The organism is Marispirochaeta aestuarii (assembly GCF_002087085.1).
Classification (GTDB): domain Bacteria; phylum Spirochaetota; class Spirochaetia; order JC444; family Marispirochaetaceae; genus Marispirochaeta; species Marispirochaeta aestuarii.
In genome coordinates, this window is record NZ_MWQY01000015.1 from 1 (window position 1) to 57,671 (window position 57,671).

Annotated in this window: 46 protein-coding genes (1 of these 46 running past the window's edge); 20 read left to right on the forward strand and 26 right to left on the reverse strand. The window is 52.7% G+C overall.

The features are described from left to right. Nucleotides 1–239: 239 nt before the first annotated feature. Nucleotides 240–1,382, reverse strand: coding sequence for a mandelate racemase/muconate lactonizing enzyme family protein (locus B4O97_RS13475; RefSeq protein ID WP_158084298.1), 1,143 nt, complete (start codon nucleotides 1,380–1,382; stop codon nucleotides 240–242). Between the two features lie 157 nt (nucleotides 1,383–1,539). Between B4O97_RS13475 and B4O97_RS13480 the strand changes: the two genes are divergently transcribed. The 5 genes from B4O97_RS13480 (at nucleotide 1,540) to B4O97_RS13500 (ending at nucleotide 6,300) form a co-directional block, all read left to right on the forward strand. Beyond that, nucleotides 1,540–2,316, forward strand: coding sequence for a HesA/MoeB/ThiF family protein (locus B4O97_RS13480; protein ID WP_083051584.1), 777 nt, complete (start codon nucleotides 1,540–1,542; stop codon nucleotides 2,314–2,316). A 2-nt stretch (nucleotides 2,317–2,318) separates the two neighbouring features. Then, entirely contained in the window at nucleotides 2,319–2,582 is a 264-nt protein-coding gene (locus B4O97_RS13485; RefSeq protein ID WP_083051585.1) for a hypothetical protein, read from the forward strand. 105 nt (nucleotides 2,583–2,687) lie between these two features. After that, nucleotides 2,688–4,409: an aldehyde ferredoxin oxidoreductase C-terminal domain-containing protein gene (locus tag B4O97_RS13490; protein ID WP_158084299.1), complete on the forward strand. Its 1,722-nt coding sequence runs from the start codon at nucleotides 2,688–2,690 to the stop codon at nucleotides 4,407–4,409. Next, nucleotides 4,410–5,129 carry a FadR/GntR family transcriptional regulator gene (locus tag B4O97_RS13495; RefSeq protein WP_083051588.1) on the forward strand — a complete coding sequence of 240 codons (720 nt, stop codon included), beginning with the start codon at nucleotides 4,410–4,412 and terminating at the stop codon, nucleotides 5,127–5,129. A 1-nt stretch (nucleotide 5,130) separates the two neighbouring features. Beyond that, nucleotides 5,131–6,300, forward strand: a complete 1,170-nt coding sequence (locus B4O97_RS13500; RefSeq protein ID WP_083051590.1) for an iron-containing alcohol dehydrogenase — start codon at nucleotides 5,131–5,133, stop codon at nucleotides 6,298–6,300. Here B4O97_RS13500 and B4O97_RS13505 read toward each other — a convergent pair. The 3 genes from B4O97_RS13505 to B4O97_RS13515 all read right to left on the reverse strand — a co-directional run bounded on the left by B4O97_RS13505 (nucleotide 6,282) and on the right by B4O97_RS13515 (nucleotide 9,532). Beyond that, the gene (locus B4O97_RS13505) at nucleotides 6,282–7,280 is read right to left on the reverse strand and encodes a bile acid:sodium symporter (RefSeq protein ID WP_083051591.1); all 999 of its coding nucleotides are present in this window, start codon (nucleotides 7,278–7,280) and stop codon (nucleotides 6,282–6,284) included. The genes B4O97_RS13500 and B4O97_RS13505 overlap by 19 nt on opposite strands. A gap of 23 nt (nucleotides 7,281–7,303) precedes the next feature. Continuing rightward, entirely contained in the window at nucleotides 7,304–8,080 is a 777-nt protein-coding gene (locus B4O97_RS13510) for a pirin family protein (RefSeq protein WP_083051593.1), read from the reverse strand. 63 nt (nucleotides 8,081–8,143) lie between these two features. Continuing rightward, nucleotides 8,144–9,532, reverse strand: coding sequence for an NAD(P)H-dependent oxidoreductase (locus tag B4O97_RS13515; protein WP_083051594.1), 1,389 nt, complete (start codon nucleotides 9,530–9,532; stop codon nucleotides 8,144–8,146). 448 nt (nucleotides 9,533–9,980) lie between these two features. Between B4O97_RS13515 and B4O97_RS13520 the strand changes: the two genes are divergently transcribed. From B4O97_RS13520 to B4O97_RS13540, 5 genes are all read left to right on the forward strand, one after another. Further along, nucleotides 9,981–11,288, forward strand: a complete 1,308-nt coding sequence (locus B4O97_RS13520) for an ABC transporter substrate-binding protein (RefSeq protein WP_083051596.1) — start codon at nucleotides 9,981–9,983, stop codon at nucleotides 11,286–11,288. A gap of 163 nt (nucleotides 11,289–11,451) precedes the next feature. Beyond that, complete coding sequence (locus B4O97_RS13525; protein ID WP_083051598.1) at nucleotides 11,452–12,357, forward strand: carbohydrate ABC transporter permease; 906 nt, start codon at nucleotides 11,452–11,454, stop codon at nucleotides 12,355–12,357. 4 nt (nucleotides 12,358–12,361) lie between these two features. Further along, complete coding sequence (locus B4O97_RS13530; RefSeq protein ID WP_083051599.1) at nucleotides 12,362–13,222, forward strand: carbohydrate ABC transporter permease; 861 nt, start codon at nucleotides 12,362–12,364, stop codon at nucleotides 13,220–13,222. 97 nt (nucleotides 13,223–13,319) lie between these two features. Then, on the forward strand, nucleotides 13,320–14,816 hold the full coding sequence (locus B4O97_RS13535; protein WP_083051601.1) for an alpha-N-arabinofuranosidase: 1,497 nt from the start codon (nucleotides 13,320–13,322) through the stop codon (nucleotides 14,814–14,816). A gap of 172 nt (nucleotides 14,817–14,988) precedes the next feature. After that, nucleotides 14,989–15,942, forward strand: coding sequence for an ArsR/SmtB family transcription factor (locus B4O97_RS13540; RefSeq protein ID WP_332890777.1), 954 nt, complete (start codon nucleotides 14,989–14,991; stop codon nucleotides 15,940–15,942). Here the strand turns inward: B4O97_RS13540 and B4O97_RS13545 are convergent. The 5 genes from B4O97_RS13545 to B4O97_RS13565 form a co-directional block, all read right to left on the reverse strand. Further along, entirely contained in the window at nucleotides 15,922–17,541 is a 1,620-nt protein-coding gene (locus B4O97_RS13545) for a xylulokinase (protein WP_083051602.1), read from the reverse strand. The genes B4O97_RS13540 and B4O97_RS13545 overlap by 21 nt on opposite strands. A gap of 31 nt (nucleotides 17,542–17,572) precedes the next feature. Then, entirely contained in the window at nucleotides 17,573–19,072 is a 1,500-nt protein-coding gene (gene araA, locus B4O97_RS13550; protein ID WP_083051604.1) for an L-arabinose isomerase, read from the reverse strand. Between the two features lie 25 nt (nucleotides 19,073–19,097). Further along, on the reverse strand, nucleotides 19,098–19,790 hold the full coding sequence (gene araD, locus B4O97_RS13555; protein ID WP_394701380.1) for an L-ribulose-5-phosphate 4-epimerase AraD: 693 nt from the start codon (nucleotides 19,788–19,790) through the stop codon (nucleotides 19,098–19,100). A 2-nt stretch (nucleotides 19,791–19,792) separates the two neighbouring features. Continuing rightward, a complete protein-coding gene (locus B4O97_RS13560; protein WP_083051607.1) occupies nucleotides 19,793–20,860 on the reverse strand; it encodes a LacI family DNA-binding transcriptional regulator in 1,068 nt (355 codons plus the stop codon). A gap of 146 nt (nucleotides 20,861–21,006) precedes the next feature. Beyond that, the gene (locus B4O97_RS13565; RefSeq protein WP_083051609.1) at nucleotides 21,007–21,498 is read right to left on the reverse strand and encodes a hypothetical protein; all 492 of its coding nucleotides are present in this window, start codon (nucleotides 21,496–21,498) and stop codon (nucleotides 21,007–21,009) included. Nucleotides 21,499–21,720: 222 nt separating this feature from the next. Here B4O97_RS13565 and fumC point away from each other — a divergent pair, with 222 nt between their 5' ends. Next, nucleotides 21,721–23,100 carry a class II fumarate hydratase gene (gene fumC / locus B4O97_RS13570; RefSeq protein ID WP_083051610.1) on the forward strand — a complete coding sequence of 460 codons (1,380 nt, stop codon included), beginning with the start codon at nucleotides 21,721–21,723 and terminating at the stop codon, nucleotides 23,098–23,100. A gap of 9 nt (nucleotides 23,101–23,109) precedes the next feature. Next, a complete protein-coding gene (locus B4O97_RS13575) occupies nucleotides 23,110–24,018 on the forward strand; it encodes a DMT family transporter (RefSeq protein ID WP_233143056.1) in 909 nt (302 codons plus the stop codon). 9 nt (nucleotides 24,019–24,027) lie between these two features. Here B4O97_RS13575 and B4O97_RS13580 read toward each other — a convergent pair whose 3' ends face one another. From B4O97_RS13580 to B4O97_RS13590, 3 genes are all read right to left on the reverse strand, one after another. After that, complete coding sequence (locus tag B4O97_RS13580; RefSeq protein ID WP_083051611.1) at nucleotides 24,028–24,435, reverse strand: VOC family protein; 408 nt, start codon at nucleotides 24,433–24,435, stop codon at nucleotides 24,028–24,030. Nucleotides 24,436–24,457: 22 nt separating this feature from the next. Continuing rightward, complete coding sequence (acnA, locus tag B4O97_RS13585; RefSeq protein ID WP_233143058.1) at nucleotides 24,458–27,088, reverse strand: aconitate hydratase AcnA; 2,631 nt, start codon at nucleotides 27,086–27,088, stop codon at nucleotides 24,458–24,460. 89 nt (nucleotides 27,089–27,177) lie between these two features. After that, nucleotides 27,178–28,506: a Gfo/Idh/MocA family protein gene (locus B4O97_RS13590; protein WP_083051614.1), complete on the reverse strand. Its 1,329-nt coding sequence runs from the start codon at nucleotides 28,504–28,506 to the stop codon at nucleotides 27,178–27,180. 89 nt (nucleotides 28,507–28,595) lie between these two features. On the opposite strand from B4O97_RS13590, the gene B4O97_RS13595 reads away from it, so the two are divergent. Further along, on the forward strand, nucleotides 28,596–29,408 hold the full coding sequence (locus B4O97_RS13595; protein ID WP_158084300.1) for a helix-turn-helix transcriptional regulator: 813 nt from the start codon (nucleotides 28,596–28,598) through the stop codon (nucleotides 29,406–29,408). Here the strand turns inward: B4O97_RS13595 and zwf are convergent. Both zwf and trhA read right to left on the reverse strand, forming a co-directional pair. Continuing rightward, a complete protein-coding gene (gene zwf / locus B4O97_RS13600) occupies nucleotides 29,405–30,739 on the reverse strand; it encodes a glucose-6-phosphate dehydrogenase (protein ID WP_083051617.1) in 1,335 nt (444 codons plus the stop codon). The two genes, B4O97_RS13595 and zwf, sit on opposite strands and share 4 nt — an antisense overlap. 269 nt (nucleotides 30,740–31,008) lie before the next feature. Continuing rightward, a complete protein-coding gene (gene trhA, locus B4O97_RS13605; protein WP_083051619.1) occupies nucleotides 31,009–31,698 on the reverse strand; it encodes a PAQR family membrane homeostasis protein TrhA in 690 nt (229 codons plus the stop codon). Nucleotides 31,699–31,808: 110 nt separating this feature from the next. Between trhA and pyk the strand changes: the two genes are divergently transcribed. Continuing rightward, nucleotides 31,809–33,236, forward strand: a complete 1,428-nt coding sequence (gene pyk / locus B4O97_RS13610; RefSeq protein ID WP_083051620.1) for a pyruvate kinase — start codon at nucleotides 31,809–31,811, stop codon at nucleotides 33,234–33,236. Between the two features lie 2 nt (nucleotides 33,237–33,238). After that, nucleotides 33,239–34,186 (forward strand): RluA family pseudouridine synthase, encoded by a 948-nt coding sequence (locus B4O97_RS13615; protein WP_083051622.1) that lies wholly within the window; start codon nucleotides 33,239–33,241, stop codon nucleotides 34,184–34,186. Here the strand turns inward: B4O97_RS13615 and B4O97_RS13620 are convergent. Beyond that, nucleotides 34,171–36,414, reverse strand: a complete 2,244-nt coding sequence (locus tag B4O97_RS13620; RefSeq protein WP_158084301.1) for a methyl-accepting chemotaxis protein — start codon at nucleotides 36,412–36,414, stop codon at nucleotides 34,171–34,173. The genes B4O97_RS13615 and B4O97_RS13620 overlap by 16 nt on opposite strands. 177 nt (nucleotides 36,415–36,591) lie before the next feature. Between B4O97_RS13620 and B4O97_RS13625 the strand changes: the two genes are divergently transcribed. After that, complete coding sequence (locus B4O97_RS13625; RefSeq protein ID WP_083051625.1) at nucleotides 36,592–38,343, forward strand: chloride channel protein; 1,752 nt, start codon at nucleotides 36,592–36,594, stop codon at nucleotides 38,341–38,343. Between the two features lie 59 nt (nucleotides 38,344–38,402). Here B4O97_RS13625 and B4O97_RS13630 read toward each other — a convergent pair whose 3' ends face one another. From B4O97_RS13630 to putP, 4 genes are all read right to left on the reverse strand, one after another. Further along, nucleotides 38,403–39,134, reverse strand: coding sequence for an amino acid ABC transporter ATP-binding protein (locus B4O97_RS13630; RefSeq protein ID WP_083051626.1), 732 nt, complete (start codon nucleotides 39,132–39,134; stop codon nucleotides 38,403–38,405). Continuing rightward, complete coding sequence (locus tag B4O97_RS13635; protein WP_233143060.1) at nucleotides 39,128–39,835, reverse strand: amino acid ABC transporter permease; 708 nt, start codon at nucleotides 39,833–39,835, stop codon at nucleotides 39,128–39,130. The genes B4O97_RS13630 and B4O97_RS13635 overlap by 7 nt, the downstream gene beginning before the upstream one ends. A 12-nt stretch (nucleotides 39,836–39,847) precedes the next feature. Then, nucleotides 39,848–40,615, reverse strand: coding sequence for an ABC transporter substrate-binding protein (locus B4O97_RS13640; RefSeq protein ID WP_083051628.1), 768 nt, complete (start codon nucleotides 40,613–40,615; stop codon nucleotides 39,848–39,850). 333 nt (nucleotides 40,616–40,948) lie between these two features. Then, nucleotides 40,949–42,412 (reverse strand): sodium/proline symporter PutP, encoded by a 1,464-nt coding sequence (putP, locus tag B4O97_RS13645; RefSeq protein ID WP_083051629.1) that lies wholly within the window; start codon nucleotides 42,410–42,412, stop codon nucleotides 40,949–40,951. A gap of 162 nt (nucleotides 42,413–42,574) precedes the next feature. On the opposite strand from putP, the gene B4O97_RS13650 reads away from it, so the two are divergent. The 3 genes from B4O97_RS13650 to B4O97_RS13660 are packed head-to-tail and all read left to right on the forward strand — an operon-like array spanning nucleotide 42,575 to nucleotide 49,075. Further along, a complete protein-coding gene (locus tag B4O97_RS13650) occupies nucleotides 42,575–46,945 on the forward strand; it encodes an acyl-CoA dehydratase activase (RefSeq protein ID WP_083051631.1) in 4,371 nt (1,456 codons plus the stop codon). 57 nt (nucleotides 46,946–47,002) lie between these two features. Beyond that, nucleotides 47,003–48,232, forward strand: coding sequence for a GGDEF domain-containing protein (locus tag B4O97_RS13655; protein WP_083051632.1), 1,230 nt, complete (start codon nucleotides 47,003–47,005; stop codon nucleotides 48,230–48,232). A gap of 57 nt (nucleotides 48,233–48,289) precedes the next feature. Further along, nucleotides 48,290–49,075 (forward strand): EFR1 family ferrodoxin, encoded by a 786-nt coding sequence (locus tag B4O97_RS13660; RefSeq protein WP_083051634.1) that lies wholly within the window; start codon nucleotides 48,290–48,292, stop codon nucleotides 49,073–49,075. Nucleotides 49,076–49,125: 50 nt separating this feature from the next. Here B4O97_RS13660 and B4O97_RS13665 read toward each other — a convergent pair whose 3' ends face one another. The 5 genes from B4O97_RS13665 to B4O97_RS13685 all read right to left on the reverse strand — a co-directional run bounded on the left by B4O97_RS13665 (nucleotide 49,126) and on the right by B4O97_RS13685 (nucleotide 54,219). After that, nucleotides 49,126–50,313 (reverse strand): uroporphyrinogen decarboxylase family protein, encoded by a 1,188-nt coding sequence (locus B4O97_RS13665; RefSeq protein WP_083051635.1) that lies wholly within the window; start codon nucleotides 50,311–50,313, stop codon nucleotides 49,126–49,128. Nucleotides 50,314–50,315: 2 nt separating this feature from the next. Then, nucleotides 50,316–51,629, reverse strand: a complete 1,314-nt coding sequence (locus tag B4O97_RS13670) for a TRAP transporter large permease (RefSeq protein ID WP_083051637.1) — start codon at nucleotides 51,627–51,629, stop codon at nucleotides 50,316–50,318. Continuing rightward, nucleotides 51,626–52,144 carry a TRAP transporter small permease gene (locus B4O97_RS13675; RefSeq protein ID WP_083051638.1) on the reverse strand — a complete coding sequence of 173 codons (519 nt, stop codon included), beginning with the start codon at nucleotides 52,142–52,144 and terminating at the stop codon, nucleotides 51,626–51,628. Before B4O97_RS13675 ends, B4O97_RS13670 begins: the two co-directional genes overlap by 4 nt. A 40-nt stretch (nucleotides 52,145–52,184) precedes the next feature. Further along, nucleotides 52,185–53,204, reverse strand: a complete 1,020-nt coding sequence (locus B4O97_RS13680) for a TRAP transporter substrate-binding protein (protein ID WP_198947079.1) — start codon at nucleotides 53,202–53,204, stop codon at nucleotides 52,185–52,187. Nucleotides 53,205–53,355: 151 nt separating this feature from the next. After that, nucleotides 53,356–54,219: a helix-turn-helix domain-containing protein gene (locus tag B4O97_RS13685; protein ID WP_083051640.1), complete on the reverse strand. Its 864-nt coding sequence runs from the start codon at nucleotides 54,217–54,219 to the stop codon at nucleotides 53,356–53,358. Between the two features lie 261 nt (nucleotides 54,220–54,480). Here B4O97_RS13685 and B4O97_RS13690 point away from each other — a divergent pair, with 261 nt between their 5' ends. Continuing rightward, nucleotides 54,481–55,299: a sugar phosphate isomerase/epimerase family protein gene (locus B4O97_RS13690; protein ID WP_083051641.1), complete on the forward strand. Its 819-nt coding sequence runs from the start codon at nucleotides 54,481–54,483 to the stop codon at nucleotides 55,297–55,299. A gap of 5 nt (nucleotides 55,300–55,304) precedes the next feature. On the opposite strand, the gene B4O97_RS13695 is transcribed toward B4O97_RS13690, so the two are convergent. Both B4O97_RS13695 and leuA read right to left on the reverse strand, forming a co-directional pair. Then, a complete protein-coding gene (locus tag B4O97_RS13695; protein WP_083051643.1) occupies nucleotides 55,305–56,048 on the reverse strand; it encodes a PIG-L deacetylase family protein in 744 nt (247 codons plus the stop codon). Between the two features lie 128 nt (nucleotides 56,049–56,176). After that, nucleotides 56,177–57,671: the 3' portion of a 2-isopropylmalate synthase gene (gene leuA / locus B4O97_RS13700; RefSeq protein WP_198947080.1), read on the reverse strand. The gene runs 182 nt beyond the window's last position; 1,495 of the gene's 1,677 nt are visible here — the last part of the coding sequence; its start codon lies beyond the right edge, outside the window; its stop codon occupies nucleotides 56,177–56,179.

Consider the following 57,671-nt stretch of genomic DNA (forward strand, 5'->3'; position numbering starts at 1 on the left):
TAACCTATAGCACATGTAAATTTAAAAAGGGACTGCCTACTTAATAGACAGCCCCTTTTACTATATAGAGAAGGGAATCGAAACAAGTGAGCGCGGGCCGCACAGGCCCGGAAGCGCGGCACGATGCCGCGCGCCAGCGAACGCGGCGGCTCGAAGGGAGTCGTCACGATGACGACGACCGGAGAGGATTCCCTTCGCTCGCTGACTTAAAAGCCTCCCGTCAGGGAGGCTTTTATTGTCTACATTCCCTTCGGCCGGTACTTCTCGAAAATTTCCTCGTTGATCCGCATTCCCAGGCCGGGCTCATCAGGCACGGGCACATATCCATCCCTGGCTATACAGCAATCGCCGTAGAGTTCCCGCCGCAGCTTGTAGGAACCGCCGGAAGTAATGTACTCCGCCGCCAGGGTATTTTCACAGGAGGCCAGCAGGTGGATGCTCGCAGGAACCCCCACTGTGGCATGGATATGGGGAGCCAGGGGAATGTTTGCCGCACTGGCCATGGAAGCGATCTTCTTTGTTTCGGTTATGCCGCCTGCGTGGATGATGTCGGGCTGGATGATGTTGACCGCACGCTTTGAGAAGATTTCCCTGAACTCGTAGCGGGTATAGTAGTTTTCTCCAGCCGCGATGGGGGTCGCCACGTTCTGTACCAGCGCTGCCATACCGTCAAGATCGTTTATGGGGAGGGGCTCCTCAAGAAAGGTCAGATCAAAGGCCGCAAGTTCGCCGGCGATCTTGAGAACGTCGTGGTATGAGTAGCTCTGGTTGGCATCCACCATGATTCCCGGCTCGGGGCCCAAGGCTTTTCTGACCGCCTCAAGGTTCTTCAGGTCTTCACTCCTGCCGAAGCCGACCTTCATTTTTACCCCCTTGAAGCCCTGGTCGGCGTAACTCTTAGCCTCATCTGCACATTCCTGTGGTGTCAGAGGCCGCCCTTCCTTGCCGAAGAATCCCGAGGCGTAGGCTGGAATCTTATCGACCGCTTTACCCCCCAGGAGGTTCCAGACCGAGGTCTTGAGGATCTTCCCTGTCAGGTCCCAGAGGGCAATATCGATTCCCGCGACCGCAGTAACAACGGCGCCTTTCTGGCCCAGGGCGTAGGAGCCTGTGCCGCGGCCCAGCATCTTTTCATAAAGACCTTCCCGGTTGAAGGGATCTTCTCCCATTATGATGTGCTTGAGCTTGTGATCCACCATGGCTGTGAAGATGGGGATGCCTCCACCGTGGATGGGACCGATTTCTCCGTAACCTGAAGTCCCGTCGGATGCTGTTATTTTTACGATGACTGTATTCCAGCTGTCCCATACTCCGGTGGCGTCCCTTGCGGGAACATCCAGAGGAAAGGCAACCGGGAAAGCTTCTACCTTGGTAATGTGCATGCTTCTCCGCCTTTGTCGCTTTATGCTTAACGGGGATGATATCATACAAAAATATAATCTGAATAGTAATAAAATCAGCTATTTGGAGATATTGAGTCCAATTCTGGTTTGACAGCTGAAGATTGCACCACTATTATAAACGTAACGGATACATTTCATGGGTGAACATTACTATCAGGGCAATATCTCGAAGGAACGGTATGACCGGCAGTTGAGTATCCCCGGTTGGGGGTCCGAAGCTCAACGGAGGATTGCCGCCTCCCGGGTCGGAATCGCCGGAGCCGGAGGGCTCGGATCTCCCGCAGCCCTCTATCTGGCAGCCGCCGGAGTTGGAGCTCTGGTTATCTGCGATTCCCACACAGTGGATATCTCCAATCTTAACCGGCAGATTCTGTATAGCTCCGCCGATGTCGGAATGGAAAAAACCGGGCTTGCACAGGAGCGGCTCAGAGGCTTGAATCCCGAGGTAGAAGTGGAAAGATTCCAGGGACGGCTTAAGGACGAAAATATCGATGGAATTTTTGCCGATTGTGATCTGATCCTTGACTGCCTGGACAACCTGGAATCCCGGCAGATGCTGAACCGCTACTGCTGGCGCACGGGAAAGCCACTGCTCCATGCGGGAATCCGTGAATTTTACGGCGAACTGCTTCTGGTCGATCCCCCGGACACTCCCTGCCTTGCCTGTTTTCTTCCGGAAAGTGAAAAGAAAAAGGAGGGACCTCCCCCGGTAAGCGGTCCGGTGGCCGGGGTCCTTGGAAGCATGCAGGCCGTGGAGGCCCTCAAGTTTCTGGGGAAAATCGCTCCCACAGGCAGTATGGGCAGGCTCCTGCTTGTAGATCTGGTCAGTATGAGTATGGACAGCGTTCCTATTTCCCGGCGCCACGGGTGTCCGGTGTGTTCCCCTGATTCTCATATCAATACGGGAGACTGACTGTGTTACAGACTGATTTTGAACTCAGCTTTGCCGGAGCTTTTCGAATGATAACTAAAAAGCGGAGTACCGCAGTGAGTATTCCCCTCTCCGGCGATGTGAGGGATTACGAGCGCATCTGCAACGTCGTGAGCGGATACGTTACAGACAGCATTCCCTACATTATCCTGCGGGACGGTCAGAACCTTGAGGAGCTGATCAAGTCCGGCGAAAGAATCCGCAGCAACGATTCCCTCACTGTCGTTCCCCTGATTCTCGGGGGCTGACGACACAGATATTCTTCTTGACATCTCACTGGGATGCTGTACCATGGTTTATAATTGGTAAACCAATTACCAATTTCTTGTGATAAAACAATTCGGAGTAGAGCCGTGGAACGAAGAATCATCGAGATCGATCTGTCCGCAAAAACAGTCAAGGAATCACCTCTGCCGGAAAATTACCGGCATCTGGGAGGCCGGGGGCTTACCTCCAGTATCCTGTCGGAGGAACTCGATCCCCTCTCTCATCCCCTGAGCGCTGCGAATACCTTTGTAATCGCCCCGGGATTGCTGGCTGGCACCGCTCTGTCCAGCTGCAACCGGCTGTCCGTGGGGGCAAAGAGCCCGCTGACGGGAGGAATAAAGGAGAGCAACAGCGGCGGAGTTACCGGCTATCGGCTGGGAAAACTCGGTATCGGTGCTGTCAAACTGACCGGGGTTTATGAGGACGGTGATTGTTCCTGGGGAATCAAAATTTCCGCCGACGGGGTCTCTTTTGAGGATCTGCAGGAAATTTCCGGCAGGGGTACCTACGACAGCGCCGGGTATCTGCTTGAAAAGTACGGAAAAAACGCCGGCCTCATCATAACCGGCCCCGCCGGGGAGATGCGCCTCGCCTCCGCCTGTCTCAGTGTTAACGATATGGAGGGTGAGCCCTGCAGGAACCTGGGACGCGGCGGTATGGGTGCGGTTCTCGGAAGCAAGGGGATCAAGGCTATTATCGTGGACGACAGTGCAGCCTTGCCTCCTGATGCGACGGATCCTGAGGCTCTCAAGGAACTGATCAAGAAGTTCGCGTCCATGCTCAGGGAACATCCGGTTACAGGAGGCAAGTTCGCAGAGTACGGAACGGTCATGAACATCGCCGCCCTGGACGCCCTGGGGGGACTTCCGACCCGTAACTTCAGCAAAGGGAGCTTTTCCGGGGCTCAATCCATCAATGCAGAAACCCTGCGGGATACGATACGGGAACGCGGAGGCCTGGGAGCTCATGCCTGCATGCCCGGCTGCGTAATCCGCTGTTCCAACAAGTATGTGGCAGCCGACGGAACTCCCCTTGTGGGATCGGTGGACTATGAAACCGTCTGCCTTCTGGGGTCCAATCTGGAGATAGCCAGTCTTGACCAGGTGGCTGAATTGAACAGGCTCTGTAATGATATCGGCGTGGACACTATCGAGACGGGGGTCGCCATTGGAGTTCTGGCCGAGGCTGGACTTGTCTCCTTTGGGGATTTTGAAGCCATCCGGTCGCTTCTGGAAGAACTGAAACAGGGAACTCCCCTTGGGCGTCTGGTGGGTTCAGGCGCGGAAATCTGCGGCCGGGTCTACGGCGTACGCCGGGTCCCCACGGTGAAGGGACAGGGGATGGCCGCCTACGATCCACGGGTTATAAAGGGGATGGGCCTTACATACAGCAGGTCCGCCATGGGTGCGGACCATACCGCCGGCAATGCCATTACCCTGGGAATTGATCATTCCGATCCGGACGTACAGCTGGAGCCGGTCAGGGAACTCCATGTGCGTACCATGGTGCTGGACATGCTTGGGGCATGCATCTTCACCGGTCGGGTTTCCCTGGACAAAACAGAAATCCTGGAAGAGATGGTCCGGGTTCTTCACGGCTGGAACGCGGATTTTGACGATCTGCGGGGGATTGCCAGGGAAATTCTCCTCAAAGAAGAGGACTTCAACCGCAGGGCGGGACTCTCAAAACCCCACGACAGGCTCCCGCGCTTCATGTACGAGGAGAAGCTCGAACCCACCGGTGAGGTCTACAATATACCCGATGAAACCACGGACCGGCTCTTCGATTTTTCCGGCAGCGGAGCCTGAATGGCAGACAGGCAGAAGATTGAACATTTCAAACGGATCAATGTGGAGAAACCGGCGGATATCATTATCCGCCAGATCCGGGAACTGATCCTTAACGGCGTCTACAAAGCGGAGGAACGATTGCCCTCTGAGCGGGAATTGGCGGAACGCTTCGGAGTGGGGCGGGGACATGTGAGGGAGGCAATCCGTCGTCTGGAATTCTATGGAGTTCTAAGGACCGGTCCCCAGAGCGGAAGTTATGTTACCTCCCTGGGCATCAGAGCGCTGGACGGTCTTTTTACCAACATACTGGATCTGGAAAAGGAAGATTTTGCTTCACTGCTCGATACCAGGGAAATCCTGGAGATTCATGCAGCGGGACTCGCTGCTGAACGGGCGACCGAAGAAGAGCGTGAGACTCTGTCCGTAACTCATCGGGACTTTGAAGAGCGGGTTCGAAGAGGAGATGACGGTCTCGATGAGGATCTGCTGTTTCACATACGCATTGCCGGCGGCAGTCACAGCCCTGTTCTGCGATCCCTGATCAGTATTATGACGCCGGAAATACTCTCCCTTACCAGGGGACTGGAGGTGGCAGGGGGGATACGGAGCCGGGAAGCCCTGAGAGAACATGCGGCCATTCTCGATGCGATCATCTCCCGTGATCCCCGGGCCGCAAAGAAAACAATGGAAAATCATATGAAAGGGTCCCGGGTACGGGGCAATATACAGGAGAGATAGCATGGCAGTAACGATAATCAACATGCCGACCCGGATCTACAACGGAACAGGCGCCCTTGAAGTACTGGCGGAGGAGGGACGAAGGCTGGGAAAAAAAGCCCTGATCGTCACCACCGGAAAGGATATGGAGAATTTCGGGTTGCTTCGGAAGGTCACAAACCGGCTTGAAGGGACCGGGGTCTCCGCCTCGGTCTTCAGTGCCGTTACCCCAAATCCGAAGACCTCGGAAATAGAGGCGGGGGTCAGGGCTTTTCTGGATGAAAAATGCGATTTTCTTGTTTCCCTGGGTGGGGGTAGTTCCATTGACGCGGCCAAGAACATCTCCATGTGCGCAGCCAACGGGGCCTCGATTCACGACTTTCTGCCCCAGGGAGACAAGGTAGGTCTTGAAAAGCGGCGTGCGGTTCCCCACATCGCCATTCCCACAACAGCCGGTACCGGTTCCGAGGCAACAAAGACTGCCGTGGTCAGCAACGAGCGGAACCGCCAGAAGTACGGGGTCCGGCATGACTGTATCTACCCGATGGTCTCCATTGTTGACCCGGAGCTCATGCTGACGGTGCCGAAAAGCGTTACCGTCGACACCGGTATCGATGTCTTCTTCCACGCCATGGAGGGATACCTTTCAAACAAGGCGACCCGCTTCTCGGATATGGTCGCCCTTGAGTCCATGAGGCTGGTGCGGGAGCATCTCCCCCGGGTCTATGAGGACGGCTCGGACCTTGATTCCCGCGCAACCATGGCCTGGGCCAGTACCCTGGGAGGAATCGCCCTGGACAATGCTATCTGTGTGGGGATTCACGGCCTGGGGCAGCCGGCGGGAGGATACGTCGATGCGGTACATGGAAAAAGTCTCTGTGCCGTCTATTATTCCTATATGAAGTACACCTGGCAGTCGGACATCCCCCGCTATGCCGAGGTTGCGAGGATCCTTGGCGGAAACGACGGCGCAGAACGTGAAGCTGAACTTGCAGCAGCCTCCGCGGACCGTCTGCGGGCCTTTATTCGGCCCCTGGGTCTGGAGATCCGGCTTCGGGACCTGGGGATCGAAGAGTCGATGATTCCCGCCATTGCCGAATCGGTCCTCAATACTACCCGCAGGACCCTGGAATGCTGCAAGATGGAGATCGGTTACGACGATATAGTTGCCATCTACAAGGAAGCCCTCTGAACAAGATGGACCCGTAAGATGCCGGAAGAGATCAGCTGAATATGGTAGTAGAAGATCAGCGGCAGAATGACAAAGGCGTAATGTTCCGGATCACCACCGAATACCGCGGCAGTCAGGGGCAGACCGAGGGCCAAGGTCTTATGGGAACCCACAAAGAGGGCGGTAATCCTGTTCCGACGGTCAAGGCCTGTTGTCCGTCCAAAACTGTGAATCATCACCAGGACCAGGGCGTTCAGAACAGAGAGAAATACCAGGGGGCCGGCGAAGAGCTGGAGGCTGGCGGACTCCAGTATTGCCTTTGAGGAACGGGCTACCGCGAAGTAAACCAGCAGAAATATGATCAGGTTGCTCAGGTTACCGATAAGCCCCTTGAAGCGGTCCATGTTTTTCCGCAGGGGATACCTGGCGCCCTGTCCGACAAGGATGGGGAGGATAATTGTTTTAACCAGGGATGCGTAAACCTCCGTCGGGGAGACCGCGGCGGAGGCTGTTTCTCCTGCGGGAATAAGAAGGGCAAAAAGCAGGGGAGTAAGCAGCACTGCGGCAATATTCGATACCGCTGCATTAAATACGGCAGCGGTTGTGTTTCCTCCCGAGACCTGGGAAAAAAAGATGCAGCTCGAGATAGTCGATGGCAGACAGGAGAGGGCAAGTATCCCGATTTGAATTGACGGATCAATAAACGTCCCCAGGGGAAGCAGCAGCAGCCAGGTCAGAAGGGGATAGACAAGGAAAATGAAGCCCTGAATAAAAAGGTGAAGCCGGAAATCCCTGAGATCCCGGATAATACGCTCGGTGGGAATTGAAATCCCCGAGAGAAAAAGCAGGATAAAGATCAGGAGCGGTTTGGCGGTTCCCCGGGGATTCAGTAATCCTTCTCCCCGGGGAAGGTACAGTCCAAAGGCAAAGCTTGCCAGGATGGCGGCGATAAACCAGTTTTTACGCATTACGTGTAGTGTTTTTGCTATGGCTCCGGTCATGGCCCACCTTTGTAGCCCTTCATTCAGAGCTCTGTCAATGCCGTGCCTGTTCCTCCGATCAGCAGCAGACGGACCTCCTCGGTTTCGGTGCTCAGGGATATTTCTTCGCCGCGGCTGTAACGGATAAGCTCTGAACTCCGAATTATGGAACCCGAGGAGAAGTCCCGCAGTCCGCTGCCTTCCAGACAGTAGAGGAGAACCAGGAATTTCTCGGGAATCGAGATGTTCAGCGGTGTCAGCGGCGGTATGCTCACATCAAGGAACAATACAGTACCGGATTTGGCATAGAGGGGACCCCGCAGTCCTTCATATTCTCCGGCTATTACCCGGACGATGATACCATCTTCGCCCCGGTGCATGGGTATGGTTGCGTCGCGAATCTGGCAGCTTAAAGGCGGGACCCTTTCGAGTCCGGGAGAGCCGCTTGCGCGGACATGTACGGACCAGAACTCCTGGGATGGAGGAGTGGTAGATTCAAATTCCACATCCTTTTCTCCGGCGCTGCTTATCCAGAGGCAGCTCCCCGGGGACATTGATTCCTGAATGCCGCCGCTGGTTGTAAACTTTAGAGAGCCGCACAACAGGTAGGTAACTGTTGTCTCTCCGGGCCGACGGGTAAAGGGAAGCCTTTCTCCGGGGTCTTTGAAGGGGATTCTGTAATGGTGGCACTCTTCAAGGTGAAACAGCAGTGGAGTGTTGCCGACTCCGGAGAAAAACCGGCTGTTAAATCCTGTGCCGGTCTCCTCCTTAGTCGCCGCCTGATGAGAGATTTTCCGTATTCTGCGCAGTCCGCTGATCATGATTTAAAGTGTAGCTGATCGGAGCGGGGAGTGCAAAAAAAAGAGGGACAGTATCTGTGTGTTTCAGGCAAAAAACTCCCGGTCCTGTTCTTCCCTCAGTTTCCACAATATCGCGGAATCCGGTATTTCCAGCATATCCATGGTCAGCAGTGTTCCCGGTTCAAGGTCTCTTTTAAGGGTCGTTCCATGGGCAAGGTAATAGGGGAGCTGGGTGTTCTCGCTGATGCTCTTTGCCGGAAGCAGCAGTCCTTCAAAGCCGTCTATAACGTGATGATGTCCCCGGGCTTCCAGAAATGTCCCCGCCTTAAGCGGTTTTACTGCCCGGGCTGCCAGATCGTAGCGGGGCCGGGGGCTCCTGGAACTTGTCGGCATCCCGAGAAGTCCCACGGAAAGAACGCTGAAAAGAGATTCGAACCCGAGATAGTGGGCGGGATAGTAGATCAGGGCGGACTTTCCACTTCTGCTTACGGGCACTCCCTTTTCGCGCAGGATATCCCAGGTCTCCCTGTCGTCGCATTCCACCACCACGTATACTCCGCCCTCCATGCTCTGTTCGTCGGATCGACGCAGGCAGTTGACGACATCGATGCGCATTCCTCCGGAAAGAATACCTCCCATCTCGGAAGGAGACATGATCTCGGGGATCTCCAGGGTCCTGGCAATGGGAAAATGAAACTCAGGAATATCGGGGTCAAAGTCAGGAAGATGGTTGCAGACTATTCCCATTTCCGACAGGTCCGGAAGGGCCCGCTGGCCGAAAAGGGAGAGCGCCTCGCTCCGTTTTTTCAGTGTATCCGCCGCGTTATTCTCAAGGTCCCAGAGAGAAGCAAAGTCCGGAACCGACATAGTGGTATCCAGCACTTTGACAGTTGAATCCCCGGGATTATAGATAAAGTCATACTCGCTGGATTTGCCGATGCTCAGAATCCGCAGCCCTGCGGCACGTGCCCAGGAAACAAGTCCTATGAGCAGGGCCGGCTGGTCGCCCTCGGCAAGAGAGTAGATAACACCCTGCTGCCGCGCCTTGAGGGCCAGAAGCGGGCCGGCGACGGAGTCGGATTCCTTGGTTACCATGATCACATGCCTGCGATTTTCAATGGCGGCGAGAACATGCACCGCCGAGGCTTCCGGGTTGCCCGTACCTTCGATTACGATATCGAAGGGCATGGACATGGCAAGGGGAACGTCATTGAAGATCAGGTATTTGCCTTCCCGGAAGGCCTCCAGGCCTTCTTCGGCGGAACTGCAGTGTACAATCTCAGACTCACTTACGCCGATTGACCTGTAGGCGGCCACGCATTTCTGAACCTTCCTGCCGCAGAGTATCCGGATCGATATATTCTCGTTCCTTGATCCATACAGAAAGAGGGAGTGATTAAAACCCTGAACGCCGATAACGGCAAGCTCCAGTTTCTTTTTCCTGTCCGTTGCAAACAGCAGATCATAGTTCATAAGCGAGTCTCCGGTTTAAATAAGCTACTCTGGTATTTGCAAGTATGGTGCCAAGAGCGGTTTTGGAGCCGCGAATCTCACGATTGAAATACGAGACAATTAATTTCTTGTATAACAAGGAATAGCGAGAAGATCGACAAATAACCGGAATCAACGAATATCATGGCAAGGATTACCGTTTTCATCTGAAATTGCAGGGTTGCAAAGAAACAGTTATCCGGTGCAAAGAAAAGACAGAGAGATGGGATTGCTGTTATGATAGGTGGCATGGCCAGGATATCAATAAACAGTTAATTATTGATATGTATTAGACAAACTGATCTTGACAGATGCATAAACCGGGTTTATCCTTTTTTTGTATTGATTTTGTGTATCTATCAGTGTCTTTTCTGCTATCAATACCAAAAAGAATCACGGAATATGATTCTTAACATTTAGGAGGTTTTTTATGTATCGTACCGTTGTAAAACGTATGATGGTCGTGATGGTGGTCGTATTCTTGATGATCACTCCCCTGCTTGCAGGCGGCCAGGGAGACAAGGCCGAGGGAGGGCCAACTAAACTGACACTCTGGACATCGAATGCTATCCATGGGGAGTTCTACATGGATGCGGCGAATCGATGGAATTCTGAATATCCAGATCAGCAGATCGAGCTTGAAGTAGTCACGACCCCGAATGTTGAAATGCATAATCAGTTGACATTGGCATTTCAGGCCGGGGTCGGTGCACCGGACATTGTTGATATCAATATCAACTTCTTTTCCAACTTCCTGAAAGGGGATATCCAGCTGGTTCCATTGAACGATGTGGTTGATCCTGTTCGCGATTCCTTCGTTGAGTCCCGATTTGATATTTACTCCAAAGATGGAAAAGTTTATGGACTGCCTCTGCACGTAGGCGCTACGGTCGTCTATTACAACATGGAGATGATGGACAAGGCAGGTGTTGATGTTGAAGCAATCAAAACCTGGGACGATTTTGAAGCAGCAGGACGGAAGGTGAGAGACACCCTCGGGATTCCCATGACGATCATCGAAACTGCTGATCAGCGGCCTTTCTGGCCCATGATTGTTCAGCGGGGAGGAGATTATCTTGGACCCGATGGAAGCGTGACGCTGGACAGCAAAATTAACATTGAGGTTCTTGAGCGCCTGCACAGTTGGATGTTCGAGCAGAAAATTGCAGTTGGAGCTCCCGGCGGGAAAACCTGGGCTGAAGAATTCTTTCCCTTCATGAACAACGGCGGATTTGCAGCACTTATCATGCCTACCTGGTATATGAGCCGATTTCTGGAATTTATGCCGGATATCGCCGGTAAGATTGCTGTGAGACCTATGCCTGTGTGGGAAGAAGGGGATGCGCGTTCCTGTGGTATCGGTGGTACCGGATCTTCTGTAACAACTCAGTCTAAGCACATTGAGCTGGCTAAAAAATTCAATGCCTATGCAAAACTTACTGTTGAGTCGAATAAAAAGCTGTGGGAAATCATGCGTTTTGATCCGCCCAGATGGGATGGCGTATGGGACAGTCCTGAGCTCCTTAAGCCGGACCCCTATTTCTATAATGAACCAATATTTGAAATGCTGATTGAACTTGCCGAAGCGGATCAGATTCCTTCACCGAATTCCGGGGAGCTGTTAGCTGATGCCCAGACAGTTGTACGTAACTCAGTCAGTTATTGGGTATTCGAAGATCAGAGCCGGACTCCGGAAGAGGCGCTTCGAGAAGCCGCTGCTGAATTAAGAAGAAAATAAATAAAGTCTCTTGATATTGGTATAATATATCCGCTGGTTACCTCAGGGTTTCCAGCGGATATTATCAGAGGGGTGTGCTCTGTTCTGTTTTGTAAAACCATTAATAATGGTGTTATTTAACAAGCAGGGTAACTAGTCGACTTCAGGCGACTGAGAGGTTTCAATGAAATCGCGTTCAGTGTCCAAGCTTACCGGTATTTTTTATTCTGCCCGGCTTGCACCGTATGTTTTTGTTCTTCCTTTTTTACTTGTGTTTTTTGTATTTTTTCTTTACCCGACTATTTCCAGTATTATCATGAGCCTTCATGATGTTAAAGGTTTTGGAAACTGGGAATTTATTGGACTGAAAAACTATGAAAGATTAAATAATATTCATTTTTTTAATGCTCTTCGTACAAGTTCTCTTTATACATTTTTGACAATTGTGATTCTGATTCCAGTCCCGATGATAATTGCGATATTCCTCAACTCAAAGCTTATGCTGGCCAGGAACTTCTTTCGCTCCGTTGTTTTTATGCCTGCACTCATTTCAGTTGTCGTAGCGGGAATAGCGTTCCGTCTTTTATTCGGCAATACGGAAGTTGCTCTTATCAACAGTATTCTGGCCCGCTTCGGAATTGAACCCGTGCGGTGGATGCTGAATAAATCAACAGGCATGTTCCTGATGGTAGTACTGGGAACATGGCGTTATGCTGGAGTTAACATGATTTACTTTATGTCTGGATTACAGGCAATTCCAGTCGAATTATATGAGTCCGCAAGTATTGATGGAGCAGGGGTATTCAGAAAATTTTTCGGCATAACATTACCTTTACTGAAACCTATAGCTATATATGTTCTAACCATAAGTATCTACGGTGGATACGCTATGTTTACCGAGAGTTATGTTTTCTGGAATCAATCCATGCCCGGAGATATCGGCATGACGATTGTACGATACATGTATCAGGAAGGATTACTCCAGAACAGACTTGGTGTTGGTTCGGCAGTCGGGGTTACCCTTCTGGCTATTGTATTTGTGATAAATATAATCCAGCTGCGTTTATTCGGCATGTTCCGCAAGGAGTAGGATAATGAAAACAGCTTACGTCTTGAAAAAAAAGAAACGTGTATCCCCGGGACAAATTATCGCCTTGGCTGGATTCGTTATTCTTGGTTTTATTTTAGTCTTTCCATTGTATTACCTGGTGCTTGCATCATTTCGTCAAACTCAGCTTCTGTTTCGCGAGGGTATGGCTCTGGGGATAAATCTCGAACAAATGACCCTGGAAAATTATGCATATATTTTCAGTGGTGCTTCAAAATACGCTTACTGGTATTTTAACAGTATAGCAATAACCTCGCTCTATGCATTATCCGCGTTGATAGTGTGTTCCGTGGTTGGGTACGGACTCGCGGTTTATGATTTCAAGGGAAGAAACCTTATTTTTGGACTGGTTCTGTTTGTAATGATGATACCCCTCGAGATTCTGATGCTTCCATTGTATCAAATAATTATCAAACTTAAGATGGTCAATACGTATACTGGTGTAATCCTGCCGTATGTAGCTTTTCCTCTGGGAATATTCTTTTTTCGCCAATATGCAATAAGTCTTCCTCGGGACTATCTGGATGCCGGAAGAATAGACGGCTGTACGGAATATGGCCTTTTCTTTCGTATCATGGCACCCCTCATGCTCCCTGCGTATGGAGCTATGGCGATTCTTTTAGCCAGGAAAGAGTGGAATAATTTTGTGTGGCCCCTGGTTGTATTGAGAACAAGTGACAAGTATACCCTTCCCATAGGTCTTGCAAGCCAGATAGACCCATACGGTACGGGATTTCAGGTCCTTCTTCCCGGCGCCGTCCTTGCGATATTGCCGCCTGTACTCGTATTTATTTTTGGGCAGAAATACTTCATATCAGGATTGACTGTCGGAGGTATAAAAGGCTGAGGTTCATCACATTAACAATCTGAGAATTCATTCTATACGGTTAAATCATGCTTTTAAAACCTGATACTAAATGATCTTGAATCAAGGAGACAATTTCATGCTAAACAAAATTATTGTTCAGACAGAGAGTGGAGACCACAAAATTGATAAGAATATCTATGGACATTTCGCTGAGCATCTTGGCCGGTGTATCTACGATGGTATCTGGGTGGGAGAAAAGAGCAGTATCCCCAATATACGCGGAATGAGAAAGGATGTCGTCGAGGCATTGAAGGGCATAAAAGCTCCGGTCCTGCGCTGGCCCGGCGGGTGCTTCGCAGATGAGTATCACTGGAAGGACGGTGTGGGCAGCAGGGAAGAGCGCCGTCCCATGGTAAACAGCAACTGGGGCGGAGTGGTAGAAGACAACCAGTTCGGTACCCACGAATTCTTTGATCTGTGTGAACAGATCGGGGCGGAGCCCTATATCTGCGGTAACGTAGGCAGTGGAACTATCCATGAAATGCAGGAGTGGATCGAGTATATGAACTGGCCCGATTCCACTCCCATGTCGGAAATGAGAATCAGGAATGGAAGAAAAGAACCATTTAATATCAAGTATTTCGGAATCGGGAATGAAAACTGGGGCTGCGGTGGAAAGATGACTCCGGAGTACTATGCGTCAGTCTATAAAAGATATAATACCTTTGTCCGTGACTATAACGGACAAAAAATCTTCAGAATTGCCTGTGGTCCGCGAAACGATGATTATCACTGGACCGATGTCATGATGCGGGACGCCCGGTGCTGCATGGATGGGCTTGCTCTCCATTATTATTCCAGAATGTTTTCCAGTGGAGAAAGTACCACTGAAGAAAGGGGCTCGGCAACCGATTTCCCGGAAGATGAATGGGCTCTCATTCTGAGAAAAGCCCATAATACCGAGGAGCTGGTCCATAGGCATTCGGCCATTATGGATCGCTATGATCCGGAGAAGAGGGTAGCACTGATCGTTGATGAGTGGGGTACGTGGTTCGAAGTAGAACCCGGAACACATCCCCGTTTTCTGTATCAGCAGAATACAATGAGAGATGCTCTCGTTGCTTCAATAAGCCTGAATATTTTCAATGAATACAGTGACCGGGTCAGAATGGCCAATATAGCGCAGACGGTCAATGTGCTGCAGGCCATGGTTCTCACGGACGGTCCAAGAATGCTTCTCACCCCGACCTATCACGTTTTCGATATGTACAAGGGGCACCAGGATGCGACTTCTTTACCTGTTTATACTGAATCGGAACAATACAGCTACGGTGAATACAGTATGGATAAAGTAAGCGCTTCTGCTTCGAGGGCCGATGACGGCAGCATCCTTGTAACCATGAACAACCTTGACACGAAAAAGCCGGCGGAAATAAGGACTGTACTCAGAGGTACCCGGATTAAAAATGTGAGCGGGCGGATCTTGTCCAGCTCATCGATGCATCTGCACAATACCTTTGATGAGCCGGACAGACTCAGCCCCCAAAACTTCGCTGAATTTAAAGCTGAATCTGATGAACTCAAGCTGACGGTTCCGCCGATGTCTGTTGTCGCACTTCGAATAGAATCCTAGTCGGTATGTATATGCCGCCGTGTCCGCACCAGTGACGGGGTAGCCCGGAGCTGGTGCGGCACGGTTTTTTTTATAACTGTGCTTTGAGAGCAGGAATTTGAAAGATTTTGTGTGCTTTACATTTTATAGCTCTGAGTATCATGGAAATTGATTTAAATTACTGATATAATCTGTGCTGAGACGTGAAGAGATGAATAACCGAGAAAATAGAGCCATTATAATAGATCCCAGCGAAGATTTTGATAAAATCAAGGGGCTTGCCTCGAAGATACGCCTGAAGATACTCGAGATCATTGACCAGGGCGCCAAAAACATCAATGAGCTATCCGCTGCTCTGGAGATGCCTCAGTCAACAATCGCGACAAACGTGATGATTCTTGAGGAGGCTGGACTGATTAAAACAGAGCAGATTAAGGGGAAGAAAGGGACACAAAAGATTTGTCACCCGATTTACTCCGAGATAGTGATTGAGTTCGCAAACCTGAAAAGAGAAGTGGAACAGGATAATGTCATTGAAGTTGAAATGCCAATCGGTTTGTATAACCGGTATGAGGTTTCCGCCCCCTGTGGACTTTGCTCGACGGAGAGTATAATCGGTTATCTCGATGTCCCTAACCATTTTCTCAATCCCGAGAGGGTAAAAGCCGGACTGATCTGGTTCGAAAAAGGTTACGTTGAGTACAAGTTTCCCAACAACAGCCTCTACAAGGATACCTCACTCAAGACTCTGGAACTGGTAACAGAACTTTCTTCAGAGGTTCCCGGCACCAACAAGGAATGGCTGTCGGATATCTCCCTGTGGTTGAACGACGTAAAAGTCGGTACCTGGACGTCCCCCGGGGACTATGGTGATAAAAGAGGAAAGCTGACTCCTTCCTGGTGGAAGCTCGAAGGATCACAATATGGTCTGCTCAAAAGCTGGAGGGTTACAAACAACGGTTCTTTTGTTGACGGCTTAAAAATATCTGATGTTAAGATTGCGGATCTTGATCTTTCCGCCCACCACTCCATTACCGTCAAAATCGGTGTCGAAGATGACGCAAAACATGTGGGCGGAATAAATATCTTTGGACGTGGATTCGGCAACTACAATCAGGATATAGTCTTACGTCTCTACTTCTCCTAGTGCCTTGACCGCCTCCCGCTCAATGGACAGACCATTATGATAGCGCCTGAAGAATTCGTTGAATCCCTTTACATCTTCAGGATCCGGTTTGACCGCCTGCCCCAGGCTGTCGGCTATCAGGGAATCGAGAAAATCCGGCAGGCTCGAGGTCTCCCTGCCTTTCAGCATATAGGCCGCAAGCAGAGCCATTCCCCAGGCTCCTCCCTCTCCGGCGGTTTCCGGGAGGCTTACCGGGGTCCCGGTGGCGGCTGCCATGATGCGCTGCCCAACCTCCGGTGTCCTGAAAATCCCTCCGTGGCCGCGAATCTCGTCAACAGCGACCCCCTCTTTTTCGGTAAGAATATTCAGTCCCGTACGCAGGGCGCAGAAGGCGGTAAAAAGCAGGGCGCGCAGCAGGTTCGGCAGGGTAAAACTGCTTTCCGGTCTGCGGACTACAAGGGGACGGCCTTCACTGAACCCGGTTATATGTTCTCCGGAGACATAGCTTATGGCCAGGAGTCCCCCTGCATCGGGGTCTCCCTGCAGCGCCAGGGGCATCAGTTTCCCATAGAGGCTGTCCGCCGATGCATCCATACCCATGACCGAGGCAGCCTGGCCGAGGATTCCCATCCAGGCGTCAAAGTCGCTGGAGCAGTTGTTGGAGTGGGCCATGGCAACGGGTTTTCCGTCGGGAGTCGTCACGATGTCGATCTCCGGATGAACCTCTCTGAGGGGTTTTTCAAGTACGATCATGGCGAATACCGAGGTTCCCGCTGAGACGTTTCCGGTCCTGGGACGTACACTGTTGGTGGCCACCATGCCTGTACCGGCGTCTCCCTCCGGGGGGCAGACGGGTATGCCCGCCTTCAGCCTGCCCGAGGGATCCAGGAGCTCAGCCCCCGACCGGGACAGAGTGCCGGCCTTTTCCCCGGCCATCAGAACTTTCGGCAGAATGTCTCTGAGCTTCCACGGATAGTTTTTTTCAGCCACCAGGCGATCGAATTTCTCTATCCTGGCCTTGTCATAGTCCAGGGTTTCGGGGTCGATGGGAAACATCCCTGAGCCTTCGCCGATGCCCGTGACCCGTTCTCCCGTCAGCTTCCAGTGGACGTAGCCCGCCAGGGTGGTGAGGTAGTCGATCTCTTTAACGTGTTCTTCCTTGTTCAGGATCGCCTGGTACAGATGGGCGATGCTCCACCGCTGGGGAATGGCGAAACCGAAGAGCTTCGTGAGCTCTTGAGCAGCTTTTCCGGTTATGTTGTTGCGCCAGGTACGAAAGGGAGTAAGAAGTTCACCGTTTTTATCCAGGGCTACATATCCGTGCATCATGCCGCTGAAACCTCCGGCGCTGAAGGTTTCCAGTTCCAGGGCATAGCGTTTTTTGACATCCTCCGTCAGATCGGCATAGCAGCCGGCGATTCCCCGCCAGACCTCGTCCATGTCGTAGGTCCAGACACCCTTCTCAAACCTGTTCTCCCAGCCGTAGGAGCCGCCGGCAAGGGGAGATCCCTCCGGACTTATAAGACTGGCCTTGATTCGGGTGGAACCGAGTTCCATTCCCAGTATTGCTTTTCCGCTCCTGATTATCTGTGCCATGTTCTGCATGGATTCAGTGTTCATTTCTTCCCCCTTCCTTCTGTGGGACCTCTGCTTACAGACCTTTGAGCCCGTAATAGGCTTCGTTCCAGCGGAGTTCCTGTCGAAAACTGCGCAGATCAGTGTTTTCGTCGATAAGTACCATCTCGATCCCGGCCATGGCAGCGAAATCCTCCAGGTGCTCCACACTGACTGCGGGACTGTAGGCGGTGTGATGGGCCCCTCCGGCGTGTATCCAGGCGGCAGCCGCGGTTTTAAGGTCCGGCAGGGGTTTCCACAGGACCCGGGCTACCGGCAGCCGGGGCAGATCATCATCAGCGGTGACTGTTTCAACAGGATTGACCAGGAGGCGGAAGCGGTTCCCCATATCTATGATACTGGCGTTCACCGCCGGTCCGGGGTTTGTGTTGAACACCAGCCGGGCGGGGTCGTCTTTGCCGCCGATTCCCAGGGGGTGGACCTCCAGGGATGGCTTGTCCGCAGCGATGGATGAGCAGACCTCAAGCATATGGGCGCCCAGGACCCGTTCCTTGCCGGGTTCCAGGTGATAGGTGTAATCCTCCATAAAGCTGACTCCCCCGGGGCTTCCGAGGGCCATAACCTTCAGGCTGCGGACCAGGGCGGAGGTTTTCCAGTCCCCCTCCGCGCCGAAACCGTAACCCGATTCCATCAGTCGCTGTACAGCCAGGCCCGGCAGCTGTTTCATGCCGTAGAGATCCTCGAAGGTCGTGGTAAAGGCGGAGAATCCTCCTTCCTCCAGAAAGGCCCGCATCCCCAGTTCGATCCGGGCTGATTCCCGTACCTTGTCGGATTTTTCGGCTCCGGGACCCATTCTGTAGCTGTTTGCATATTCGTCAACCAGAGAGGCGATTTCTCCGTCCCCCACGGCCTGTATATGCTCTACCAGTTCTCCAACCCCGTATCCGTTGACGGAATAACCGAAGCGGATCTGGGCTTCAACCTTGTCACCTTCGGTTACCGCGACCTCCCGCATGTTATCGCCGAAACGGGCTATCTTCATGTGCCTGGAGTCGTACCAGGCGAGGGCAGCTCCCAGCCAGATGTCGAGTTTTTTCATGACCTCGGGGTCCTGCCAGTGTCCGACGATTACCTTGCGCTCGATACGCAGGCGGCTTCCGATGAAACCGAACTCCCTGCCGCCGTGGGCGGACTGATGCAGGTTCATGAAGTCCATATCGATCTGTGCCCAGGGGATGTCCCGGCCGAACTGGGTATGGAGATGCACAAAGGGTTTTTTGAGTCCCGAAAGACCGGCAATCCACATCTTTGCCGGCGAGAAGGTGTGCATCCAGGTAATGAGACCCACGCATTTTTCGCTTGCATCGGCCTCAATACATACCTTTGCCACCTCCTCCGCGGTTGTGGCCAGCGTTTTATATACAATCTTCAGGGGAAGTTTTGTGGCTTCCGCAAGTCCCGCGGCAATCTTCCTCGAATCCGATGCCACCTGCTTCAGGGTCTCTTCTCCGTACAGGTGCTGGCTTCCGGTGACAAACCATACTTCCAGCTGTTTAAAATCGTCTTTCTTCAGCATTTTAAGTTCCTCTCTTTGTTTTATGTCATGCCTGCCCATAGTAGGCGTCTTTACCGTGCTTGCGGTCATAGTGCTTTCGTTTCAGGGATTCCTTCAGCCTGGGAGTGCCCGGGCGCAGTATCCGTGTCAGCCAGGCCATTTTGGCGATCTCTTCCAGCACCGCCGCGTTATACACGCTTTTCCAGGCACTCTTTCCCCAGGCAAAGGGCCCGTGGCAGGCCACGAGTACCATCTCGATCTCCAGGGGATTCAACCCCCTGAAGGCCTGGACTATCTGATTTCCCGTTTCGATTTCGTAGTTGTTCCTGATGGCCTCGTCCCGCATAACCTCCGTGCAGGGAATGTCCTCCGTCAGGTGGTCCGCATGGGTGGTGCCGTAAATCGGAACTGCTTCGCAGGCCTGGGCCCATGCGACCCCGTAGGGACTGTGGGTGTGGGTAATACCCAGGACTCCGGAAAACTCACGGTAGAGGACTGCGTGGGTCGGGGTATCCGAGGAGGGGCGGAGGTCTCCTTCAACCACCTTACCGTCAAGGTCAACCAGAACCATGGCCTGTGGGCTCAGTTCCGCATAGGGAACTCCCGAGGGCTTTATGGCGAATACGCCGGCTTCAGGATCAAAGGCGCTGGCGTTTCCGAAGGTATAGATGGCAAGCTTCTGCTTCTCGATCTCCATGTTGGCCTCGTAGGCCTCACGTCTCAGTTCTGTAAATTTCATGATTAAACAATCTCCCTGATGTCGTTAAAGGGTTCAAAGGTTGTGTAGTAATGGATATTCTCAGCGGTCAGTATGTCTATGGGCATGACCACGTGATGCTCCGCAACGGGTTGCCGGTTCAAGGCGCGGAAGAGGGTCTGGATTCCAAGGTAGCCCTGGGTCTCCGGTCTCTGGCTTATCAGAAAATCTATTATCCCCCGTTCCAGATACTCCCGGTTCCTGGGAATCAGGTCGTAGCCAATGAGGGCAATATCGGTTCTGCCGTGTTGCGAAAGGTATTCAGCGACCCGGTGAACAGATGCGTTGGCCACGAAAAAACCGCCTATTGCGGGATTCCGTGAAAAAAGGGAGTCCAGAAAGGCAAAACAGGTATCTTTCGAGTCCAGGTGGACCTCCTCCAGGACCGGCGGCTTTTTGTCCTTCGGATAGTAGGAGCGGAAGCCTTCTTCCCGGCCTCGGATATGGTCGTCCAGGTTGACGGCCTGAATTATAACCGTCTCCATTTCCGGCGGAACAAGCATGCGCATCAGTTTTGCCGCCAGGCGGCCGCTCATGCGGGGATCCTGTCCTATGTAAGTGAGCTTGTGCATTTCCGGCAGGTCAGAATCGAAGCAGCAGAGGGGAAGATCCTCGGGCAGTTTTCGGACGAACTCTTCGGCAGGCTCCGGAAGGATAGGAGCAAGCAGGATGCCGTCGGGTGTGTCCGTCAGCAGTTCCTCAGCGGCTGTGCGGAATGAATCCGGGCTGAAGCGGTCGAAGCAGTGGAACAGCAGCTCCAGGGAGAAGGCGGAGAGCTCTTCAGCCGCGGTCTGCATGCCCCGGTGGGGAAGCTGCCAGAAGCCGGAGTCCTGGTCCGGTCCGGGGGTAAGTACGCCGATACGATAATTCCGTGACTGGGCCAGGTTACTGGCAAAGAGGTTCGGTTTAAAGCCCGTATCCCTGATTATTCCCAGTATCCTGCTTTTTGTGGCCTCCGCTACCCGCCCGCGATTGTGGAGTACCCGGTCCACCGTTCCGATGGAAACCCCGGCGAGTCGTGCTATATCCTTGATGGTTACAGTATCGGCCACCGGGAAATACCTGTCACTTTCGCCTGCGTTAACGTACACATGATTTGTATCATAGCAGTAAGCAGGGGTGAAGTCAATAAAAAAGGCGAGACCTGTACGGCCTCGCCTGAGTGCTGTTTCCTGTTGCTGATACAGCCTTTGAGTTTCTACCACCTGCTGCGGGGAGCGCGGGGATCACTGTACCCGTAACCGGGACCTCCCATCATGCCGCCTCTCCCGCCTCTGCCGCCGCGGGGGCCCCAGGCGCGGTCATCCCAGCAGGGACCGTAGGCATAGCGGCCTCCGGGACCGGGGCGGTCGATTTCGTACTCATTCCCGTCGATGACTGCCCTGGTAACGGCAATAACGGAACTGCCGGGTGCGGCAAAGCGTCCGTACCCCTGGTGTATGTATCCCTCCAGGGTGATTTCCTGACCATCGGTGATTTCGATATCATCCGCCGCCCAGGGTGGGACCATGACATAATATTCTTTGCCATCGGCTGTCAGCACCGGCGGAAAGGATGTGATTGAGATCGTCCCGGTAAGGGTCGCGGTTTCCGCGGGCTCAAAGCGGCCGGGGGCTTCCTGGGTGCCCTCGGCGATGACGGCAGCGCTCAAGGCTGCGGCAATAAAAAGAACAAGACCAATGCGTTTCATATATCCTCCTGATATCGGCTGCCTGGTGCAGCCCTTTTGTTTACATGCCTATAGTAGAGGCAAATTATGAAGGAGTTATGAAGCAATTCCGTTTATTTTATGATTCCGCCATTTTACCCCGAGGTGCTGTCTGCACCGCTGCAAATTTGCTACACTCAGTTCAATCGGTGCAGGGGTCATCAGCTGATCCGTGAAAACGATAAACGAAAGGAGCTGTGCGGAATGGCGTATCGAGTCGAACACGATTCCATGGGAGATATTCAGGTAGAGGATTCCCGTTACTGGGGATCTCAGACCCAGCGTTCCCTGGAGAACTTCCCTATCGGAGGAGAGAGGTTTTCTGACGATTTTATCCGGGCCTATGGATGTCTCAAAAAAGCCTGTGTACTGGCGAACGCCCCCTCGGCAGTCTGGAAAAAGGAGAAGCTTGAGGCTCTTCTTGCCGCCTGTGACGAGGTTATCGCAGGGAAACTGAAGGAGCATTTTCCCCTGGTGGTCTGGCAGACAGGCAGCGGTACCCAGACCAATATGAACCTGAACGAGGTTATCGCAAACCGGGCAGCGGAACTGCTTGGAGGCAAAAAAGGACAGAAGGAACTGGTGCATCCCAACGACGATGTAAACCGTTCCCAGTCCTCCAACGATACCTTTCCGGCGGCCATGCATATTGCCGCGGTCTCCATGGTCAGAGACCGTCTGCTCCCCGCCGTCGAGCTTCTCGCTTCGGAGCTGGAGGCAAAAGCCCGGATCTGGGCCCGGCTGATCAAGGTCGGCAGGACCCATCTGCAGGATGCCGTTCCCCTGAGCCTGGGGCAGGAGTTCTCCGCTTACGTGGCGCAGCTCCGTCAGGCGGCACGCCGCATCGACCTGGCTGCCGAGGAGCTGCTGGAACTCCCCATCGGCGGGACCGCCGTGGGGACCGGACTGAATGCTCCTGCCGGTTTTGACGATGCAGTCTGCGGGGAACTCGAGAAAATCACCGGAGAAAGATATACCAGTGCGCCCAACAAGTTCGCCCTCCTCGCGGCACATGACGGCATGGCGGGACTCTCCGGAGCCCTTTCCACGCTGGCCGCAGCACTCATGAAGATTGCCAACGATATCCGCTGGCTCGGCTCGGGGCCCCGCTGCGGTATCGGAGAGCTGATCCTTCCGGAAAACGAGCCGGGGAGTTCCATAATGCCGGGCAAGGTGAATCCCACCCAGAACGAGGCCCTTACCATGGTATGCGCCCAGGTAATGGGAAACCACAGTACCGTCGCCTTCGCCTGTTCCCAGGGTAATTTTGAACTGAACGTGTTCAAGCCGGTTATTATACACAACCTGCTTCAGTCGATCCGGCTGCTTTCCGACGGCATGGAGAGTTTCCGGCTGCGCTGTGTGGCAGGAATCGATGTAAACAGGGAAAAGCTGGCTGAGTACCTTGAGCGTACCCTCATGGTAGTTACGGCTCTGAATCCCCATATCGGCTATGACAAGTCCGCGGCAATAGCCAAGAAAGCCTACACCGAGAACATCACCCTCAAGGAGGCCGGAATCAGCCTGGGCTTTCTCTCCTCCGAAGAATACGACCGCTGGGTTGTCCCAGAACGGATGGTGTAAACAACAGCCATGCACATAATGCTCGGGCAGATCTTCGCTCTGCTGACCGCGGCCTGCTGGGCCCACAACTCCATTGTCTATTCCGAAGCCGGAAAAAGGGTCGGCTCCAGAGCGGTGACCCATGTCAGGCTCTGGATAGCCCTGCCGGCAATGCTGGCGGTCCATTTTATTGTTCTCGGCAGATTCTTTCCCGCGGGATTCCAGTTCTCCGTCTACCTCTATCTGCTCCTGTCAGGATTTTTCGGTTTCTTTATCGCGGACCTGCTGATTTTCAAGGCCTTTGTGGATGCAGGGCCCCGGGAAACCCTGGTAATAATGACCCTGTCCCCGATTTTTGCAGCCCTCTTTTCGTGGGTGGTACTGGGGGAGGTTCTCAGCCCTTTACAGATCCTGGGAATACTGGCTACCGTCGGCGGGGTCATCTGGGTCATTCTGGAAGAAGGGGCCCGGGGCAGGGGGGTTAAAAGCCCGGAGGCCTCCAGAAAACGGGTGGGCGCCCTCTTCGCCCTGGGAGGAGCTTTTACCCAGGCATTGGGGATGATGCTGGCCAAGGCGGGGCTGGTCTCGGGACTGCACCCGGTAAGCGCTAATCTTCTGCGTCTGGCGGCGGGCCTGGCGGGACTTATACTGTATGCCCTGATCAGGGGCTCCTTTGTGCGGGATTTTGCCGCCATGAAGGACCGTACGGCCCTGGGACTGACTGCAAGCGGGGCTCTGATAGGTCCGGTTCTCGGGATTGTGCTCTCCCTTTATGCCCTCTCGTGGGCACCGGTGGGAATTGTCACAGCCCTCATGCAGACCTCCCCCATACTGCTGCTCCCCCTGGACCATTATGTGTTTAAAAAGCGGGTCACCCCCGGGGCTCTTGCGGGTACCCTGGTTGCCGTAGGGGGGACGATCCTGCTTTTCAGTCTGTGAGTGCTCCGTCTAGAGAATCTGGTTGAATTCCACCCTCTCATTGTCCGGACCGAGAATCATGAAGTAGCGTATGCCCTTTGCATGAAGGGGGAGTTCGTTGATGCCCTCCACAATTTTAAAGCCGGCTTCCTGAACCGCCTTATGGGCGGTATCGATGTCCTGTACGTCCAGGGCGATGTGATCGATGGTTCCGGTAGAACGGTCGTTTGCGACACCGGCAGCGGGTTGATAGAGTTCGAGGCGGAAAGCCTTCATATCAAGAAAAGCTACCTGTGTGGTTGCGCCATTTTCATCAAATTCATGCCTGCGGAATACGGAAAATCCCAATCTTCGATAGAAAGCGATGGATGCTTCGATGTCCCTTACAGGAAGTCCCAGATGCTGAAATCCGCTTATGGTGTCGCTGAGCGTACTCATTAACAAGCTCCTCTCGGTATTTCTACTTTAATTCCTCCAGCACATGGAGCAGTACCCCGCCGCTTCGGATAAAATCGGCTTCCACGGAGGAGTAGATCTGCAGTGCCGCCTTGAATCGGGTGGTTTTCCCTTCCGGGCTCACGGCGGTTACCTCCGCAACAGTCCCCGGTGCAAAATCCCCCAGATCTCTTATGGCGCAGGTCTCAAAACCCGTAAGTCCCAGAGAGGCTATGGTATCTCCGCCAGTAAAGGTAAGGGGAAGAACCCCCATCCCCACAAGATTGCTGCGGTGAATGCGTTCAAAGCTCTCTGCGATTACTGCCCGTACCCCCTGGAGTCGCGGCCCCTTGGCGGCCCAGTCCCTGGAAGACCCCGTGCCGTACTCCTTACCGGCGAGGATAATCAGAGGCGTTCCCGCCGCGGCATACTCCATTGCGGCGTCGTAGATAAACTCGATTTCCCCCTTGGGGGATCGGCGGGTGTATCCGCCGGTTTTCTCCGGTACAAGCTGGTTTTTTATGCGGATGTTGCCGAAGGTCCCACGCATCATGACCTCGTGGTTTCCCCGGCGGGAGCCGTAAGAGTTAAAGTCCTTCCGGGGTATTCCCTTCTCCTGGAGATAGCGTCCCGCGGGATAGTCCGCGGCAATGGTTCCTGCCGGAGAGATGTGGTCGGTGGTTATGGAATCGCCGAAGACCCCCAGCGCCCGGGCGTTTTCCAGTATTCCGGGATCCCCTTCGGGGCTGTCGAAAAAGAGGTCCGGCTCCCGGATGTAGGTTGATTCCGGATCCCAGGGAAAGAGTTCGCTGCTGGTGACCTTCAGGGAGCGCCACGTATCATCCCCTTTGAAGACCTCAGTGTAGCGTTTAACGTAATCTTCCCCCTTAAGGGCTGAACTGAGTACCGATTCAATCTCCCCGGAGGAGGGCCAGATCTCTTTCAGAAAAACCTCGTTACCTTCCGCATCTTTTCCGATGGGCTCATTCATTATGTCGACGTCTACCCGCCCCGCCAGGGCATAGGCTACAACATAGAGGGGAGAACCGAGAAAGTTGAACCGGACCTTCTGATGGATCCGGGCTTCAAAATTCCGGTTTCCCGAGCTGACCGAAGCGGTCAAAAGGCCATCGTTGTCCACGGCCTCCGTAATGTAGTCGGGAAGGGGTCCTGAATTTCCAATACAGGTTGCACAGCCGAAGGCGCTCAGGGTAAATCCGATGCCCTCCAGTTCTTCAACGAGATTGGCCCTTTCAAGATAGTCGAGAACGACCTGGGACCCGGGAGCGAGGGAGGTCTTTACCCAGGCCGGGGGCTTGAGTCCCCGGGCCCGGGCTTTTTTCGCCAGAAGTCCTGCACCCACCATTACAAAGGGGTTCGAGGTATTGGTGCAGGAGGTAATCGAGGCGATTGCCACCGCTCCCTGGGGAATCTGTACTTCGCTTCCGTTTACCCGTACCGAAACGGCCTTTCCCGCGGAGCCCGGCGCGTTTTTTTCAAGCTCGGCGCCGAATACTTTGGGCAGATCCGAGACATCTATGCGGTCCTGGGGGCGATAGGGCCCTGCAAGGGAGGGGCGTACGCTGCCGAGGTCGAGGTGAAGAACCTTGTTGTAGAGGGGTTCAGAATCAGGAGAGAAGAACATACCCGTCTCTTTGAGGTAGGCCTCGCTTAAAACAGCCGCCTCTTCTCTGCCGGTTTCTTTGAGATAACGGATTGTTTTCTCATCCACCGGGAAAAATCCCATGGTGGCGCCGTACTCGGGGCTCATGTTTGCCACCGTAGCCCGGTCGGGCAGAGGCAGGGCGCTCATTCCGGGACCGAAGTATTCAACGAATTTACCGACAACTCCCTCTTTCCGCAGCATCTCCGTAAGGGTCAGGACCAGGTCGGAGGCGCTTACTCCCGCGGGCAGCTTGCCGGTGAGTTTTACACCGATAACCTCGGGGACCGGCATTACGTAGGCCTGTCCCAAAAGAACGGCCTCCGCTTCGATGCCCCCTACGCCCCAGCCCATGATTCCGAGACCGTCAATCATGGTGGTGTGGGAGTCCGTACCGATAACGGTATCAGGAATCAGCGTCGGTGTACCGCCTTCGTCGTTTTCCCGGACAATCCTGCCCAGGTTCTCGAAATTGATCTGGTGGCATATGCCGGAGTTGGGAGGAACAACCCGGAAGTTGTCCATGCTCTCCGCGGCCCATTTTAACAGGCGATAGCGTTCGCTGTTGCGGGTGTATTCCATTTCCACATTCTTCTGCAGGGCGTTTTTTCCCTGCCAGAAGTCGATCTGCACCGAGTGGTCGATAACCAGATCAACCGGAATAAGAGGGTTTATTTTCCTGGGGTCTCCGCCCCGGGCGACCATGGCATTCCGCATGGCGGCAAGGTCGACAACCGCAGGCACGCCGGTAAAGTCCTGCATCAGGACCCTGGCGGGATAATAGGGAATATCCTGTCCCGGTTTGCTCCGGTAGGCCAGCACCTTCTGTATGTCTCCGGCGGAAGCCTTTCCCAGCTTCTCTTTCCGCAGAACGTTCTCCAGAAGTATGCGGATGGAGTAGGGGAGGGACTCGTGTCCCTCCGTAATATCAGCCCTGGATACATCAAAAATTCGATATGTTTTTCCGTCTACTGTAAGGTTTCGTTCAGTCATTGCCATTAGCCTTCCCTTATCTGGTTGTAGCGGTAAAAGTATAAAGGAAGAAGCTGAAAATAAACAGGGGGAAGGCTTTGGCTTTGCTGTCAAGTCCGGAGAAGGTCCCTGATATGTACCGGTTTTCCCGTGGCAAAGGACCTGTTGGCCGCAATCCCCACCATTATGGAATTGACTCCGTCCTCCAGTCCGGCGGCTGTTTTTAAGGGGTCCTCCCTGCCTGGTTTAAACACGTCCTCCAGCAGAAGACCGTCACCGCCGCCGTGCCCCCCCTTGCCTTCGGTCCAGGTAATGGCTTCCCGTTCGCCCCAGATCTGCTGCAGGCTTATGGATGCCTCGCTCTCGCCGCTTCTGCCGGTTACCGCCCCGTCTTCCCTCATGTTGTAGTCCGGATCGTTCTGGTCAATGGTGGAGCCCGATACGTAGGGCCGCTCGACAATCCGTACCTCGATGCGTCCCTTTGTTCCGTTGAAGCTGACATTGTAGCCTTCCATGGGACAGAAGGCGTTCAGGGAGTAGGTCATAACCGCCTTGTTCCGGTATTTGACCATGACGCTCATGCTGTCCTCGATGGAGATATTGTGACCGAAAACCGACTGGTCCCGTATGTAACCGTCCTCGTGTTCCGCCTCCAGATAGAGGCCCTTCATCAGCTCATTTCCCGACATGTCCAGGGCAAAGGGATCCACGGCAGCTACCGGATTCTCCCTGCATCGTTCATAGAACTCCGTTACCCCCCGCTGTTCGGCGTTTTCTCGTCCATAAAAGGCCAGGCGGCCCATGGCGAAAACGCTTTCCGCCTCGCTGTCCAGCCACCAGTTGACCAGGTCGAAGTGGTGAGTGGATTTGTGGACCATGAGGCCGCCGGAGTTGTTCTTGTCCCGATGCCAGCGCCGGAAGTAGTCGGCGCCGTGCCGGGTATCCAGCATCCACTCGAAGTGGACGGAAACCACATCGCCGATGGCACCGGAGTTGATCAGCTCCTTGATGCGGGTATTCCGGGGACTGTATCGGTAATTGAAGGTAACGCTTATCTTTTTGCTGTATTTTTCCCTGGCATCAAGGATGGCCCGGCATTTTTCGTCGTCCGTTGTGAGGGGTTTCTCGGTAACCACGTCGCAGCCCAGCTCCATGGCGGCGATTATGTAGCGGTGATGGGTCCGGTCCCAGGTGAGGACAATCACCGTATCGGGTTTTTCCTCCTGTACCATCCGACGGAACTCCTCCGCCCTGTAGGTGGGGACCGGCGCATGCCTGAACTTTTCGCGGAGCCTCCGGTTCATAAAATCCATGCGGGTCTGATTGATGTCGCAAAAAGCGACCAGTTCGGCGGTATCGCTGAAATTCCCGGCAATGGCGTCTATGTACATCCGGCTGCGGCTTCCGGTGCCCACAAGGGCGTATCGTTTTCTGTTCATACTGTCTCCTTTACTATTCCCGCGTTATTGTAGAGGAGCTGTCCTTTGACCGCTGTGCCCGATCAATGATAAACTGTGCAGAATCGCTCATGATTGTTTATTGCAACAAAGGATTGAGACAGTACGATTCCTATCCGGAACGGGTCCGAAGGCGGAGGGTCTGGGAGTTCCAGGCGGTGCTGAGGGGTAAAATCCGTCCCCTGTTTGCCTCGGGAGCGGAAGAAGCCTCCTCGGATACCCTCTGGGTATTCGGGCCGGATAATCTCCACGGCTGGAGGGGCAGCGGCAGGAACGATGAGGCGGAGATTGCCGTCTTTCACTACGATATCGTTCCCAGGGAGCTGGAGCAGTACTGCCGCAGGGACGGCTGGATTTCAGTCCCCCTGGAAAATGACGAGCCGTCATGGCTCCGGGAGAACGTCAGTCAGGCCTGGGAGCACTTTTTTAATCCCCTCAAAATAACACCGGTCTATTTCCAGCATCTGCTTCTGGAGCTGAGCCTCTTTGTTCTGGGTAAAGCTGAGGATTTCCTGCTCCCCGATGAACGGCCTCAAGCTGCGAGAATTGTCGCCAGGGCCAGGAGCATCTATGATTCCCGGATGGAGTACGGCATCGGTACGGAACAGGTCGCCCGGGAGAGCGGTGTAAGCGTCAGTCACCTGCGGCGTCTGTTTCAGCAGCAGGAAGGAAAAAGTCCCGCTGCGGTTTTCACGGAGATGAGGGTACAACGGGCCCTGGAACTCCTGGTCCGGACCAATATACCCGTAACCGAAATAGCCCTGACCTGCGGGTTTTCTTCCCATAGCGCCTTCAGCCGTACCTTTCACCGGCAGACCGGCTTGAGCCCCCGGCAGGCCCGGAAGGAGGGCGCCAAAAAAACCCTCAAGGGCGAAGTAAACTAATCCAGCCTGCAGGTGGACCCGTACTTGTCAAAATCAATCCAGTCGATGCCCAGGGGTGAGGGAGGAAGCGCTCCCCGTTTATACATCCCCGGAGTCTCCTGCTGCAGGGTGGGGGTAAATTTTTCCCAGGAGAGTTCCGTTTCTTCCGCACTGACAAAAAGCGTCCGGTCACCCCGGATGGCATCGAGCAGGAGCCTCTGGTAGGCTTCGGGGATCTCGGCATCCAGAAAACTCGAGGAATAACAGAAGGTCATGTTGGTTGAGCTGATCCTTCCGCTGCCTCCGGGTTCCCTGGCGATAAAATCCATTACAATCCCGGCATCGGGCTGAATATTGAAGATAATCTGGTTGGGCGGAATCTGCCCCTCGGTGTTATAGAGCAGATGGGGACCCGGCTTGAAGCGGATCCCTATTTCCGTACCCTTTCGATGGACCGCTTTACCGGTCCGGACGTAAATGGGAATTCCGGTCCACCGATAGTTGTTTATCGTCATCTCAAGCTCGGCATAGGTTTCGGTTTTTGAATCCTCCGGAACACCCTTCTCGTCATGGTATCCCCGGTACTGCATCTTGGCCCAGCGTTTGACCTCCAGGGCTTTGAGAATCTGCATCTTCTGTATCCGGATCTCCTCCGCTTCGAGGTTTATGGGGGCTTCCATGGTCAGGAGGGACAGAAGCTGCATCAGGTGGTTCTGTACCATGTCGCGAATAATACCGGCTCCGTCAAAGTAGGCACCCCGGTCTTCCACGCCGATATCCTCCAGGGCGTTGATCTGGATCGATTCTATATACCGGGAGTTCCATATGGGATAAAAAACAGCGTTGGCAAAGCGGAATACCAGAATATTCTGGACCGCCTCCTTGGCAAGGTAATGGTCGATCCGGAAGATCTGGAGTTCGTGGAAGTAGCGCTGAAGATCGGCGTTGAGCTTCCGGGCACTCTCCAGGTCGTAGCCGAAGGGTTTTTCTATGATCAGGGTCGTCTCGTCCCTGAATCCCTCGCGGTGGAGCTCCGCTGCTGTATGAGCGTACACCCTTGGGGGAAGGGAGAAGAAAATAATAACCCGCCTGAATTCCCGGAGGGAAAAGATAAAGTCCCGTATGCCCTCGGTGCCCTGGTGGTAGTAAAGGAGCTTGCTGAACTCTTTATCCCGGTTGAAATGAGCGCGGAACTCCTCGTGGCTGAAGGGGGTCCGCCCAGAGCCAATTACCCGGCAGGTGTCATCGATCTCCTTCTTCTGAAAAAGACGCTCTAATGCAGGAATGAGCTTGCGCTTTGCAAGGTCTCCAGAGGCTCCCAGTATGATTATGGCTGAATCTGAAACGGGCATAGGTAATCACTCTCCTGTAGAGATGTCTATAAGATAGAAAGAAGAGGCAATACTGGCAAGGGGTGGATAAGGTATAAAGGGGAAAGGTCATAGAGCCCGCCGGAACGAGGTACGTTGATTCAGATTGAAGTGCAGCATGTACCCCGGAAGAGGAGCTGAAGGTGCGCAAGCTGCTCCGGCAAGCTCCCTGACTTCCGGCAGTATAGGTGAATTGTAAAAAAACATCAAGAGTAAATAGAGAAAATTTATAAATCGCTTAAAACCCCTGTTCAGGCAAGGATGTGATAATAGATCCCCAGGTAAAAGAAAATCGAACCGGCCAGAACAAAGAGGTGCCATATTCCATGATGATAGGGAAGCCGCTTCTGGGCATAGAACGCGACGCCTATCGTGTAACTCAAGCCCCCGGCCAGGGCCCAGAAAAGGAATTCCCGGGGAATTCGCGTCACCACCGGCTGCCAGAAGAAGACGATAAGCCAGCCCATGGCCAGGTAGACCGCTACATGGAAGATTTTGAATCGGTTCCAGAAGAGCAGCTTTATTACAAAACCGACAGCTACTATTGCCCAGAGAATGGTTAAAATGACGGGGCCTTCGGGCTCCCAGATCCGAAAAGCAACCGGGGTATAGGTACCGGCTATAAGGAGGTAGATGGCCAGGTGATCAAAGATGCGTCCAATGCGCTTTGCTGTGTCCTGTTTTACCCAGTGATACACGGCGGAGGAACCGTAGAGGACCAGCATGGAGAGGGAGTAGGCCGAAGCGCTGAAGATCATCCAGGGGCGACCCCCCTCAATGGCCCGCATAACGAGGGGTACTGTACCGATAAAGGCAAGAATGAAACCTGCAAGATGGGTAAGGGCGTTAATTTTTTCGTCCCGGGGGGACTGGTCTGATTTCAAGGGAATTCTGCTTGTAAGCCAGCGATGAAATCTGCCGGCATCTTCGTGATTATTCATTGTCTCTATGCTACACGGATACGGCAATCAGTACAATTGCCTGTGTTAAATGATGCTCCCGTCGTCCAATTCTGTTGCAATTCCGGGCCTTCCGGATATACCCTTAAGGTATGAAACAGTCTGTAAACCTGACAAAAACAAAGATTATCGGGACCATCGGACCTGCGTCCAACAGTGTTCCGGTGCTGGAAAAAATGATTGAAGCGGGACTCGATATCGTGAGACTGAATTTCTCCCATGGCGATCATGAGTTTCACGCCCAGGCTGTGGAGAACGTGCAGGCCGCGGTCGCCTCTACCGGACGTCCCGTGGCGATCCTTGCCGATCTCTGCGGTCCGAAGATCAGGCTGGGGGACCTGGAAGCGGATATCCCGGTCACTGCCGGAGATGATCTTGTTATTACAACCGAAAAATTCGTCGGTGTTCCCGGCAGGGTCCCCACCGCCTATAAAAGACTGGCGGAGGATGTAAACCCCGGAGATACTATTCTGATTGACGACGGGCTCATCCGGCTGGAGGTCCGCTCAACCTCGGGGAGCGACGTCCACTGCAAGGTGAAGAACTCCGGGGTTCTGAAGTCACGCAAGGGCATCAATCTTCCGGGCGTAAAGGTAAGCGCCTCCTCGATTTCTGAAAAGGACAAGAACGACCTGGAGTTTATAATCAGCCAGCCCATAGACTTTGTGGCCCTCTCTTTTGTCCGCAGCCGGGACGATATAAAGGAGCTCCGCTGGCTGCTGAAAGACCGGGGAAAACTGCTACCCATAATTGCCAAGATCGAAAAACCGGAAGCCGTGGCGGATATTGACGGTATCGTCGCTGAAGCCGACGTGATCATGGTTGCCCGGGGCGACCTGGGGGTGGAGATGCCCACCCAGGACGTACCCCTTCTGCAGAAGATGATTATCGAAAAGTGCAACATGCACAACACTCCGGTCATAACCGCGACCCAGATGCTGGAATCGATGATAACGAATCCCAGGCCGACCAGGGCTGAGGCCAGTGATGTTGCCAACGCTGTATTTGACGGTACCGATGCGGTCATGCTCTCCGCGGAGACCTCCGTGGGAATCAGCCCTGTGGATTCGGTGGGAATAATGGACCAGATAGTCTCCGCCGCTGAAAGCAGGCCGGAGCTTCTTAAAAAGTCGTCTTTCCTGAAAAAGGACCATGTTCTCAGCGATGCGGAGAACATCTGCCGGGCGGCCTGTATCATGGCGGAAGAAGCCCATGCTTCGGCGATTATCGCCATTACCAAGAGAGGGAGAACCGCCCGGATGCTCTCCAAGTACAGGATCTCCCTGCCCATCATTGCCTTCACGGAAACAGAGGAGACCCTGCGCTACATGAAAATACTCTGGGGCGTACAGGGCGAAATCATGGACAATGTGGGTGAGACCGATGCCACCCTCCAGAAGGCGCGAAAACTGGCCCTCGATCTGGGACATGTAAAGCGGGGTGACAAGGTTGTCTATGTAGCGGGGATACCCCTCATCGAGAGTCCCAGCGCCAACATGCTGAAAACCGAAACGGTATAAGCGTGTCGCCCAGGCTGACGATCATCGCCCCCCACGAGGAGGGGGGCACCCTGATCAGCTGGCTTTCAGGACGTTTCACCTACCGTGATCCTTCCGGATGGGAGACGGAGATACGGGACCGTCGGATACTGGTCGACGGAATGCCCGCCGAGGGTTCACTGGAGTTGCGCCGCGGCATGATCGTCAGCTACGAACCCCCGGCAATTCCGGAACCGGAAGTAAACAGGGCGTATCGGATTCTACTGGAGGACCCTGATTTTCTGGTGGTCAACAAACCCCCGGACCTGCCGGTCCATCCCGGGGGGATCTATCTGAATAATACCCTGCAGAGCATGCTGGCGGCGGAATACGGCCAGGTCTATCTGATAAGCCGCCTCGATCGGGAGACCTCCGGTCTTATGCTGGTCGCCTTGAACCCGGAAAGTGCCGATTACCTCTATCGCCGGCAGCGGGAGCGCCGGATTTACAAGGAGTACCTTTGTCTTGTACACGGGAGTTTTCCGGACTACCTGGATGCCACAGGCTGGCTGGTGAAATCCGGCACGAGCGCTGTGAGGAAAAAACGAACCTTTCTCCCGGATTCCGCAGCGGAAGATCCCGGTGATGCCGGAAGCCCCGGAAGAAGCTACTGCCGTACCGAGTTCTTCTGCGAAGCCGTAAAAGATGGATTCTCCCTGCTGCGCTGCAGGCTCCATACCGGCAAGACTCACCAGATCCGGGCAAGTCTCTGTTCCCTTGGATTCCCTGTGGCGGGGGATAAAATCTATGGCCTCGATGAGACGATGTTTCTTCGCTTTATCAAGGGCGTGCTGGATGACAGGGACCGGCGCCGCCTGATTCTGCCGCATCAGGCGCTTTTCAGCCGGCGACTTGTTTTTACTCCCCGGTCATCAGCGGAGACTGTGGATATATGCGCGGAAATCCCGTCCTGGGCTCAGGGACTCTCCTGAAAATCACCTTTTTTGCGAATTTCAGATTCCGCTTCCGCCGGATCCTCTCCTTTTAACTTGAAGATCCCCATATTCTCATTGATCCGGGCAATACTCATTGCTGTATGCTCCGCCGATTCAACCGCCTTGTCCACGGTATGCCTGATTGCTTCGTTGTTGTTAAGGACATTTCCGATACTCTGCTGAATCTCTTCACTGTTTTTACTGAGAACCTCAACTTCTGTCGCAATCTTTCTGGCCAGCACGGAAACGCTCTCCGCTTCCCGGTCTATCTCGAGGGAGGCGGTTTCCATCTCTCCAAGGGAGGCAAGAATCTGATTGCTCCCGGCCCCCTGCTCTTCCAGGGAGAGTTTAACCTCCTCCTCGATCCGGGTTATGGTTCCGATAAGCCCCTGGATTTCGCCGAAGTTCTTTCCCGCTTCCTGGGAAGATCTCGCGATGGCGCTTATGATGTCGACGATTTCCTTGAGGATCTTCTCGACTCCCCGGGACTGATCTGCGGTGTTTTCGGAGAGTTTTCGTATCTCGTCCGCTACTACCGCGAATCCCTTGCCGGCTTCCCCTGCATGGGCTGCTTCGATGGCGGCATTCATGGCGAGCATGTTTGTCTGGGTCGCAATGTTGGAGATAACCATGTTGGTTTCCAGGAGGGATTCGGACTGACTGTGTATCTCCTGGATACGGCGGATTACGGTAGTAAGGAGGTCTTCCCCCAGGGCGGATGATCTGTTCAGCTGACGGTAATATTCGCTGGATCGAACGACATTCTCCGTTACCGAGTGCAGTCCCGCCAGGGTCTCTTCTATGGCTGCCACGGACTGGGAAATAAGCTGTGATTCGTTTCCTGACCGCTGTTCCAGGCTGGTAATATTTTCCAGGATCTTATCCAGAGACCGGGAGGTTTCCCCGAGTCCCCGGGTAATATCCGAGGCCTTCATCAGGACGCTGTTGATGGCCCGGGAATTATCCGCAAAGGCGCTGTCGGTATTCTCCGTTTCCCTGGCAAGTTCATCCGCCTCGTTCCGGAGTTCCGCCATCGCGCTTTTGATCTCCCGCAGGGTACTGCTGAGGGAGGCGGTAAAGCGGTTGAACCCCTGGGCGAGTCTTCCGGTTTCGTCCCGGGCGGTGATATGTACCTCCCGCCGCAGATCCCCGCCGGAAATGGTTTCGAACGCCCCAGTGAGGATTCCCAGGGGGCGGCTGACGCGGCTGGCAATGAGTATGATGATGAGGGTGAGTACCACAAGAATTACGGCGCTGGTTATCATGAGGCTGATATAAATCTGTCGTGGTACGGCGTATATATGCTCCCGGGGGATGGATACGATGTATATCCACGGTTCAATACCCTCCCCGATGTTTATGGGCTCGATCATCTGCAGGAACTCCTGATCCCCGATCTGTACCATTATCCGGGAATTTTCCGAACTGCTCTCCTTTTCACCGCCGGTGGCTTCAGAGGCTGCGCTTACGGTGTCCGTGGAGTGGGACTCCGACAGGTAGGTTCCTTCCTTCCCGGAAAGGCTGTCCGCCAGAAGCAGCCCCGTCTCCGTGGCTATGGTGGATTTACCCCGACTTTTACTGTCTATAGTGCTGAGGATCCGGTTAAAGAAATCGATGGAAAAGTCCGCCCCCACCACGCCTATTACCTCCCCTTCGGGATTATGGACCGCCCGGGAGGCGGAGATCATCTGTACGGAATAACCCTCCCGTATCTCTTCTTCGTAGGGATCGCTTATGCGGATTCCAGGGCTGTTCCGGGGAAGCGCATAGTAATCATCCTGATAGGACTCCGCTCCCCAGGCCTCGAGATTAAGCTCCACGCGGTTCGACGCGTTTCGATAAGCCCATACAGCGTAATTACCCAGCTCGTCATATTCTCCGGTGTTGGCGAACCGGGCGTCCCGTCCGTCCCAGGCATCGGGTTCGAAAAGGACCCACAGCGAGAAAATCGAGTCGTAGTCTTCCAGAATTCGTGCAAACAGAGGCGGAAGGATCTCCCGGTCCGTACGGTTTTCGCTTTTGAAAACCTCTATCAGGTCCCTGGAGCTGTTTAAGAGTCCCAGGGCCTTGTTCAGTTCCCCTTCGACGGCCGCGGCTCCTTCCCGGGAATACTGAAAGGCACTCATGTAGGCGTACTCGTTCAGCACATTAACAATACGACTGCTGATCAGTCCGAAGAAGACGATTAACAGGGCGAGGGTACTCCCCAGAAGGAGTATAAGCATTTTGTTTCTCAATGTTTTCATAGAAGTTGATATATATAGTAATGATCTGTCTGTGTCGGTGCAAGAGATCTATCGCAGGGAGGATTTTTTGTCAGGAATCAGACCAATCCTCTCGAATAATAATTCGGATCATGATATAATAAGCGGTACTTAATCATTATCCGGGAAAGAATTGCCATGTCAAATGCACGCATCCCTGTAAGCCTTTCGGAGGAAAACTATCATTTAAACAAGACAATCTACGTAAGTCTTTTATCGGTTCTTGTCGGAATCGTCGCCGGTTTCGGCGCCATCGGTTTCCGGTACCTGATTGGATTTTTCCACAATCTCTTTTTTCACGGTACCCTTTCATTTATCTATGATTCGGAGGTCCCCTTCGTCAGCCGCTGGGGCTTCCTTGTAGTCCTCGTTCCCGCGGCGGGGATTGCCCTGGCCAACTGGATCACCGAAAAGTGGGCACCCGAGGCAAAGGGACACGGGGTTCCGGAGGTTATGGTGGCCGTCATGGAGCATCGCGGTGTAATCAGACCTGTCGTCGCGCTGATAAAGTCCCTTGCCTCGGCGATCAGCATCGGTGCAGGAGGCTCCGTGGGCCGGGAAGGGCCCATTGTGCAGATCGGCGCCAGCTTTGGATCCACCCTGGGGCAGGTGCTGAAACTCTCTCCCCGGGAGGTAATCATTCTCGTGGGTGCCGGTGTCGCCGGCAGCATCGGGGCCACCTTTAACGCCCCCATCGGCGGCATCATCTTTGCCATTGAGCTGATACTTCCGGAATACAGCATTATGACTATAATGCCCCTGGTTATCTCTTCAACCATAGCTACCCATATCTCTCTGCTGATCCTTGGAAACAGCCCTGCATTCACCCTGCCCATGTATCAGTTTGTCTCATCCTATGAGCTCTCCTTCTACCTTGTACTGGGTATTCTGGCAGGTTTTGTCTCCATAGGATTTATCGCGGTTCTGTACAGAACCGAGGACTTTTTCGATGAATTACCCCTCAACTCCACAGTCAAGGCCCTTGCGGGCGGATTCCTTGTCGGCCTGATCGGGTATGTCCTTTTTCTCCTCTTCGGGGAGTACTATGTATTTGGTGTCGGCTACGCCTTTCTTACGGAGGTTCTTGCCAACAGTGTCCCCGTTGTACTCCTTCTCGCTGCGCTGCTGGTGGCAAAGATCGCGGCAAATGCCCTTACCCTGGCTGCCGGTGGATCCGGGGGTATCTTTGCTCCCTCCCTTTTTCTGGGGGCTGCAGTGGGGGGAGCTGTCGGTCTGACGGTCAACTCCCTGTTTCCCGAACTGACGGCCAGCCCGTCGGCCTATGCGATAGTCGGCATGGCTGCGGTTGTAGCGGGAACCACGGGGGCGAGTCTTACTGCGGTTATCATGATTTTTGAGATGACACGAAACTACGAAATCATGCTGCCCCTGATGCTGAGCGTGGTGGTCGCCCATTTTATAACCGCAAAATTCTACCGTGAAACCATCTATACCAAGAAGCTAACCCGGAGGGGGATAAAGATACAGCTGGATAAGCGCATACCGATTTTCCGGACAGTTCGGCTGGGGGACATCATGAAGACCAGCTTTGTTTCCTGTTCGCCCCTCTCCCGGGTCGGGGAAGTATCAAGGATGATGCATGAGAAGGCCATCGGACTGCTTCCGGTGCTCGATGGACAGAATGTTGTGGGTACCGTGAGCTATGAAGAACTTTTTCGCTCGGGCTGCCGGAAAGAGGAGACTATCGAAAAGCTATTTACCCCGAAGGACATTACAGTCGATCGAAACAGCGACCTTTATGATGCCCTGAACAGAATGAAGAAGGAACGTACGAACCTGCTGGTCGTGACGGATTCTTCCGGAGCAGCTGGATTTGTGACCCGCAACATGATTATTTCATCCTACCTGGCAAAACGGGAAGCCCTGTGAGGGGAGAAAGGAACCGGATTCAAAAAAAGGGGCCTTGAGAAAGGCCCCTGACGCTCGTCTTAAAAGTTCATAACCTGCTGAAGGAACTGCCTGGTCCGTTCCTCTTTGGGGTCCGAGAAGATGACTTCCGGCGGCCCTTCCTCGATAATCTGACCTTCGTCCATGACGACAACCCGATGGGCCGCTTCCTTGGCGAACCAGATTTCATGGGTAACTACGGCCATGGTCATTCCGTCTTTGGCAAGGTCCGCCATGACATTTATTACCTCCCCCACGAGTTCGGGGTCCAGTGCGGAGGTGGGTTCATCGAAGAGCATAACCCCCGGGTTCATTGAGAGGGCCCTGGCGATTGCAACCCGCTGTTTCTGCCCCCCCGAGAGCATGGAGGGGTAGGCCTCCGCCTTGTCGGAAAGTCCGACCTTCTCAAGCAGTTCAAGTCCTTCTTTTTCGGCTTTGGCTTTGGGTATACCCTTTACCTGGGTGGGCCCTTCGATAACGTTGCCCAGAACCGTCTTGTGGGGAAAAAGGTGAAAGTGCTGAAACACCATACCCACGTCCCGGCGGACTGCATTAATATCGTGTTTTTTTGCGTGGATAACCCGGCCGTTCATGCTGATGCTTCCTTTCTGGGGAATTTCCAGAAAATTGATGCATCGCAGCAGGGTGCTTTTTCCGGAACCACTGGGGCCGATGATTACCACCACCTCGTTTTCCCTGATGGTAAGATCTATCCCCTTGAGGACGTGCAGGTCGCCGAACCATTTATGTATGTTCTTCAATTCCACTACCATATTTTCCCCTGCTCCCTGCTTCCCAGAGCGAAGCGTTTTTCCGTTTTGCTGACAATGACATAGAAAATGGTGGTCAGAATAAGATAGTAGATTGCCACGATTACCAGCATCTCCATGTATTTGAAGGACGACGAACCCAGCTGACGTCCTTTGAGGAGCAGTTCGGGAACCGTTACCGTACTGGCCAGGGATGAGTCCTTCAATGCTATGATGAACTGATTTCCCAAAGGCGGAATGGCCCGTTTGAAGGCCTGGGGCATGATAATCCTGCTCATTGCCTTGGAGTGGGTCATCCCGATTGAACGGGCGGCTTCCATCTGGCCGCGATCAATTGACTGAATGGATCCGCGGAAAATCTCGGCTATGTACGCCCCGTTGTGGACCGCCAGGGCAATTACCGCCGAGGGGAAAGGAGGAATCGTTACCAGGGCTGTCAGTCCGTAGTAGATAATAAAGAGCTGCAGCAAAAGGGGAGTTCCACGGATTACGAATATGTATATTTGGGCGGTATACTGGAAAAAACGATTGTGGGATATCCGAAAAAGGGCCATTACAAGGCCGATTATCATACCGACGATGATCCCCATGGCGGTGATCGTCAGGGTTACCGCAGCGGCCTCCCAGAAGAAGGGAAACCGCTTGACGATAATTGACAGATCCCAGGGAAACTTCGAAATCAGCGTGTCCAACAGATCAGTCAATGGCGTATCCTCTTAAGGGTTGGTGATATTCTCGCCGTTAAACCAGCTTTCGCTTATTCCGGCCAGTGTTCCGTCCGCCCTCATTTCTTTCAGGATTCCATTGACCGTATCCCGGAGGGGGTCATCCTTTTGAAAGGCTATGGCGCATTCTTCCTTCCGCAGGAGCTCTCCCGCCAGGGTGAGGCTGTCCCCGCCCTGTATCTTGCTCATGGCATTCAGACCGACCACCCTGTCGGTAATTACCGCATCGAGGCGTCCGTTTATCAGCTCCATGAGGGTCTGGTTGTCATCCTCGTAGTATTTTATGCTTACACCGAGTTTTTCCGCATCCTGGGCGAAGGTGGTTCCGGTTACAAGACCTACGTTATGACTTTTTGTCAGATCCGCCGGGGAGCTTATCCCGGAGTCTTTACTTACGATCAGCTGGGCCCCGGAGTAGTAGTAGGGTTCAGAAAAGTCCACCACCTGCTGTCGTTCCGGGGTAATGGCCATACTGCCGAGGATTCCGTTGTAGCGTCCGGCCCTCAGTCCCTCGATTATGCCGTCCCAGGCGGTGGTTACATAATCGAGTTCGTATCCGAGACGCTCGGCAATCTCTCTGGCTACATCAACATCAAAACCGATGACTTCGTTATTCTCATTAATAAAGTTGAAGGGCGGATAGCCTCCTGATCCTGCAAACTGAATGACAGTCTCCTCGTCCTGGCTTCCACCGGAAAAAACAGGCATGGCAAGAACCAGCATCAGCAGAATCAGGATTCCGTACACAGATCTTTTCATGAATTTATCTCCTTTGCTTACCCCTGGGCAAGCTAAATATTTAGTATACGATATAATTTCTGAGTTGTATAGTCAAGGGTTGAGGTATTCCCTGAAAACAGACCCGGCAGGACGATGCCAATTCCTCTATTAGCTCTTCTTTATCTACTTGCTGTTAGAGGAATTATTTCTTTACTATTTTATTAATCTCAAATACATGTCTTTTCGATTCTTATCCGGGGAGTATAAGAAAAGTATTGTGCAGACAGATGGTTAGTGTTCTAATATACGCGGGGTAAAAAAGTCCGCCCAACGAGGGGCGGACCGACAGAAGGAAAAGAAAGAAGACCTCTTTTAAACTCTGACCTCGTCGCGGAAGGCGTCAAAAAGATCGGAAAAATCCTTCTCGTCAACTTTTACAAAATGGTTGACAATGAGGATTGCGGCAAAGTTGGCGATAAATCCCGGTACGATTTCGTACATTACCGCCCCGAGCCCCAGGCGCTCCCACACTACCAGTACCAGGGTTCCGGTGATCATTCCGGAAAGAGCCGCCTGCCACCCGGTTCGCCGGGAAAACAGGGCCATCAGGATGACGGGTCCGAAGGCGGCACCGAATCCGCCCCATGCGTAGGAGACCAGACCCAGGATCGAGTTATTGGGATTCAGGGCCAGCAGCATGGCCACAATGGAAATGAGAATGACGCTGATCCGGCCGATCGCAATCAGTTCGGTCTCCGTGGCCTCCTTGCGGATGATCTTCTGATAAAAATCTTCGGTAAGCGCGGAGGATGAAACCAGCAGCTGGGAGTCGATTGTAGACATTATGGCGGAAAGAATTGCCGCCATCAGGATCCCTCCCAGCCAGGGGGTAAAAAGCTCACGGATCATCAGGATAAAGACCTTTTCATGGTCCCCTCCGGCCAGTTCCCCGAACATGGGAATACCGACAATACCCACCAGAACCGCAAAAAAGAGTGAGAAGGCCACCCATACAACGGCAATCACCGTGGACGCCGGGAGTTCCCTGATGGATCGGATACTCATAAAGCGGGCCAGAATGTGGGGCTGCCCGAAATAGCCCAGACCCCAGGCCATGGTGGAGATAATTGCCACCAGCGGAAGCGCCGTATCCGGAATCAGGCTCCCCGAGATCCCCTTGAGGGACATTGCTTCCAATATGGGAGTACTTCCCCCGACGGAAAAGAAGGCTATCAGGGGAACAATTATAACCGCGACAAACATCAGGGAGCCCTGAAAAAGATCGGTCCAGCAGACGGCGAGAAAGCCTCCCAGGAAGGTGTAGAGTACGATAACCGCACCGCCGATAAGGACGGCCACCCGGTAATCGATACTGAACATGGATTCAAAGAGTTTTCCCGCACCTACCAGTCCGGAACTGGCGTAGATGGTAAAGAAAATAAGAGTGATAATTGCGGATATGATTCTTAAGAGCCCTGTGGGGTCCTTGAACCTTTCTTCCAGAAAAGAAGATATGGTCAGGGCATTGGTTTTCTCGGTGAAAACCCGCAGTCTGGGAGCTACAAGGATCCAGTTGACGACGGTTCCTATAAAAAGACCGATGGCGATCCAGCTCTGGTTGATACCGTAAAGATATACCGCTCCGGGCAGACCCATCAGGAGCCATCCGGACATATCGCTGGCCTGGGCTGAGAGCGCTGTGACCCAGCGGCCCATTTTTCTGCCTCCCAGCAGGTAGTCTTCGATGTTGGATGTTTTTTTATAAAAGTAGTATCCAACCATCAGCAGAAGGACAAAATAGACGAGAAACGTGGTAAGTTCTGCAACATTGATCATCAGTATTCCTTGTTTTTTGGAGTGCTCTATGCTACCTATTTTTTTTCGATATTGCAGCTGTGTCAATTACTTTTTCCCTATTGATCAGGCTTTTACAATATGAGATTATGCGCCAATACGCGTGGCGTAGGAATAATTTGCAAAAACTTTCAGGAACATGCCATGGCCAGTCTTGGAATTAATATAGGCTCCACCAGTGTAAAGGCAACGATGCTGGAGGAGGGCCGGATTCTCTGGAGTGCGGTGGAACCCCACGAAGGGAATTTTATTGATACTCTTAAAAATATTCTGTCTACCCGGGGTGTGGAGGCAGGTACTCGAACCATCGCTACCGGGACCGAAGGCCGACATCTGGTAAATGTAAATTCGGTTATAGAACCTCTCTGTATCGAGGCTGCCCTGGAGAGCCTCGCCCTGGAGGATCTGCGGGCTGTGGTTACCATGGGTGGTGAAAACCTGGTTGTCTATACCGTCGGGAATGACAACAGGATTATAACCAGCTTTACCGGTAATAAATGCTTCAGCGGTACCGGTGAATTCTTCCGGCAGCAGCTGGGCCGCATGAATATGCATATTGAAGACATCAACACCATTCCCCAGGAGAGCAGGGTGTGCAAGCTCTCCAGCAGGTGCTCGGTTTTTATGAAATCCGACTGTACCCACCGCCTGAACAAAGGAGAAGCCTCCAAAGGGGATATCGTACTTTCCCTCTCTGATGTCATGGCCGGCAAGGTAATGGATTTTCTGAAACGGGCGCGGGTCAACTCCGGCAAGGTGCTTTTAACCGGCGGGATAACCCTCAACCGCCATATAGTGGCTTTCATTCGGGAAAAGCTGCCCCAGGTCGAGTTTATTGTACCCGCGGAAGCCGGGTACTTCGAGGCCTATGGTGCAGCCCTCGTTGCGCGGACCTCGGGATCCATGCTGCCGGAGGCCGCCAACCTTGTCAAGGAAGCCCGCGTGGCTTTCCGGAGATTTAAAAGTCTCAAACAGGCGGAGGAAAAGGTCACATTTATTCCCAGTAAGAAAGGTACAGTGCGGCCCGGCAGGGAGTACATTCTCGGTGTCGACGGGGGGTCCACCACCACCAAAGCCTGCCTCATAGATGCGGAGACCTACGAGATCGCCGCCAGTTATTACGGACGTACCCATGGGGACCCGGTCAAGGCCCTGAAGAACTGCATCGTTGAACTGAAAAAGCAGATCCATGGGGCCCTGGGGGATGAAAAGCTGAATATAAGCCTTGCCGCCGCCACCGGCTCGTCCAGGGAGATTCTGGGGGTATTCCTGGAGACCCCGGGGGTGTATAACGAGATTATCGCCCATGCCGTGGGTACCACCTATTACGACGAAGATATCGACACGATTTTTGAAATCGGCGGACAGGATGCCAAATATGTGTACCTGCAGAACAAGGTGCCCATCGATTACGCCATGAACGAGGCCTGTTCCGCCGGTACAGGGAGCTTTCTGGAGGAATCCGCCGCGGGGGACCTGAATATCAAGCGGGTGGAGGATATCGCAGAAATCGCTGTATCCGCCGGTCAGCCCCTGAAGTTCGGGGAACATTGTTCAGCCTTCATCAACTCGGATATCCGTAACGCCATCCAGCAGGGCGCTTCCCGGGAAGACATTACCGCCGGACTGATTACCTCCATCGTCTCAAACTACCTGAACAGGGTGGTTGGAAACCGCAGCATCGGAAAAAGGATCGTACTGCAGGGCGGGGTAGCCAAAAACCGGGCAGTGCCAATGGCCTTCGCAATGCTCCTGAACAAGGAGATCCTTGTGCCGCCGGACCCGGAACTCATGGGCTGTTTCGGTGTCGCCCTTCTGGCCCGGCAGAAGTACAGGGACGGACTCCTGGAGAAGGGTTCCTTTGATCTGGATACAGTTTTGAACACCGACATCGTCTACGAACGGGAGTTCAAGTGCAAAGCCTGCGACAATTACTGTCCCATCAAGGTCCTCTCCGTAAACGGACACAAGTACATGTTCGGCGGCCGCTGCAACATGTACGCCAATATGCGGAAAAAGAAGCAGGTCGATGAAGAGCAGGTGCGGGACTGGGTGGAGGAGCGGAACAAGCTCCTCTTTGAAACCTGCGTTCCCGATCCGGAAAGCCTGGAAAAACGCCGGGATTATGTCGTGGGAATTCCCAAAGCCTTCTCGGTGTACAGTCTTAATCCTCTCTACCGCTGGTTCTTTCATGAACTGGGAATCGAGACCCTACTCAGCGAGGATGTCTCCGCTGAAGGAGCTGCCCGGGTGGAGAGCGCCTACTGCTTTCCTGCGGAGATTGCCCACGGTGCGGTCCAGGATATGTTGAATAAGGGGGCGGATTATATATTCCTTCCCCATTTCCGGGACCTGGAGAGTCAGGAAGAGGACATGCCCGGAAACTTCTGCCCCATAACCCAGGCGCTTCCTTATTATATTCAGAAGGCCTTCCCGGAGATTTCGGAGGATCGTATCCTGCGGCCGGTGGTCAGCCTGATGTACGGCCTGAAAAAAGCCGCTGATTTCTTTGTTCAGCTTGCGGTGGATCTCGGTTTTACCCCCGCAGAGGGGCAGGCTGCCTTTGACACAGCCCTGGAGCATCAGAACGAATACTTCGCCCGCACCGAAGCCCTGGGCGCCGAGGCTCTTGAATGGGCCCGGGGTCGAAAAGAGCCGGTAATAGCCATCCTGGGCCGGCCCTACAACGCCTTTACCCAGGACGCCAATATGGGTATCCCCCGGAAGTTCACCTCCCGGGGCTATACGGTCATACCCTTCGATATTCTGGCGGCGAAAGACCGGGAGATTTTTCCCAACATGTACTGGTACTACGGCCAGCTGGACATGAAGGCTGCGGAGCTCCTGAAGGATGAACCGAATATCTATGTTACATGGATAAGCAACTTCAGCTGCGCTCCGGACAGTTTCATGCTCCACTACCTGAAGTGGATCATGGGAATAAAGCCCTTCCTCATCCTTGAACTGGACAGCCATTCCGCCGATGCCGGGGTAGACACCAGAGTGGAGGCTTTTCTCGATATAATCGAGGGCTATCGCTCCAAGATAAAGGACATCCGGGAACAGCGTTACGATAACGGTCTGCGCTTCATCAATGAAGCGGGCAGGAAGATCCATGTCCTTAACCGGGAAAGCGGAGAGCGCATACCCATCCAGGGCAACCCACGGGTCAAGGTGCTCCTTTCCAACATGGGTCGTATCGGTACCGAGCTCACCGCTGCAGCCATGCGGGGGGCGGGATGGTCAGCGGAAGCCCTGCCTGTGGCAGACCAGCTGACCCTGCAGATGGCCCGAAACTACGCCTCCGGCAAGGAGTGCGTGCCCAGCCATCTGGTTCTGGGGAGCGCGCTTAAGTTCTTTGCCTCGGAAAACTATCGCAAGGACGAAATCTACCTCCTGTTTGTTCCCACAACGAAGGGGCCCTGTCGTACCGGTCAGTATTTCGTGTTTTTTCAGAACCTTTTCCGGGACCTGAGACTGGAGAATGTCCTCGTGTTTACCCTGGACGCGGATAACTCCTACAATGAGCTGGGACCGGGCATGACCAAACAGATCTGGTGGGCCTTCGTCGCTTCTGATTACATGAAGGACGTGGAGACGGCCCTGCGAACCTGCGCGGAAAACCCCAGGGAGGCCCTGGAAACCTTCGATACCATCTGGACCCGGCTCATCGAGGTAACTGAACAGGAAGGGGCGAATAAAATCATCCCCACCCTGGAGGGTATCGCCGCTGAGATATCCGCTATCCCGCTGAAAAGAGACCTTAAAGAGCTTCCCAAGGTGCTGGTAGTCGGGGAAATCTACGTTCGACGGGACGACTTCGCCGTTGACGAACTGGTGGGGGACTTCGCCCGTCATGGAATCATGGCAAAGGTGGCCGGCATAACCGAATGGATCTGGTACCTGGACTTTGTAAAGGAGTATGACCTCAAAAAACGGCTGAAGCTGCTCTCCTGGTACAGGCGCCCCTTCAGCAGGGTCCTTCGGCAGTTCATCATGTTTCACCTGGAGCGCCGGTATAAACTGTGGGTGGAGGGCCGTATCCTGAAAACCCTGAACAAAACCGGCCTGGTCCCCCATACCCCCCACGATATGTATGCGATAATGAAGAACGCGTCGAAACATTTTGTGAACCATGAGCTCAAATCGGAGATTACTATCTCCACCGCCGCGGCTGCCACCGCCATGGAGGACGATTACTCGGGTATTGTGAACATATCTCCCTTCGCCTGCCTCATCGGCCGGGTCATCGAAGGCCTCTATACCCCATGGGCCAGGGAGAGGAACTACCCCGTCATGTCCGTGGAGATCGACGGCAATCTGCTGCCCCCCTCTACCCTGAGCAAACTGGAGATCTTCATGCTCAACGTGCTGCGCTTTCGCAACCGGGAGGCCGGGGAATCGATGATCGAGCATGAAGGCGTGGAAGAACTGAAGCTCTCCCGGATTATCGTCAAAGACCTGAAGCCCGCGGGCGAGAGGGAAGCGGAACTTATTCAGAGTAATCGAGGGTGATTTTTCCTTGTTTGAATATGTTTTTTTTCAGGGATTGTAACTACACTCTATAAGGGAATGAATACACACGGAGCTTATATTTCAGAGGCAGAATCGCTGCGATTTGCAGACAAGGATGGGATTGAAAGTCTTATACAGCAGTGGTTCCGTTCTGATTCTCTGGGGCTTACTTTTCCGGGAGTGCTGGAGGATCTGTTTGAAACGGATACCGGACGACGACGCGCGAATCGATTGTATTTGAGAGGAACCGCAGCGCTTCTCTTCTACCTGGTTTTTTTACTGGCCGATTACTATATGGTTCCGGATATTTTCCGGTCAGCCCTGGTTGTGCGTTTCGGAATCGTACTTCCCCTGTCCATTGTCGCGATTCTTTATCTGTCCCGTAATCCATCTCCCTTCAAAAGAGAAGTCGCCACGGTATTCATATTTTTAATTGCAGTATTGAGCTTGATTTATCTGTTTTTTATAAGCAGACACCAGTATGCTTCTTCGTATCATCTGGGGCTGATTCTGATTCTGGTTTTCGCCAATCAGGTTACCCGATTGCGGTTTTACTATGCCCTGGCTTTGTCCTTTCTCACTCTGGCGGCGTACTGTATTTTTTTACTCCTTCACCCGCTGATTCCCGGAGGCATCAAGATCCACAACACGCTGTTCCTGGGGGCGACGGCGGTAATGTCGCTGATCAGTAACTATTCTCTGGAAAAAGAAATTAGAATCAATTATCTTCTTGCACTGCAGGAAAAAATCAAGATTCTGGATTTATCCGACCGAAACAAGCTGTTGCATGAGATATCGAGAATTGATCCGTTGACCGGAATCCCTAACCGGCGGCACCTTGAGATTTATCTGGATACTCTGCAACAGTCATCCAGTCTTAACAGACTGGCAATAATACTCATTGATCTGGACTTTTTTAAAAAGTATAACGATTATTACGGACATCAGCAGGGCGACAACTGCCTGCAGAAAGTGGTGTCGGGAATTAAACAGGAGCTGCGTAATGGTGCTGATCTCTTTGCCCGATACGGCGGAGAAGAGTTCATCGTAGTGCTTCCGGACCTCGGGATTCATGAAGCCCGCAGTGTGGCTCTTCGTCTGTGTGAAAGAACGGAAAAACTTGCCATGCCCCATGAAGCAGCTCCTGCCCCCGGGTTGGTGACAATCAGCTGCGGAGTCGCTTCCGCTGAACGGCCGTTTTCCGCCGGGTTTAAGGATCTTGTTCGGCGTGCAGATCAGGCTATGTACCGGGCCAAGTCGGAAGGCCGGAACAGGGTCATGGAATAGAACTGAAAATTCTGTTTGCTCTTGACTATCAATCAACGAGGGTCCAGAATTACTCCCATGAACCATAAAGTTTTTTATTTTACCGGTACCGGAAACTCCCTCTGGGCAGCACGTCTGTTGAGTCGTGAACTCGGGAGCGCTGAGCCTGTTCCCATTATTTCCCCCGGGGCCTTTGATGGCATTAATGAGCTGGACAGTGTTGGTATTGTCTTCCCTGTCTATATGCACCGCATGCCCCATATCGTTGCAGAAACGCTGCGTCGTTTACCAAAGGCCGGCTATCTCTACGCTGTTGCGGTAAATGGAGGAGATCCGGGCAAGGTCTTCCGCTTTTTTCGGAAACAGATCAGGCCGACAGGTAACATTCTGAACGCGGGCTTCAGCATTCTGACCCCAGGCAACTACCTCCCCATGGGAGAGGCGATTCAGGGTGAGGCCCTGGATGACCAGCTGCAGAGGGGAGCTGAAAAGGTGTCCCGTCTGGCCGGAATTGTAAAACGGGCGGAAGCGTATTTTGACGAAGAAGGCAGCTGGTTCAGACGCAACATATCTCCCGGACTCTTCTATTCCCTGGGATACAGATACATTGCAAAGCTCGACAGTTCCTTCAGTGTGGATGATTCCTGCACTTCCTGTGGAACCTGTCAGCAGGTATGTCCGGTGAATAATGTGCGGCTGACGGATGGGAAACCCGTCTGGCACCAAAACTGCCAGTTGTGCATGGCCTGTCTTAACCTGTGTCCCGAGGGGGTTATACAGTTTGCAGACAAGACCCGGGGGCTCAGGCGATACAGGAATCCTTTTGTTGTTGCAGCCGATATTGCCGCACAGAAAGGTGTATAAAAGAACCGGGCAGATTGCTTGATCTGCCCGGCTTGAAACGTGAGGTTTCTCTAATCGACCGGACCGAATTCCTTGATCTTCCTGACGAATTTGCGGATACGTGAAAAATCTGCATCCGGAGGAGCGGTATCGGCAATAGACACTATAAGATTTTTACCATCCCCCGCATCGATAAGAAAATCATCGAGGAATTTTTCAAATTCGTATTCGGAAACGGAACTCGGCAGGAAAATAATCGAAGGCACCCCGCCATAGATTGTTACCGTATCCTTAAATGTTTCACGGTATTCCTTAAAGGAAACACTTGTCATGGGTGCGGGACAGATTGAATCGGCAATATCTATTCCACATTCCAAATAAAGGTCCAGGAGCCCGCTGTTTTCTCCATCCGTATGAGACAGCAGGTATTTCCCTTTTTCGTGGGCTTTGTCTGCGCAGGTCTTGAGGTCCGGAAGAATGTGCTCCCGGAAAAAAGGCGGGTTTTCTATGGTGGAGTCATAATTGGCTCCTACACGGAGTATTTCCGCCTCTGAGTTCAGGCCGAGATCCAGAGCATCGTAAAAAGATTTACTGATTTTGTCCGCCAGTTCCTGCATTTTTTCCGGATGGTCGAACATTTCGTAGCAGAACAGCTCAAAGGGCATGAGATATTTCGATAACAGATGGTAGGGAGATCCCTCGGAGCTTACCCAGAAAATCATGGGTCCCCGGTCTCCCGCCCGTTCCCTCCATGTTTCCCAGGCTTCCGGCCGGGGTTCAACTTTCATGTGTTCATAAATGTACCCCAGAGCCTCGTAGTCCTTCTCCGACTTGAATGCCTTTTCCTGTATATGGGTATTGGTTATCCCGGCCTTGCGCATTTCCATGGTATAGAGGGTTTGAGTCCTTATGGTTCCGTAAGGAGTAAAGTACTCGGAGATATACAGGTCTCCTTCCCTCCGGCACCTTTGGTCGCATTCAACGACTACCCGGTAGGGAATGTCGCTTGACTGATACCGGCCCAGAGCACGGTGAGCTTCGTCATCCTCGGAAGTCCGTTCAAGAAAGTTCGGGTTCGTGGTGTTGAATCCGACCTCCAGGTCTTCCATGATTTCCAGCAATGTTGCATTCCGGTATTCCCTTGGCAGAGTTCCCCGGTAATAGTTGGAGAGATACCAGAGGTCCATTCTCGGGGCGCAGGGCAGTTCGGGAGTCGGTTCTCCCTTGATTGCCGAAAGTATAATTTCACTGTAATTCATAACTAACCGCCAAACGCCTGGGCTACAACCCTGGGAAGAAACAGTACGAAGTCGGGAACGAATGTAATGATGAGGAGGGATATACCCAGGGGTACATAGAAATACCGCATTTCTTTAAGCAGGCTGCGAAAGGAAATTTTGGCAATATCCATCATTATAAAAAGAATTATACCGAAAGGCGGTGTAATGGCACCGATAAGCAGGTTCAATACCAGTATAACCCCGAAATGCACCGGATCGACTCCAAGCATCTGAATCAGGGGAAGCAGCGCCGGCACGGAGATGAAAAGGATGGCATTTGTTTCCAGAAAGCAGCCGACGATTAAAAGCATTATGTTGATCAGAATAAGCACGACAAATTTGTTTGTTGAGATTGAAAGTATAAAGTTCGCTATATGCATGGGCAGGTTGTTTGCCGCGATTATCCAGCCAATCGGAAATGCGGCCGCCATAATGAAGATCAGGACGCCGAAGGTTACCAGACTGTCAAGGGATGCTTCCTTGATCTCCTTTAAACCCAGTCGTTTGTTTATTACACCCAGTACAACAGCGTAAAATACGGCGATCGCTCCCAGTTCCGTGGGCGTGGCAAAACCAAAAAGTATTCCGAATACCAGGATCATGGGAGCGAGAAGTGCCGGTAATGCCATGACAAAAGAAAGGAAAATCTCTTTCAATGTACTGGCAGGTTCTACCGGAGTGTCAGCCCTGTTTGTCAGAGACATCCAATAGACAAGAAGCATCAGCAAAACACCCATCAATATCCCCGGGAGGATACCCGCCAGGAATAATTCCCCCAGGGAAACCTGGGCCAGAACGGCATACAGTACCATGATTACACTGGGGGGAATGATCGGACCTATTATGGATGAGGACGCTGTAACAGCCGCTGCAAAGGGAGCTTTGTATCCTTTTTTCATCATCTGTTCAATCTCAATGGTCCCAAGCCCTGCAGCATCAGCCTGGGCAACCCCGGACATCCCGGCGAATACTATACTTGCAGCGATATTCACGTGCGCCAGACCGCCTCTGATGTGCCCGAACAGGGAAGTCGCAAATTTGAAGATTGATTCGGCGATGCCGGAGCGGTTCATCAAATTTCCTGCAAGAATAAATAAGGGCATTGCGAGCAGGGGAAAACTGTCCAAACCGGGAGACATGCGGCGTGCGAGTATTGTCAAAGAGACCGGAATACCCTGGCCGGTAAAGAAATCAACTGCCAGATATCCAATAGAAGCTCCCATTAACGAGAACGCCACCGGGAACTCAAAAATCAATAATATCGCTGCGGTAAGTAAGAGAACTATAAGACTCATTGTTTTCCGCCCTCCAGCTTATAGGCCATGTAGTCGTTGAGCATTAAATAGGGGATAGTTATTATCATGGAGAATAAAGAGACCAGGAGAGGCAAAGAGAATACATAAAATCGAGGAATGAAGGGTATGGCAATGATATTACTCCGGGTTTCTATTGCGTACAGTCCGGGAGCGTTTTTTACAATTAAAAAGAGTATGAGCAGCATAAGGGAGTAGGATATTTCCGCAATGATCAGCTGTTTTCTGTAATCCAGTCTGAATAAGAAAGTGGAAATCTTGATATGCCGCTGATGTTTCGTACCTATGGCGGCCCCCAGAAAGGCCGCCCAGATAAAACCGTAGGTACAGAGTTCTTCGACCCATATCTGGGATTTGTTCCAGAACGCCCGGGTCATTACCTGAAAGCAAATACTCAGTACAATGAAGGCGAGCAGTGTCAATCCAAAAAATTTCTCAATGGCTTCGATTCTGCCCAGCATTCGGTTGTATTTGCTTAAAAATTTATCCAATGTCACTGTCGCCTTCCTTTATGAAAAATAGTTTCCTGCCTGTCCTTTATTCAGCCAGGTCGCGGACTTCCTGCCAGAGGCCCTTTCGCCATTCCCCGTCGTTTTCCATGGTTTCAACAGCGGAGGTACTCTTCTTTACAAACTCCTCCCGAGCTGCGGGACTCAGTTCAATCAGAGTTGCACCTTCATCTACCATTTTGTCGATGGTTTCAATGGTACCTTCCTCAGCGACCTTACGTGCAAGGTTGGCTGCTTCCTGTCCTGCTTCCAGAAGTATTTTCTGATACTCCGGAGACAGGCTCTCGAAAAGCTCGTTATTCATGGAAACCTGGTAGGTGGAAACAAGATGGTTGGTCAAGGTCACGTTGGGGCCGCTTTCATGGAATTTCGCACCGTAGGCTGCACCGATTGGGCCTTCAGCCGCTTCGATAAGTCCCGTTTTCATGCCGAGATATACCTCTCCCCAGGCCACGCGGTTCGGATTTGTTTCGAAGGTTTGCCACAGGAGCATATATGTTCTTATGTCCGGTACTCGCATTTTGAGACCTTTCAGATCATTCAGTTTACGTACAGGTTTTCTGGAAAACAGGATTCTGGGCTGTGTAGGAGCTATACCCAGGATTTTTATTCCGGCGTTTTCAATCAGTTCATTGCTGAGGGCTTCAAATGAACTGCTGTCGAAGAAACGCTGTACATGGTCATTATCATCGAAGGTAAATCCCCAGTTGAGGATGGCGAGATCCTTTACCCAGTTTGCATACCAGCCCGCGACATCTCCGTAGAACTGGACCGAACCTTCCATCATCTGTTCTATTACCTGAATATCATTACCCAATGATTCACCGGCAATGTGGTTTACAGTGATCATTCCGTTGGTTCGTTCCGTTACAAGCTTGCAGAAAAGTGCATTTGCGAGGTTGATCGGCGTTCCCAGGGAATCTGCTTCGCCGAAGGTCATAACGATTTTTTCTTCCCCGGCTGCTCCGCTTTCTTTGGAGCCTTCTGCAACAAGCGTTGTCGAGAAGCATAGAAATACAATTAGTACTGCGAGTAAACCCTTCTTCATGAGTTCCTCCTTATTGGATTTACGATAATTGTAGATTGGTTTATGTGAGTCATCCTCCGCAGTGATGAGAAGAAATTACAAAATAGTAAGCTTTTTGGTCTTTTTTTAAAAAAAGTTTAAAATGTTTAATTATAACAATAATAGTCTGAAATTACAGTCCAATCGGAAAATAATGATGAGGACGGTAATGAAGGGGCTTCTCTCCAACGATTCGTCTGAAGGCTGAATAGAAACTGCTCAAGGTGGAAAAGCCGCAATCGAAAGCAATGTCCGCCACTTTCCTGTTGGTATGCATAAGCATTTTCTGGGCCTCGGAGATTCTCAGGAACAGAATAAAATCATTCAATGACATTCCGTATTTTCGTTTAAATAAAGAGATAAGATACTTGGGATGGGTATTGATGGCATCAGCGATCTTTTCTGCATCGAGATCAAAATCTCTGAAATTGTCAATAATATATTCACAGGCACGTTTAAACAGTTTTGTGGACTTTACAGTTCCTTTACCATAGACAAGGTCCTGTAAAGAAAAATTGTTCGTCACTGGTGTTTTCCCGATATCCTCCAGAGTGCAACGTATCTGAGCGCATATGGAAAGCTGGGCCGCTTCACGTATTCTCTGGGAGGTATCGTTCAACTCCGCACTCCACAGGTAAAAAAGCGAGCTGTAGGCATTTACATGACGGTATATATCGGTGAGAATTAATCCATTCGTGAAGATATGACGAAATACCTGCGGGTTATCCACCCACTGGATGAACGAGGAAACCGGGACGCACATCCAGTACTGGGTCTGGTCAGGTTCAAGACTTTCGATGTAGTGAGGCATACCGCCCCAGAAGATCAGGAGTTTCCCCGGTTTTACCTCTATTTTCTGCCCCTGAAGTTCCAGATTGAAGGATCCTTTATCGACGAAAGTAATCTCGACCTCATTGTGACGATGGTAGTCGCCCCATTTGATTATGGGGGTGATCCCGCAATTGAAACCAAAATTATACTCTCGAATTTGGTTCATATACTCCCAGTGGATCGACAGATCCTGACGTTTGTGCTTCAGCTTCCTGTTGTGGTGATTGACCTAAATCAGTACCGGAAGTTGTGTCCTGCTGATGCTGAGTTAAGGATACAATAGGACTACACTTAGGGTGCATTGTTCTGCCTTTAAACAAGATTAGGATACAAGAATGCTGCTGTCAAGAAAATTATTACGTCTGGATGTAATTGCGACTTTGTTCATCCCATTTTATACTGTAGTTATTAGAAGAGGAGTAACACCATGCGAATAGGCTGCTGTACAAACATGCTCGCCAGAGAGGGCGATTCCGTCGGACAATGGGCGATCGAAGATATCGCGGACTTCGGCTACGAGTACCTGGACCTGCCGGTTGCCCAGATGATGGAGCTGGACGATGGGGAATTCGGGAAGCTCAAACAGCGGATACAGGCTTCCGGTCTTGAATGTGAGGCCTGCAATAACCTGTTTCCGGCCTCCATTAAGATAACCGGGCCGTCGGTCGATCTTTCTGCGGTTCGAAACTACCTGGATACGGCAATCCGGCGTGTCGAGGAGCTGGGAGCCAAGCTTATCTGCTTCGGAAGCTCCGGTGCAAGGAATATTCCCGCAGGCTTCCCGGTGTCTGCCGCCTGGGAACAGATGGTCTCGATCTGCCGAATCATCGATGAGTATGTTTCTCCCGGGAACATTACAATCGTTATAGAGCCGTTGAACCGGGGTGAGAGCAACATAGTGAACAGTGCAGCCGAGGGGTATGAACTCAGCCGGGCCGCGGACAGGAAGTCGATCCAGCTGCTGGTGGACTACTATCATCTGGCCCTGGAGAACGAGTCGGTGGATATCATCCTGAAGGCCGGTAAATCGGTCCGCCATTGTCACATCTCAAATCCTGATGGAAGAAGCTTTCCTTCCGGGAAGGACGGTGCGGTTTACGATGATTTCCTTCGTGCCCTGGGGAAAATCGGCTATACCGGACGACTCAGCGCGGAAGCCTTTACAAGTGATTTTACCCGGGATGGAAGGGAAGCTCTCCGCTTTCTGAAGGAGCGGACATCCCTTATAGAGGCCGGTGGGGCCTGACGCTGTTACTCCCTGCGTTCTGTCAGGGGAAATGTGCTTTCCACCAGAGGAAGATAACGCTTAAAACCTTCGGCGTACTCTATTTTGCGTTTGGCCCAGTTGGAAGCCTGGAAGCCCCGATGGGCTGCAAAGTGTCTGTAATAGAAGACCAGCTGGGGCTGACAGGCAAAACGTTTAATCGCTTCCGCCTTGGTTTCGTAGGTCTCATCTATGTCGATATAGGTATCGGGACTGAAGTTGTTGAACTCCGACATAGGGACCGTACTCTCGAAAAAATATAAATTCGGAAAGTAGTGGGCCGGAGTGTCGGGAAAAGAACCGATCTGCGCGGCATTTGTTGCGGCCCGCACTACCGCCCGGGATGTTACCTGATGGTCAACATTTGTAGGATCCTCAAGCCAGTGGGTAAGGACGATTTCCGGACGGATGTCGAGGATACGCCTGGTCAGCATCCTGGTACGCTCCTCGTCAAAAATCAGAGGATAATCCCTGTATCCCCAGAACTCTATTTCCGCTCCCAGGAAGTCCGCGGCCGCCTGGGACTCCCTGTGCCTGATTCCCTCGCACTCCTCCACGCTGCCGCCGGGGCTGTTGTTCCAGTAACCCCCGGATTCGCCCCTGGCCCCGTAAGTCAGGGCTATAATGTGAACATTCCAGCCCTCTTTTACGTATTTTGCGATTGTTCCGCCGGCCCGGGTGCAGTAGTCTGCGGCATGGGCACTTATTACCAGCATGTCCGTTTTTCCCATGGTCTGCCTCCTTTCTGGTGTTGCATGGGCATTATACTGTATTCCCTTCCGTGACGCAATGAAGAACCGGCCCGGCAGGAACGATCCTGATGATCGGTACGTGCCGGGCAGCCTTTATGGATTTCTTTTCAGCCGACCCTGTTTATCGCGCTCAGAATTGCCTTGTAGGAGGCAAAGGTTATATCCGTATCGATTCCGGCGCCGAATACCCTTCGGTTGTCCCCGGTAATGACGGAAATATATGCCACCGCCTGGGCGTCGGCCCCTTCCTTGATGGCATGTTCATCGAAGGACTCAAACTGAAAGTCAAAATCCACATACTGTTTGAGGCCGTGAACGAATGCATCGATGGGACCGTTTCCCCGGCCTTCGATATCCAGTGCCTTTCCGTTTTTCAGGATTTTCCCCGTCACATTCGCCATATGCTTCCCGGAGGCTTTGTCTGTTTCCATCCGAACATTTACGTCTTCGAGAGCGAAGGGCACGGTTGTATTCAGGTAGTTTTCTTCGAAGACTGCCCAGATCTCTTCCGGAACCAGCTCTTCTTCCCGTTTATCCGTCTCCTTCTGAATTAACAGACCGAATTCGGGATGCATTGCCTTGGGCAGGCTGAAGCCGAACTCGGTATCCATGATGTAGGCGACACCGCCTTTTCCCGACTGGGAGTTTATACGGACGATGGATTTGTAGGAACGTCCGACATCCCGGGGATCGATGGGCAGATAGGGAACATCCCAGATTTGTGATTCACCATCCGTGCGGGCATGCATGCCTTTATTGATGGCATCCTGATGTGAACCGGAAAAGGCAGTGTATACAAGCTCGCCCACATAGGGATGCCGCGGATGAACATCCATTCCGGTGCAGTAACGATAGACATCCCGAACATAGTTGATGTCGGTAAAATCGAGTCCCGGGTCAATTCCCTGGGAGAACATGTTCAATGCGATGGTCACCAGGTCGGCATTCCCCGTCCTCTCGCCGTTGCCGAAGAGCGTCCCCTCGACACGGTCCGCTCCCGCCAGGAGTGCAAGCTCCGTTGCGGCGATGCCGGTACCCCGGTCGTTGTGAGTGTGGAGGCTTACCTGCACGCTGTCTCTTTTATCCAGATGCCGGCACATCCATTCTATCTGATCGGCGTGAATATTCGGCGTGTGGGCCTCCACCGTTGCAGGCAGGTTTATTACCATCTGATGGTCCGGGGTCGGCTGCAGGACATCTATTACGGCGTTGCAGATCTCAGCGGCAAAATCCATCTCGGTTCCGGTAAAGCTCTCCGGACTGTACTCATAACGGATTCCGGGATTTTCTTCGGCGTCTCCCAGCTCCTTCACCAGTCGTGCTCCGCTTACCGCGATATCGATGATCTCTTTCCGGCTTTTTTTGAAAACCAGACGCCGCTGAGAAGTGGAGGTGGAGTTGTAAATATGTACAACGGCGTTTTTAACCCCTTTAAGGGAATCAAAGGTACGTCTGATCAGATGTTCCCTGGCCTGGACAAGGACCTGTACGGTAACATCCTCGGGAATGAGCTTGTCCTCGATCAGCTTCCGCATGAAATTGTATTCGATTTCAGCCGACGAGGGAAAGCCTACTTCAATCTCCTTGAAACCGATATCCGTC

What these genes read in the sequence shown, in the direction of transcription:
- acnA (WP_233143058.1), bottom strand. Translation starts at nt 27,088, where the DNA reads ATGACTGAACGAAACCTTACAGTAGACGGAAAAACATATCGAATTTTT.
- B4O97_RS13530 (WP_083051599.1), top strand. Translation starts at nt 12,362, where the DNA reads ATGAAAACAGCTTACGTCTTGAAAAAAAAGAAACGTGTATCCCCGGGA.
- zwf (WP_083051617.1), bottom strand. Translation starts at nt 30,739, where the DNA reads ATGCCCGTTTCAGATTCAGCCATAATCATACTGGGAGCCTCTGGAGAC.
- B4O97_RS13500 (WP_083051590.1), top strand. Translation starts at nt 5,131, where the DNA reads ATGGCAGTAACGATAATCAACATGCCGACCCGGATCTACAACGGAACA.
- B4O97_RS13565 (WP_083051609.1), bottom strand. Translation starts at nt 21,498, where the DNA reads ATGAAACGCATTGGTCTTGTTCTTTTTATTGCCGCAGCCTTGAGCGCT.
- fumC (WP_083051610.1), top strand. Translation starts at nt 21,721, where the DNA reads ATGGCGTATCGAGTCGAACACGATTCCATGGGAGATATTCAGGTAGAG.
- B4O97_RS13625 (WP_083051625.1), top strand. Translation starts at nt 36,592, where the DNA reads ATGTCAAATGCACGCATCCCTGTAAGCCTTTCGGAGGAAAACTATCAT.
- B4O97_RS13505 (WP_083051591.1), bottom strand. Translation starts at nt 7,280, where the DNA reads ATGACCGGAGCCATAGCAAAAACACTACACGTAATGCGTAAAAACTGG.
- B4O97_RS13680 (WP_198947079.1), bottom strand. Translation starts at nt 53,204, where the DNA reads ATGAAGAAGGGTTTACTCGCAGTACTAATTGTATTTCTATGCTTCTCG.
- B4O97_RS13655 (WP_083051632.1), top strand. Translation starts at nt 47,003, where the DNA reads ATGAATACACACGGAGCTTATATTTCAGAGGCAGAATCGCTGCGATTT.
- B4O97_RS13685 (WP_083051640.1), bottom strand. Translation starts at nt 54,219, where the DNA reads ATGAACCAAATTCGAGAGTATAATTTTGGTTTCAATTGCGGGATCACC.
- B4O97_RS13650 (WP_083051631.1), top strand. Translation starts at nt 42,575, where the DNA reads ATGGCCAGTCTTGGAATTAATATAGGCTCCACCAGTGTAAAGGCAACG.
- B4O97_RS13665 (WP_083051635.1), bottom strand. Translation starts at nt 50,313, where the DNA reads ATGAATTACAGTGAAATTATACTTTCGGCAATCAAGGGAGAACCGACT.
- araA (WP_083051604.1), bottom strand. Translation starts at nt 19,072, where the DNA reads ATGCTGAAGAAAGACGATTTTAAACAGCTGGAAGTATGGTTTGTCACC.
- pyk (WP_083051620.1), top strand. Translation starts at nt 31,809, where the DNA reads ATGAAACAGTCTGTAAACCTGACAAAAACAAAGATTATCGGGACCATC.
- araD (WP_394701380.1), bottom strand. Translation starts at nt 19,790, where the DNA reads ATGAAATTTACAGAACTGAGACGTGAGGCCTACGAGGCCAACATGGAG.
- B4O97_RS13495 (WP_083051588.1), top strand. Translation starts at nt 4,410, where the DNA reads ATGGCAGACAGGCAGAAGATTGAACATTTCAAACGGATCAATGTGGAG.
- B4O97_RS13520 (WP_083051596.1), top strand. Translation starts at nt 9,981, where the DNA reads ATGTATCGTACCGTTGTAAAACGTATGATGGTCGTGATGGTGGTCGTA.
- B4O97_RS13510 (WP_083051593.1), bottom strand. Translation starts at nt 8,080, where the DNA reads ATGATCAGCGGACTGCGCAGAATACGGAAAATCTCTCATCAGGCGGCG.
- B4O97_RS13590 (WP_083051614.1), bottom strand. Translation starts at nt 28,506, where the DNA reads ATGAACAGAAAACGATACGCCCTTGTGGGCACCGGAAGCCGCAGCCGG.
- B4O97_RS13670 (WP_083051637.1), bottom strand. Translation starts at nt 51,629, where the DNA reads ATGAGTCTTATAGTTCTCTTACTTACCGCAGCGATATTATTGATTTTT.
- B4O97_RS13545 (WP_083051602.1), bottom strand. Translation starts at nt 17,541, where the DNA reads ATGAACACTGAATCCATGCAGAACATGGCACAGATAATCAGGAGCGGA.
- B4O97_RS13525 (WP_083051598.1), top strand. Translation starts at nt 11,452, where the DNA reads ATGAAATCGCGTTCAGTGTCCAAGCTTACCGGTATTTTTTATTCTGCC.
- putP (WP_083051629.1), bottom strand. Translation starts at nt 42,412, where the DNA reads ATGATCAATGTTGCAGAACTTACCACGTTTCTCGTCTATTTTGTCCTT.
- B4O97_RS13575 (WP_233143056.1), top strand. Translation starts at nt 23,110, where the DNA reads ATGCACATAATGCTCGGGCAGATCTTCGCTCTGCTGACCGCGGCCTGC.
- B4O97_RS13480 (WP_083051584.1), top strand. Translation starts at nt 1,540, where the DNA reads ATGGGTGAACATTACTATCAGGGCAATATCTCGAAGGAACGGTATGAC.
- B4O97_RS13535 (WP_083051601.1), top strand. Translation starts at nt 13,320, where the DNA reads ATGCTAAACAAAATTATTGTTCAGACAGAGAGTGGAGACCACAAAATT.
- B4O97_RS13580 (WP_083051611.1), bottom strand. Translation starts at nt 24,435, where the DNA reads ATGAGTACGCTCAGCGACACCATAAGCGGATTTCAGCATCTGGGACTT.
- B4O97_RS13695 (WP_083051643.1), bottom strand. Translation starts at nt 56,048, where the DNA reads ATGGGAAAAACGGACATGCTGGTAATAAGTGCCCATGCCGCAGACTAC.
- B4O97_RS13640 (WP_083051628.1), bottom strand. Translation starts at nt 40,615, where the DNA reads ATGAAAAGATCTGTGTACGGAATCCTGATTCTGCTGATGCTGGTTCTT.
- trhA (WP_083051619.1), bottom strand. Translation starts at nt 31,698, where the DNA reads ATGAATAATCACGAAGATGCCGGCAGATTTCATCGCTGGCTTACAAGC.
- B4O97_RS13620 (WP_158084301.1), bottom strand. Translation starts at nt 36,414, where the DNA reads ATGCTTATACTCCTTCTGGGGAGTACCCTCGCCCTGTTAATCGTCTTC.
- B4O97_RS13475 (WP_158084298.1), bottom strand. Translation starts at nt 1,382, where the DNA reads ATGCACATTACCAAGGTAGAAGCTTTCCCGGTTGCCTTTCCTCTGGAT.
- B4O97_RS13515 (WP_083051594.1), bottom strand. Translation starts at nt 9,532, where the DNA reads ATGAACTATGATCTGCTGTTTGCAACGGACAGGAAAAAGAAACTGGAG.
- B4O97_RS13630 (WP_083051626.1), bottom strand. Translation starts at nt 39,134, where the DNA reads ATGGTAGTGGAATTGAAGAACATACATAAATGGTTCGGCGACCTGCAC.
- B4O97_RS13595 (WP_158084300.1), top strand. Translation starts at nt 28,596, where the DNA reads ATGATTGTTTATTGCAACAAAGGATTGAGACAGTACGATTCCTATCCG.
- B4O97_RS13690 (WP_083051641.1), top strand. Translation starts at nt 54,481, where the DNA reads ATGCGAATAGGCTGCTGTACAAACATGCTCGCCAGAGAGGGCGATTCC.
- B4O97_RS13660 (WP_083051634.1), top strand. Translation starts at nt 48,290, where the DNA reads ATGAACCATAAAGTTTTTTATTTTACCGGTACCGGAAACTCCCTCTGG.